We start from the raw sequence: 56332 nt of genomic DNA, 5'->3' as shown, positions 1-56332 counted from the left end.
TTGCAGCTCTCGCCGATCTCTTCGACCAGCTGGCGCAGCACCGTGTGGCGCGCGCCGTGCAGGCTGTCGTTGAGCAGCAGGTTCTCGGCCAGCCGCCGCAGCCGCGTGCCGATGCCGTAGTGGCGCCCGTCGCCTTCGCGCTGCAGCAGGCCCGCGCCTTCGAGCTGCTGGAGCATGCGGTGCAGCGTGGGCTTGGGCAGGCCCGTTTCTTCGACCAGGCCCTGCAGCGAGTAGCGCAGGTCTTTCGCGGCCATGACTTCGAGCAGCGCGAACAGCCGCATGGTGGGCGTGTCACCCGCGGGTTCGGTGGCCTCTGGCGTGAGCCCTTTGACGATCTTCATGGGGCCGGATCATAGTCTTTTTACAAAAAACAAGACAAGGCGTACCGTTTTTTGTAAATTGTTTGACGCCAGCGCGATGCCGTCCTATATTCCGCCGGAATGAAATTCGGAACAAGGGGTTCCGACTTTTCGAGTTGCCGAACAACCCACCATCCCTCCAGGAGACGCCTTCCATGAGCCAGAAGAAACCCGCCGCACCGAACCAGGCTTCACGCGAAGCCGTCACCGGCGTGCAGAAAATGACGCCCTCCGAGGCCTTCGTCGAGACCATGGTCGCCAACGGCGTGACCGACATCTTCGGCATCATGGGCTCGGCCTTCATGGACGCGATGGACATCTTCGCGCCCGCCGGCATCCGGCTGATTCCGGTGGTGCACGAGCAGGGCGGCGCCCACATGGCCGACGGCTATGCGCGCGTGTCGGGCCGCCACGGCCTGGTCATCGGCCAGAACGGCCCCGGCATCAGCAACTGCGTGACGGCCATCGCGGCGGCCTACTGGGCGCACAGCCCGGTGGTGATGATCACGCCCGAGACCGGCACCATGGGCATGGGCCTGGGTGGCTTCCAGGAAGCCAACCAGCTGCCGATGTTCCAGGAGTTCACCAAGTACCAGGGCCACGTGAACAACCCCAAGCGCATGGCCGAATACACGGCGCGCTGCTTCGACCGCGCCATCTCCGAGATGGGCCCGACGCAGCTGAACATTCCGCGCGACTACTTCTACGGCGAGATCACGGTCGAGATCCCGAAGCCCATGCGCGTGGAGCGCGGCGCGGGCGGCGAGAACAGCCTGGACGCCGCGGTCGAACTGCTGGCCTCGGCCAAGTTCCCGGTGATTCTTTCGGGCGGCGGCGTGGTCATGGGCGATGCCGTGGCCGAGTGCCAGGCGCTGGCCGAACGCCTGGGCGCACCGGTCGCCAACGGCTACCTGCGCAACGACTCTTTTCCCGCGAGCCATCCACTGTGGGCCGGCCCGCTGGGCTATCAGGGCTCCAAGGCCGCGATGAAGCTCATCGCGCAGGCCGACGTGGTGCTGGCGCTCGGCTCGCGCATGGGCCCGTTCGGCACGCTGCCGCAGCACGGCATGGACTACTGGCCGAAGGACGCGAAGATCATCCAGGTCGAAGCCGACCACACCAACCTCGGGCTGGTGAAGAAGATCACCGTGGGCATCCACGGCGACGCGAAGGCCACGGCCAAGGAACTGCTCAAGCGACTGCAAGGCAAGACGCTGGCCTGCGATGCCACCAAGGCCGAGCGCGCCGACAAGATCAAGGCCGAGAAGGCCGCCTGGGAAAAAGAACTCGATGAATGGACCCACGAGCGCGACCAGTACAGCCTGGACGCCATCGAGGAAGCCAAGGGCGAGAAAACGCCCACCGGCGGCAGCTACCTGCATCCGCGCCAGGTGCTGCGTGAGCTGGAAAAAGCCATGCCGCCGCGCGTGATGGTGTCCACCGACATCGGCAACATCAACGCCATTGCCAACAGCTACCTGCGCTTCGAGGAGCCGCGCAGCTTCTTCGCACCGATGAGCTTCGGCAACTGCGGCTACTCGCTGCCGACCATGATCGGCGCCAAGTGCGCGGCACCCGACCGCCCGGCCGTGGCCTATGCCGGTGACGGTGCGTGGGGCATGAGCATGGTGGAAATCATGACGGCCGTGCGCCACGACATTCCGGTGACGGCCGTGGTCTTTCACAACCGCCAGTGGGGCGCGGAGAAGAAGAACCAGGTCGACTTCTACAACCGCCGCTTCGTCGCGGGCGAACTCGAAAGCGAAAGCTTCGCGGGCATTGCCAAGGCCATGGGCGCCGAAGGCATCGTGGTCGACAAGCTCGAAGATGTGGGCCCCGCGCTCAAGAAGGCCATCGACATGCAGATGAACGAAGGCAAGACCTGCGTCATCGAGATCATGTGCACCCGCGAACTGGGCGACCCGTTCCGCCGCGACGCGCTGGCCAAGCCTGTACGATTCCTCGACAAGTACAAGGACTACGTCTGAACCACCCATGGCCGATGCGCTGCTGACTCTCAACGCCGGATCGTCGTCGATCAAGGTCGCGCTGTTCGATGCGGCCGATGAGGCACGCAGCGATGGCCGTGTGCTGCCAGCGGCGCTGTGGTCGGGCCAGGCCGATGGCCTGGGCGCGGGCCTGAAGGCGCGGCTGCGCGTGCGCGATGCCAAGGGCGAGACCCTGCACGACGCGCCGCTCGATGGCGCGCAGGCCTCGCACCAGGGCGCGCTCGCGGCGCTGCTCGACTGGCATGCCCAGCAGGGCGACGGCCGGCGCATTGCCGGTGTCGGGCACCGCATCGTGCATGGCGGCACCGACTTCGTGGCCCCGGTGCGCATCGATGCGCAGGTGCTCGAAGCACTGGCCAGGCTGGAGCCGCTGGCACCGCTGCACCAGCCGCACAACCTGGCCGGCGTGCGCGCGGCCATGGCCGCTTTCGAGGGCGTGCCGCAGGTGGCGTGCTTCGACACCGCCTTCCACGCGGTGCAGCCCGAGGTCAACCGCCGCTTCGCATTGCCGCGCGCGCTGCACGACGCGGGCGTGCGGCGCTATGGCTTCCATGGGCTGTCGTACGAATCCATCGTGGCGCAGCTGGCGCATGTGGCGCCCGAACTGGCGCAGCGGCGATTGATCGTCGCGCACCTGGGCAACGGCGCCTCGATGTGCGGCATTGCGCAAGGCCGCTCGGTGGCCACCACGATGACTTTTTCTCCGCTCGACGGCCTCACCATGGGCACGCGCTGCGGCCACATCGATGCGGCCGTGGTGCTGTACCTGATGCGCTCGCGCGGCATGTCGGCCGACCAGGTCGAGACGCTGCTGTTCCGCGAATCGGGCCTGCTCGGCATGTCGGGCGTGTCCAGCGACATGCGCGCGCTCGAAGCCTCCGCCGAGCCCGCCGCGGCCGAAGCCATCGGGCACTTCGTCGAGCAGGTGGTGCAGCACATGGGCAGCCTGGCGTCGGCGCTGCGCGGTGTCGATGCCATCGTGTTCACCGGCGGCATCGGCGAAAACGCCGCCGGGCTGCGCGAACGCATTCTGGAAGACTGCGAATGGCTGGGCGTGAACGTCGATGCCGCCGCCAACCGCGCCCCCCACGACGGCGCGCAGCGGCTCACCACGCCGGAGAGCCCGGTCAGCGCGTGGGTGCTGCGCACCGACGAAGAGGCGGTCATTGCGCACCACACCGCGCAGGTGCTGCGCGCCTAGCCTGGCCGGCTAGCTCGGCTGGATGTCCGCCGCCTTGATGACGTGCGCCCAGCGCGCAATCTCTTCGGCCAGGAACGGCGCAAAGCGGTCCGGCCCGCGCGCATCGATCACGAAACCCTGCTGCCGCATGCGCTCTTCCAGGCCCGGCTGCGACAGGATCTTCACCACCTCGGCACCCAGCTTCTGCACCGCGGCATCGGGCATGCCGGCCGGCGCCATCATGCCGGTCCAGTTCTCGACCTGCAGCGCCGGCATGCCGGCTTCGGCCGTCGTCGGCACGTCGGGCAGCGAGGGGTAGCGCGTCTTGCTGGCAATGGCCAGCGCGCGCAGCTTGCCGCCCTTCACGTGGGGAATCGATTCGGGAATGTTCGAGAACACCACGTCGAGCTGGCCGCCGATGAGGTCGGTCATGCAGGGTGCGCCGCCCTTGTAGGGCACGTGCTGCACGGTGGACTTGTTCAGGTCGTTGAAGAGCGCCAGCGTCAGGTGCGGCGGGGTGCCGCTGCCGCTGGAGCCGGCGTTGAGCTTGCGCTCCTTCGCTGCCGCGATCAGGCCCTTCAGGTCCTGGATGGGGCTGGCCACCGGCACCACGATCAGCATCGGGCTGCCGGCCAGCAGCGCCACCGGTCGCAGGTCTTTCTGGAAGTTGAACGGCGACTTGGGGAACAGCGTGACGTTGGCCGCATGCGTCAGCGTGATCGCCAGCAGCGTGTTGCCGTCGGGCGGCGCCTTGGCCACCACGTCGGCGCCGATCTGCCCGTTGCCGCCGGGCCGGTTGTCGACCAGCACGCTGACTTTCCAGCGCTCGCCGAGCTGCTGGCCGATCTGCCGCGCCATCACGTCCGTGAGGCCGCCCGCCGGAAAAGGCACCACGTAGCGCAACGTGGCGTCCGGCTTCGGGTAGTCGCCGCCTTGCGCCCTGGCAAGCCCCGGCACCAGGGTTGCCAGCGTTGCCAGTGAGCCCGTGGCCGCCAGTGCGGCGGTCCCTTGCATCCATTCGCGTCGTTTCATCGTGTTGTCTCCTGTTGTTGTGTTCGGGAAAAAAGCGTGCGGCGGCTACCGTCGCCACTGCGCGAGCAGCGCGTCGGGCACCTCGATGCCGTCTGCCTCCGCGCGCCTGCGCAGTGCTTCGCGCCGCGCGCCGGGCAGGCGCACGCCGTCGTCGCGCAGCATCTCGGCCACCAGCACCTCGACGCGGTCGAGGTAGCTGGCCGAGCCCGCCAGCGCACCGGGGTCGATGACGATGAAGGCCTGGCCGATGCGCGGCCGGTTGCCCGCGTCCTCGAAGAAGCTCGATGCCTCGAAGCCGAACTGCGCACCGATGAGCGCGGTGACCAGCAGCTCGACCACCAGCGCCAGCATCGCGCCCTTGGGGCTGCTGGCCGCGCCGATGGGCAGCATCGAGCCTTCGAGCGCGGCCTGCGCGTCGGTGGTCGGCTGTCCATCGCGGTCCACGGCCCAGCCGGGAGGGATCGGCTTGCCCTGCTTCGCCGCGACCATCACCTTGCCGCGCGCCACTTCGGAAAGGCTCAGGTCGATCATCAGCGGCAGCGCTCCGCGGCGCGGAAACACCGCGGCCACCGGGTTGGTTCCGAAGATGGGGTGGCGCCCGCCCGCCGCCGGCATGGCGGCCGGCGAGTTGGCGAAGCCCAGGCCGACCATGCCCGCTTCGGCCACCGCGCGCAGGTGGTCGACCACCACGCCGCAGTGGTGGCTGTCGGTCACGCCCGCAATGGCGATGCCGAAGTCGCGCGCGCGGGCCATGGCCTCGGCCACCGCCATCTCGCAGGCGGCGAAGGCCAGGCCCTCTTGCGCGTCGATCAGCGCGGCGGCGCCTTTCTCGCGGCGCAGCGTGGGCACTGCATGGCCGTTGACGCGGCCGTTGCGCAGGTGCGTCGCGTACTGGGTGACGCGACCAAGGCCGTGCGAACCCAGTCCTTGCGCCTCGGCCAGCACCAGTGCGCGTGCTGTTGCCGCGGCCATCGCGTCATTGGCGCCGGCCGCGCGCAGTGCCGCGCGTACCGCGTCGCGCGCGTCCTGAAGGCTCATCGTCGTCATGGTTCCAGCGCCTCCAGCACCTTGCGCGCGATCAGGCTGCTCACGCGCTCGTTCGACTCGGTCGTCACGCCCGCGATGTGCGGCGTCAGCAGCAGGTTGGGGCAGCCCTCGAAATGCGCGCTGGCCGCGAGCGGCTCGGCATCGAACACATCGAGCGCCGCACCGCCGAGCCGGCCTTCGCGCAGCGCGAGCGCCACGGCCGCTTCGTCGACGATGCCGCCGCGCGAGGTGTTGATCAGCACGGCACCGCCTTTCATCGCCGCGATGCGCGCGGCATCGAACAGGTGGCGCGTGCCGTCGACCAGCGGCACGTGCAGGCTCACCACATCGGCCTGTGCCACCAGTTCGTCGAGGCCGAGTGGCTGCGTGCCGTTCTCCGCAAAGGCCGGATGGTTCGCATCCATCATCGCGTCGAAGGCCACGGTGCGCATGCCCAGCGCTTTCGCAAGCCGCGCCGTCAGTTGCCCGATGGCGCCGAAGCCGACCAGGCCGAGCGTCTTGCCCGACAGCTCGCGCCCGTTCGACAGCGCATTGCGCGGCCAGCGGCCCGCCGCGACTTCGGCCGTGGAGCCATAGGCGCCGCGCAACAGCAGCATCGCGCTGGCAATGACGTATTCGGCCACGCTCAGCGCATTGGCCCCCGTGGCCGGAATCACGCGGATGCCGCGCGCCTCGCAGCCCGCCACGTCGATGTTGTCCAGCCCCACGCCCAGGCGGCCCACCACCGTGCACTGGGCCAGCGTGTCGAGCAGCTCGCCCCGCACCTGGGTGCGGTTGCGCACGATCAGCGCGTGGGCCCACTTCGCTTCGCGGTACAGGCGGGCGCCGTCGTCCACCAGGGCCACGTCGTAGAGAACGTCGTGCCGCTCGCGCAGTTGCGCAACCGCGGCGGCGTCCATGAACTCCGCAATGACGATGCGTTTCATGGCGCGGGTCAGGCCGACTCGTACAAGCGCGTCATCACGAACTCGCGGTGGCCCAGCGCCTCGGCCGCGGTGAGCCGGCCGTTGGCGGTGCGCAGCATGCATTCGAGCAGCTGGTCGCCGGCCTGGTCGAGCGTCATCTCGCGCTGCAGCAGGCCCGAGGTGTCGACGTCGACGTGCTCGCTCATGAGCCGCACGGTGCGCGGGTTGGCGCAGATCTTGATGACGGGCAGGATCGGGTTGCCGATCACGTTGCCCTGGCCCGTGGGGAAGAAGTGCACCGCGTAGCCCGAGGCGGCGCACAGCGTGACCATTTCGGCGGCGGCGCTGGATGAGTCCATGAACCACAGGCCGGGGCTGGTGGGAATCTCGGCCTTGTCGAGCACGCCGTCGACCAGGCACTTCTTGCCGATCTTCTGGATGTTGCCGAGCGCTTTTTCTTCGATGGTCGTCAGGCCGCCCGCGATGTTGCCCTTGGTGGGTTGCGAGTCCGACAGGTCGCTGGTCTTGTGGCGGTTGATCATGTCCTGGTAGCGGTTGAACATGAACATGAAGCGTTCCTTCACGTCGGGCGTGCGGCAGCGGTCGGCCACGATGCGTTCGCCGCCCGTGATCTCCGAGGTTTCGCCGAACACCAGCGTGTTGCCGGTTTCGTAGAGTTTGTCGAAGGCGTTGCCCACGGTGGGGTTGGAGCCGCAGCCGGAGGTGGTGTCGCTCTCGCCGCACTTGGTGGACACCCACAGCTCGTGAATGCCGCAGGGCTCGCGCCGCTTCTCGCTGGCGTTCTGCACGAACTCGCGCGCCACCTTGCTCGCGCGCAGGATGGTGTCGTGGTCGCCGTGGCCCTCGATGCCGAAGCCCGCCACCGGCTTGCCCGTGGTGGCAATGCCGTCGACCACCTTCTGCGTCCAGCTGTCCTCGATGCCGATGACGACCACGGCCGCCACGTTGGGGTTGCAGCCCGCGCCGATGAGCGTGCGGAAGTGCAGGTCGAGATCGGCGCCGAACTGCAGGCGGCCGTAGGGATGCGGAATGGCGAGCGCGCCCTTGATGTTGTGCGCCACGGCTTCCGCGGCGGCGTTGGAGAGGTCGTCCAGCGGCAGGATGATGACGTGGTTGCGCACGCCGACGCGGCCGTTTTCGCGGCGGTAGCCCAGGAAGGTGGTGTCTTTGGAAATGATGGACATGCTGTGCTTTCGGATTCGTGGGTGAGGGGAGTTGGCGAAGCGGGCGGGTTCTTACCAGCGCTTGGTCTTGATGTTCTGGACGTGCGCGTGTTCGCCGGCCTTGATCGGCGCGACCACCTTGCCCATGTCGATGCCGTACTTCCACACCGTGTCGCCGGTGGCCATGTCCTTGAGCGCGACCTTGTGGCCGATCGGGATGTCCTGGCGCGCATCGACGCTGGTCATCCGGTCCTCGTCCATGATCCAGCCGGTGAGCGACATGCCGGCCTTGACGCCTTCCACCACCACGACCGCGACCGTGTCCTTGGCGTCGTGCAGAACGAAATGAATCATCGTTGTCTCCTGTTGTGACTCGCTGAAAATTTGCAGCCGGGCCAGTGTCCGAGCGCGTGTCTCCGGGTGTCAAACAGGTCATATGAATGACTTGAATGAATTGCGATGCTGCCCAACAATCGCGCCATGCCCCGCCCGACCGACCCGTCCGTGTTCGAACCGATACCCGCCGACTCGGCGGGCGCGCCGCTCTACCGGCTGGTCAAGCGCTCGCTGCTGCGCGCCATCGAATCGGGGCGCTGCGCGGCCGGCAGCACGCTGCCGAGCGAGACCGAACTGGCCGCTGCGCTGGGCGTGTCGATCGGCACGCTGCGCCATGCGACGGACGACCTCGTGGCCGAGCACATCCTGGTGCGGCGGCAGGGGCGCGGCACTTTCGTTGCGGTGCACAACGCCGACCGCTTCATGTTCCAGTTCTTCCACGTCGAGCGCAGCGACGGGCTGCGGCAGGCGCCACAGGTGGAGTTCGTCGCCTTCGAGCGCGTGCGCATGGACGAGGAGCCCGCGCAGGCGCTGGGCCTGCGAACCGGCGAGCCGGCCATCCAGATCGACAACCGCTTGCTGCTGCAGGGCAGGGCGGTGATCCACGACCGGCTCACGCTGCCGGCGCTGCTGTTCAAGGGCCTGACCGAGAAGCGCTTTCGCGAGCGGCCGAGCACCATCTACCACCTCTACCAGACCGAGTTCGGCATCACCGTGACGCTGGCGCGCGAACGCGCACGCGCCATGGCGGCCGACCGAAGCGTGGTGCGCATCCTCGGCGTGGCGCAGGGCGCCCCGGTGATGGAGGTGAAGCGCACCGCGCTCACCTTCGGCGACAAGCCGGTGGAGTACCGCGTGTCGACCATCAACACGGCGCAGTACGAGTACGTGCACCTGCTGTCGCGGCCGGCCTGAACGGCCGCGCGGGTGTCGTCAGGCCTGGCGGCTGGCCTGCGTGCGCGGCACGGTCGCCCCGCAATGGCGAAGAAAGTCGGCGGTGGCGCGGCCCAGCAGCTTGTCGCGGTGCATCACCGTGGCCAGCCGGCGCATGCCCGCGGGCAAGCGCGTGCGCAGCTCGACCAGGTGGCCGTCTTCCAGCGCCTGCGCCACTGTGTAGCGCGACAGGCAGGCCAGGCCGGTGCCCGAGGCCACCACGCGCTTGATGGCCTCGGTGCTGCCCAGCTCGAAGCCCACGTGCACCTGGTCGAGGTTCTGGATCAGCCAGGCGTCGGTGACTTGCCGCGTGCCCGAGCCGTGTTCTCGCAGCACCCAGGTGGCTTGCGACAACTGCCGGTGGGTGGCGATGCGGTTCGCCAACGCATGGCCGGGCGCGGCCACGATCACCAGTTCGTCTTCGCGCCATGCGCGCACCACGAGGTCGGGGTGGGTCTGCGGCCCTTCGATGAAGCCGACATCGACGTCGAAGCCCGCCACCGCCTCGATCACATCGCGCGTGTTCGCGATGTGCAGCCGCACCTGGCTCTGCGGATGCAGGGCGGTCCATTGCGACACGCGTTCGGGCAGCAGGTACTCGCCGATGGTGAAGCTGGCCGCCACCCGCAGCGGTGCCGCGTGCTCGCCGCTGAACAGCGCCTGCACGTCGCTGGCCTGGTCGAGCAGCGCCTGCGCCTTGGGCAGCAGCGCGCGGCCGTTTTCATTGAGCACCAGCCGGCGGCCGATGCGGTCGAACAGCAGGGCGCCAACAGAGGTTTCGAGGTCGGCGAGCGCGCTGCTCGCGGCCGACTGCGAGCGCGCGATGCGGTCGGCCGCGGCGCGGGTGCTGCCGCCGCGCGCGGTGGCCACGAACACTTCGAGCTGGCGCAGGTTGAGGCGCAGCCGCTGGGCGGATTGCTGATCTGTTTTTCCGGTCATCGTGAGCAATATTCTGCGCTTTTTCGTTCGATGGAAGGCCTCTAGCATCGGCACAGCCCCCGCTTGAAAACAAAGGACCGCCAGTGTTCAGTTTCCTGTCCCGCGAGCCCGTGCACGATCCGCTGTCGGCCCCCACGCCCACGGCCGATACCGAGGTCAAGACCACCACCTGCTACATGTGCGCCTGCCGCTGCGGCATTCGCGTGCACCTGCGCGAGGGTGAGAAGGGGCCTGAGGTGCGCTACATCGACGGCAACCCGAACCACCCGCTGAACCAGGGCGTGATCTGCGCCAAGGGCTCGTCGGGCATCATGAAGCAGGTGTCGCCCGCGCGCATCACGCAGCCGCTGCTGCGCAAGGCCGGCAGCGAGCGCGGGGCCGGGGAGTTCGAGCCCATCAGCTGGGAGCGCGCCTACGGCATGCTGACCGAGCGCCTGGGCCACATCCGCGCCACCGACCCGAAGAAGTTCGCGCTGTTCACGGGGCGCGACCAGATGCAGGCGCTCACCGGCCTGTTCGCGCGGCAGTTCGGCACGCCCAACTACGCGGCGCACGGCGGCTTCTGCTCGGTCAACATGGCCGCGGGAATGATCTACACCATCGGCGGCAGCTTCTGGGAGTTCGGCGGGCCCGACCTGGAACGCGCCAAGCTGTTCGTGATGATCGGCACGGCCGAAGACCACCACAGCAACCCGATGAAGATTGCCATCAGCAAGTTCAAGCGGGCGGGCGGGCGCTTCATTTCCATCAACCCGGTGCGCACGGGCTACTCGGCCATTGCCGACGAATGGATTCCGATCAAGCCGGGCACCGACGGCGCGCTGTTCATGGCGCTGCTGCACGAGCTGATCGGCAACGAACTGGTGGACCATGCATTCCTCAAGCGCTTCACCAACGCCCCGCAGCTGGTGGTGCTGGACGATTGCGAGCGCGAAGGGCTGTTCGCCTTCGACCCCGAGCGCGGTCCGCCCGGCGATGGGCGCAACCCGCACAACAAGCTGGTGTGGGACAAGGCCAGCGGCAGCGTGAAGCCCGCCTACCCCGAAGGCATCGAAGACGGGTGCGACCCCGCGCTCGAAGGCCACTACACGCTGGCCGACGGCACGCGCGTGGCGCCGTCGTTCCAGTTGCTGCGCGAGCGCGTGGCGAGCTGCACGCCCGAATGGGCGCAGGCCATCACCGGCATCGATGCGGCGCGCATCCGCAAGCTGGCGCGCGAGATGGGCGACACGGCGCTGAAGCAGGCCTTCGAACTGCCCATTCCCTGGACCGATGCCTGGGGCAAGAAGCACCCGACCACGCAGGCGCGGCCGGTGGCCTTTCATGCGATGCGCGGGCTGGCGGCGCATTCGAACGGATTCCAGACCGTGCGTGCGCTGGCGGTGCTGATGAGCGTGCTCGGCACCATCGACGCGCCTGGCGGCTTTCGGCACAAGGCACCGTACCCGAGGCACATCGTGCCCAACTACCGGGCCTTCAACGACCCGGGAATGATCCAGCCGAACACGCCGCTCAACGCGGCGCCGCTGGGTTTTCCGGCCAGCCCGGACGAGCTGGCCATCAACCCCGACGGCTCGCCGATCCGCATCGACCATGCGTTTTCGTGGGAGCACCCGCTGTCGGCGCACGGGCTCATGCACAACGTGATCACCAACGCGGCGAAGGGCGACCCCTACCGCATCGACACGCTGATGATCTTCATGGCCAACATGGCGTGGAATTCGAGCATGAACACCATGGGCGTGCGCGAGATGCTCAACCGCAAGGACGAGAAGGGCGAGCACATGATTCCGTTCCTGGTGGTGTGCGACGCCTTCCAGAGCGAGACCGTGGCCTTTGCCGACCTGGTGCTGCCCGACACCACCTACCTGGAGCGCCACGACGTGATGGGAATGCTCGACCGGCCGATCTCGGAGTTCGACGGGCCGGTCGATTCGGTGCGCGTGCCGGTGGTGCCGCCGACCGGGGAGTGCAAGCCCTTCCAGGAGGTGCTGATCGAGCTGGCGTCGCGGCTGAAGTTTCCGGCCTTCACCACGCCCGAGGGCGGGCGCAAGTACACGGGCTACCCGGACTTCGTCGTCAACTTCGAGCCGCAGCCGGGCATCGGTTTCCTGATGGGCTGGCGCGGCAAGGACGGCACCGAGCACCTGCGCGGCGCGCCCAACCCGAAGCAGTGGGAGGCGTATGCGCAGAACAACTGCGTGTTCCAGTACCACATGCCCGAGACGATGCACTACATGCGCAACTGGAACCGGGAGTACCTGGACTTTGCGAAAGACAAGGGCTGGCGGCAACGCAACGACCCGGTGCAGCTGGCGCTGTATTCCGACACGCTGCAGAGCTTCCGCCTCGCGGCACAGGGCAAGAGCCCCGGGCGGCAACCGCCCGATGCCTTGCGCGAGCGCATCGACACGTATTTCGACCCGCTGCCTTTCTGGTATGCACCGCTCGAAGAAGCCGCGACCGACCTCGACGCCTATCCGCTCAATGCGCTGACGCAACGGCCGATGGCGATGTACCACTCGTGGGATTCGCAGAACGCGTGGCTGCGGCAGATCCACAGCCACAACTACCTGCACGTGAACCCGCTCACCGCCGAAGCGGCGGGCATTGCCGACGGCGGCTGGTGCTGGGTCGAGAGCCAGTGGGGCAAGGTGCGTTGCATGCTTCGCTACAGCGAGGCCGTGGAGCCGGGCACGGTGTGGACGTGGAATGCGATCGGCAAGGCCGATGGCGCTTGGCAACTGGCGCCGGGCTCGGACGAAGCGCGCAAGGGTTTCCTGCTGAACCACCTGATCAGCGAAGAGCTGCCGTTCGCGGGAACGGCGAGCGGACGCATCAGCAACTCGGACCCGATCACCGGGCAGGCGGGGTGGTACGACGTGCGGGTGCGCATAAGGCCGGCGGAACCTGGCGAGCCTGAAGAGACATTTCCGCAGATGGCGAGCATGCCGAGCGCGCCCGGGGTGCTGGGGAAGGCGGCGAGCGTGCTGACGTACTTTGCGGGGAGGGGGAAGAAATGATGCAGTGGTTGAAGGACCTGATGGCGGCCCCGTCTCCGGTTTCGCTCCCTCCCCTTCCGGGGGAGGGCTGGGGTGGGGGCACGACGGCCTTCATTGAAGCGCGGCCTGCAGTTGATGCGCCGCTGCCCCCACCCCAACCCTCCCCCGGGAGGGGAGGGAGTAAAACCACGCAACGCGCCGAGCAGGGCGAAACGCTCGCCAAGCAACTCGCCCTCGTCATCGACCTCAACGTCTGCGTCGGCTGCCATGCCTGCGTCACCTCCTGCAAGCAATGGAACACCTCCGGCAGCGCCGGCCCGCTGGCCGATGAGCGGCCCTACGCCGCCAACCCCACCGGCACCTTCTTCAACCGCGTGCAGACCTACGAGGCCGGCGCGTTCCCGGTCACCGAGACCATCCACTTTCCCAAGAGCTGCCTGCACTGCGAAGACCCACCGTGCGTGCCGGTGTGCCCCACGGGCGCCAGCTACAAGCGCAAGGAAGACGGCATCGTGCTGGTCGACTACGACAAGTGCATCGGCTGCAAGTACTGCGCGTGGGCCTGCCCTTATGGCGCACGCGAGCTCGATGAAGAACGCCAGGTCATGACCAAGTGCACGCTGTGCGTCGACCGCATCTACGACGAGCAGTTGCCCAAGGAAGACCGCAAGCCCGCCTGCGTGAAAGCCTGCCCCACGGGCGCGCGCATCTTCGGCGACGTGAAGGACCCGGACTCCGACGTGTCGAAGGCCATTCGCGAACGCGGCGGCTACCAGCTGATGCCCGAGTGGGAAACCAACCCCGCCAACCAGTACCTGCCGCGTCACATCACGCAGTCGACCGACGCGCCGAGGGAGTAGCCAGAAGATGCATCCCGCGTTCTCGATTCTTTTCTTCACCACGCTGTCGGGTGCCGCGCAGGGGCTGGTGTTCACGCTGGCGCTGGCGGTGTTGTTCGGCCTCGGGCTGTCGCCGGGTTTCCTGTTGATGGCGCTGGGCGTGGCCGAGGTGCTGCTCGTGGCCGGCCTGGCCGCGTCGTTCATGCACCTGGGCCGCAAGACGCGCGCCTGGCGTGCGGTGCTGATGTGGCGCACCTCGTGGATGTCGCGCGAAGTGATCGTGCTGCCGGGCTTCATCGCGCTGGTGGCGCTGTGGTGGCTGTCGTTGCAGTTCGGCGCCGGTGCACCGTTCACGTGGCTGCTGCCGGTGCTGGTGCTGTGCGGCGCCGTCGCGCTGTGGTACTGCACCGCGATGATCTACGCCTGCCTGCGCTTCATCGAGGAGTGGGCGCATCCGCTGACCATCGTCAACTTCACGCTGATCGGCCTGTCGTCGGGGCTGGTGCTGGCCTGTGCAATGGCGGCGCTGGCGGGCGAGGCGCGCTTCGTGCAGGTCTTCGGGCCGTGCGCGCTCGTTGCCACGCTGGCGGCATGGGCCGCGCGGGCAAAGGCGCTGCGGCGCAACGCGGGCATTCGCCACAAGTCGACCTTGCAATCGGCCACCGGCATCCGCACGCAGAAGCTGGTGCAGAAGTCGATGGGCATGTCGGCCGGGTCGTTCAACACGCGCGAGTTCTTTCACGGCGCTTCGCTCGCCGCGCTGAAGAACATGAAGCTCGGCTTCCTGTTGCTGGCCTTCGCGTTGCCGGCGCTGCTGCTGGTGTGCGGCTTGATGGGCGGTGGTCTCACGTGGCCGTGGCTGCTTGCGGTGCTGGTGCAGGCACCGGGCCTGCTGGCCGAGCGCTGGTTCTTCTTTGCGCAGGCCAAGCACCCGCAGAACCTGTACTACCAGGTGGTGTCGTGATGCGTAGCAGTCAGGCCTGGAAGTTCAGCGCCAGGCCGGGCGTGGGCCAGTCGTCGATGGCGATCAGCCGGCCGCTGCCCGACGGGGTGACGAAAGCCGTGCGCCGGTCGCGCCCGCCGAAGCAGATGTTGGTGGTGTAGCGGTCGGGCAGCGGCACGTGCTCGACGCTGCCGCCATCGGGCGCGACGATGCTGATGCCGCCATGCAGCAGCGTGGCCACGCACAGGTTGCCCAATGCATCGACCGCCATCGAATCGAAGCGCTGGTAGTGCCCGCCCGGCGAGGCGCACAGCATGCGGCCGCCATGCGGCGAGGGCCAACCGTCCTTGCGCACGCGCCCCGGTGCCGTGATGTCGAAGGCCCAGACGCGCGCGCCTTCGGTCTCGGCGTAGTAGAGGGTCTGGCCGTCGGGCGAAAGCGCGATGCCGTTGGGCGTCATCACGGGCCGTGCGATCGCATGGGCGGCACTGCCATCGGCATGGCCGTAGAACAGGCCGCCGCGGTCCATGTCGCGCTCGCGCACCTTGCCCAGGTCGGTGAAGTAGAAGCCGCCTTGCGCGTCGAACACGATGTCGTTGGGGCCGCAAAGCGCGCCGCCCTCGACCGTGTCGTACAGGCGTTCTGCGCGGCCCGTGGCCAGGTCGATGCGCTCGATGCGACCGCCTGAATAGTCGGCCGCCTGGCCCACCGGCCGCACGCAGCCGTCGGCTTCGGTGTGCCACCTGAACCCGCCGTTGTTGCACACGTACACCGCGCCGTCGGGCCCGATGGCCGCGCCGTTCGGTCCTCCACCCAGGTCGGCGACCACCTGCACCAGCCCATCGGCGCGCACCCGCGTGAGCGTGCCGCGTGCAATTTCGACCAGCAGCACGGAGCCGTCGTCCATGGCGATCGGCCCTTCGGGAAACTGCAGGCCGGTGGCGAGTTCGCGAATCTGCATCGGGAGTCCTCGGTGGTGCTTCGGGCCGCCAGTTTGCTACCACTCGCAGGGAAACGCTAAGCCGCGGCGTTTCGAATGGCGGGCTCGCGTATGGCCGCTCGCGCAAGCCGCCATGCAAGGAACAGGAAGCCCAGCGGCAGCACGATGGTCTGCAGCACGAACAGCGCAATGAGCTTGACGATGCGCTCGGCCCAGTCCGACGCCGACTTCAATATCTGCTCGTAGGTCGCCTTCAGGTTGGGCAGCTTCGGCAGCCAGCGCTCGATGCGGTCTTTCCAGCCTTCCTGCGCGGTGGGCGCTTCTTGCGTTGCATCGACCACCGCGGTCGGCGATTTCTCGATGCCCGACAGCGCGGTCTGGTACTCGCTGGCCATGAACACGCGGTAGATGCCTTCGTTGGCCACCGCGCTGAGCGGCACCGCGAAGCGCACCAGCAGCAGCCCGATCAGCGCCGACTGCAGCCAGCGCGGCGAGCGCCCGCGCCGCCAGCGCACCACCGTCCATGCGAGCGCGACCGCGCAGACCAGGTAAGACATGAGGTGGTGCGCACCGATGTTCAGCAGCACCAGCTGGATGCCGAACGACACGCTGGCCGCCAGCATGATGGCCGCGAACTGCTCGATCAGTTCGTTCAGCGGCTTCAGCGCCTGTCCGGGCGCGAAGCTGACGCCCACGCCGCCCGGCGTGGCATCGACCTGGGTGCCTTGCGCCACCGAGACCACGGCGCCCAGCGCGCGTGCCGCGGCGAAGGTGGTGAGCGCGCGCTTCAGGCCGTCGTTGACCTGCTCGCGCGCGGGCGCATCGATGGGAGCGATCCAGCAGCCGACCAGCACGAGGACGGCGACGAGCAGCAGGTAGGCGCGCTGCAGCGCCTGGTTGTTCTTCAGGGGCGTGGTGTTCTGCATGCGCGCCATTCTGTGGCCTCGGTGCGCCGGCACCGGTTTTGCCCGCACGGAGGCGGGGGAAACGTGGGACGCGTGGGAAACGCTCGAAACGCGCGAGCCGCTACTTCAGCAATGCGCGCAGCAGGCGCGATTGCTTCAGCCGAACGATCAGGCTGCAGCGGCTGAGCCGGCAGTGCAGCTGCATCAGGAACGGGGCCGCGCGCGGGTCTTTTTCAAGGCCGTGCTTGCCGGTGGCGTCCGGCTCTTTCTTCACGAGCACGGCGTGTACCGCCGCGTCGTCGGGGTGCATTTCTGCGGCGCTGGGAGGGGCTCTTCCGTCGCCGCAGGCCGAGAGTGCCATGGCGACCAGAACCGCTGCCACAAGCGACCGGCGCTTCGGGATTCTGAAGACGGGGACCACGCAAAACTCCAATGAATCCGGGCGGCCGACCGTTGCCCCCGTGGCTGCCCGGTAGATCGGGGGGAAGCGCATTGTTTGCCGCCGAACCTTTGGCAATGCTTAAGGTTGGTGCATGGACAATCCGGCCATGCACCTCCTGCTCATTGAAGACGACCTGGACCTGGGGCGGGCGCTCTCGCAAGCGCTCAAGGCCGAGGGTTTCAGCATCGAGTGGCTGCGCCGCATCGCCGACGCACCCCGGTCCTTCGAGGGCGACGCCTGCGGCTGCGTGCTGCTCGACGTGAGCCTGCCCGACGGCTCGGGCCTGCAACTGCTCTCGCGCTGGCGGCGTTCGGGCGTGACGGTGCCCATCGTCGTCATCACCGCGCGCTCGGCACTCGAAGACCGGCTGGCCGGGCTCGATGGCGGCGCCGACGACTACGTGGTCAAGCCCTTTGCCACGCCCGAGCTGGTGGCCCGCATTCATGCGGTGCGGCGGCGCTACGCGCACCAGGCCAGCGACGTGTGGACCTTCGGCGAACTGGAGATCGAACCGCGCAGCCACGTGGCGCGGCTGGCCGGCGCGGTGCTCGACCTGTCGCCGCGCGAATTCCAGCTGGTGCTGGAGCTGGCGCGCGAACCCGGCGCGGTGATTCCCAAGGGCACGCTGTCGCAGCGGCTCGACCCGCTGGGCGAGCCGGTCGACTTCGGCGCCATCGAAGTGCATGTGTCGAACCTGCGCCGCAAGATCGGCGCCGAGCGCATCAAGACCGTTCGCGGGGTCGGCTACATGCTCGCGTCATGAAGTGGCTGTTCAAGCGCAGCCTGGTGCGCCGCGTGGCGCTGTCGCTGCTGTTCGCCTTCACGCTGGCATGGGCCGCGCTCATCGCCTTCCTGTACATCGAGTTCAGCATGAACATGAGCACGGACTCGAGCGTGGTGCGCGCGGGGCGCCAGCTCAATGCCGTGCTGGCCGACATCGAGAAGGAAGACGTCGCCGTGGCCGTCACGGACTCGATGGCCAAGCTCATCAACGAGCTGCGCCGCGGCGAGGGCAACCTGCCCGGGGAGGTGGTCTTCATGCTGAAGGACCACGCCGGGCGGATGCTGTACGTGTCCCCGCAGATCGCCGGCCATGCACTGAAGGGCGAGCACGACCGCATGGTCGACATCAAGCTCGGCAGCCAGAGCTACTGGCTTTACGAGGGGAGCAACACGCACTGGAAGCTGTGGCTCGGCGAGCCGCATTCGGGCATTACCTGGCTGCTCGGGTTCATCGGCAGTTCGCTCTTCATGCCCTTCCTGGTGGCCTTTCCCTTTGTGCTGGCGCCCGTGTGGATTGCCGCCGCGCAGGGCATCAAGCCGCTGCGCATGTTGGGCGAGCGAATTCACCAGCGCAGCGCGGAAGACCTGTCGCCGCTGGGGTTCGATCCGAAGTACGCCGAGCTGGAGCCGCTCGTGAACGCACTCGAAGACCTGCTCTCTCAACTGCGGGGCAAGGTCGACCGGGAGCGGTCGTTCGTGAACGATGCGGCGCACGAGCTGCGGACTCCGCTGGCCGTGATCGGCGCGCAGGCGCACGTGCTGTCGCGCTCCACCGATCCGAAGGAGCGGGAAGAGGCCGCGCAGCACCTGACGCACGCGATTGCGCGCGGCTCGCACCTCATCCAGCAGTTGCTGGAGCTGGCAACGATGGACGGCTCCACGCACCCCGAGATGCAGCGCATCGACGTTGCCGAACTGACGCGGCGGCACCTGGCGCAGGCCTCGAAGGACGCGGCCAACCGGCAGCTGGAGCTGATGCTCGAATCACCCGACAGCGTGCGCTTCAGCCTGCCGGTGCCGTTGTACGAATCGGTGCTGCGCAACCTGCTCGACAACGCGGTGAAGTATGTCGACGTGGGCGGGCACGTGATCGTGACGCTGCGGCTCGAAGACGGCGTGCTGACGCTGTCCGTCGTCGACAGCGGCCCGGGCATTCCGCTGGAAGAGCATGCGCTGGTGTTCGACCGCTTTCACCGTGTGGCGGGCACTTCCGCACATGGCACTGGGCTGGGCCTGGCGATTGCGCGGCAAGCCTGCCAGCGCATGGGCGGAACCATCGAGCTGGCGCAGAACCCGGCGGGCCGCGGCTGTGCGTTCACGGTCAGCATACGAAGCCGGCTCACGCTCGATTCGTTGCGTTGAACGCAGTGCGGTGCGTTGCAGTGCATTGCGTAAATTATTTTTACGCAACGTGTTGACGGCGGCGTAAAGACTATTTACAGTTCAACTCATTCGCGGTCCAGGCCGCGGCAAATTCAACCCGACATCGCAACACAGACAGACACCAGGAACCATCGTGAACGCAGCCGTCATTCGCACCCACAGCATTCGACCCGTATCGGGCCGTGCGCTCGTGCGCGTTTCGCTGTGCAACGGACTGGGCGGCCTGGGCGTGCTGGCGTTGCAGCAGCTCGATCAGTGTCCGAATCCGATGCAGGCCCTGCAGGCACAGCCGTGGGATTGCGCCAGCGAGGATCAGGTGTCACCGGGTGGAGGAAGTGCATAAGCGCGTACCTTCCAAGCGCTCTCAAGCAGAGGCCCGGACACCGAAAGGTTCCGGGCCTTTTTGTTTTTTCATCCAGCGATCGTGCTGCATGGCACCGGGCTTCGGCCTTGTGGACGTTCATTAAAAACCTGCATCGACGAGGTACGGCGACCGGCCACTGGAAACGGATCGCGCGCCTCTTACTCATTCATTCAGCCCCGGTGACGGAACCGGCATACGTGTCCGCCTTAGAAGCGGAATTCTGGGAGTTCGAATCTCCCCTGGGGCACCAATCGATTTTTTCTCTGGGTGTAGTGTCAATCTGGTAGACGGCCTGCCTTGGAAGCAGGAGGCTGCAGGTTCAAATCCTGCCACTCAGACCATTCATTTCTTGTTCTTCTTTTTTCTCATGCCTCTCATGCGTATGTAGCTCAACTGGCAGAGCACTGGACTCCAAACCCAGCGGTTGAAGGTTCGACTCCTTCCGTGCGCGCCACCTTTTTCGATGGCCCTTCGCCTAGTGGTCCAAGGCACCGGGTTTTGATCCCGGTATCCAAGGTTCGAATCCTTGAGGGCCTGCCATCTTTTTCTTTTCGCTCCGCTAACTCAGTGGCCAGAGTGCCTCCCTGTCTAGGAGGAAGCCAGGGGTTCGACTCCCCTGCGGGGCGCCATCTTTTTCTTGTTCTTTCGGCGCGGTAGCAAAGTGGCCATGCAACGGATTGCAAATCCGTCTACACCGGTTCAACTCCGGTCCGCGCCTCCATTCTTTTCCCCGGTAGCTCAGTGGTAGATGCGGCGCACTGTTAATGCGCATGTCACACGTTCGATCCGTGTTCGGGGAGCCAGTTGGTTGTTCAGCGCGTGGAAGCGCGCGCCGAGCCGCGTTGCGCCTGCTCGGCCGGCTGCGGAAAATGCGCCCGCGCGATGTCCACCAGCGCCTCGACCAGCGGTGCCCGCACGGTCGAGCGTTGCCACAGAACGCCGACGGTCCGCGCGGGGCAGGGCGGTGGCAGCGGCCACTTCTTGAGCTCCCGGTTGGGCGCGCCGATGACGGCCCAGTCGGGCAGCACCGAAACCCCCAGCCCCTCGGCCACCAGTTTGGCGATGTACTCGATGCCATCGAGCTCGACGCGAACGTTGGGCCGTATGCCCAGCTGGCGCAGGTAGTCGTCGGCCATCTTGCCCCCCACGACCTGCCGGTCGTAGCGAATGAACGGTTCGCGCGCGATGGTGGCCAGCGCCGACGCGACCTTCATGCGCGCGGGCGTCAGCAAGACCAGCGGTTCGCGGCGCAGGCCGTGCCAGCTGCTGGTCTTTGGCAGTTCGAAGGTCGGGTGCACGAGGATCGCGGCGTCGAGTTCGCCCGCCATGACCCGGCCGTACAGCGCGGTGGTCGAGCCGGGCTCGATGTAGATGCCGATGTGCGGATGGCGCCGCACCCAGTCTTTCAGGATCAGCGGGATGATGCCCATGAGCCCCGTGGGTATGGCGCCGAGCCGCAGCGGCCCCGCGGGAAGCTCGGTGTCCGATGCCGCCGATTGCAGGTCTCGCAGTTCGCGCAGCACGCTGCGCGCACGCGCCAGGATGCGCGTGCCCGACACCGTGGGCCGCACGGTTCGCCCCGAGCGCACGATGAGCTGGCTGCCGATGTCCGCCTCCAGCGCCCGCACGCGCTGCGCGATGGTGGCGGGCGTCATGTCCAGATGCCGCGCCGCTTCGGCGATGGAGCCGAGCTCTACGACCGATACGAAGCTCTGCAGAAACCGTGAATCCATGGTGTGGGGTGCCGTCGTGTTTGCTGAAGCGTGCGGGCCGACTGTGCCCGCGCAAGAAGAAACAATTTACGTCTTCAGAAGATATGAAACAACCATTTTTCTTTGCTTTGAGGAATCCCAGAATCTCCTGCGACACAACCAGGAGACCTCTTTGCCGAAGATTCAATCCATTCATTTCTGCGCCGCCGCCATTCCGCTCGACCGCGTGACGTCGTTCTCGAACCGCACCGTCAGCGTGCGCCACTACGGGCTGGTCAAGGTCCGCTCCGACGATGGCGTGGAAGGCATCGGCTTCTGCTACGTGGGCAGCGCCGGTGGTGCGCTGTTCGAGGCCGCGGTCGAGCAGTTGCTGGCGCCGGTGCTGATCGGCAAGGACTCGTACGCGGTCGAAGGGCTGTGGGCGGCCATGTACCAGGAGTCGCTGTTGCAGGGGCGCTCGGGCACCGTCATGCGTGCCATCAGCGCGCTCGACACGGCGCTGTGGGACCTCAACGCCCGGACGCACCAGCTCCCGTTGCACAAGTACCTGGGCGCGGTCGAGCTCGAATCGGTGCCGGCCTATGCCAGCGGCGGCTACTACCTCGAAGGCAAGACGCCCGCGATGCTGGGGCATGAGATGGCCAGCTACGTCGACAAGGGCTTCAAGGCCGTGAAGATGAAGACCGGCCGCCTCTCGCCCAAGGAAGAAGAAGCACGGCTGAAGGCCGCGCGCGATGCCGTCGGGCCCGACGTCGAATTGATGATGGACTGCAACAACGGCTGGGTCGACACCACGCAGGCGATGCAGTACATCCGCCGCTTCGAAGCCTACGACCCGTATTTCATCGAAGAGCCTTTCGGCCCCGACGACATCGAGAGCCACGCGAAGCTGGCCAGGCTGACGCGCATTCCGGTGGCAACCGCGGAGATTGGCTACGGCCGCTGGTATCACAAGGAGCTGCTCGACAAGGGCGCGACGTCGATCCTGCAGACCGATGCATTGGTGTGCGGCGGCATCACGGAGTGGAAGCGCATTGCCGCGACCGCCGCGAGCTACGGCGTGGTGATGTGCCCGCACTGGTTCCACGACGTGCATGCGCCGCTGGTCGCGGCCACGCCCAATGCGCGCTACGTGGAATTTTTCTGGGACGACCAGGTGCTGAATTTCCGCCGCCTGATCGACCGCCAGCTCGACCACCAGAATGGCCGCGTCGTGCTGCACCAGACGCCGGGGCTGGGCTTCGGCTTCGAAGAGAAGGCGGTGCAGAAGTACGGCCGGTGGAGCGTGGCGAAGTGAGTGCGCCCAAGCTGCGCGGCGTGCTGTCGCCGGTGCTGACACCGTTCGATGCCGACCTTGCGCCGTCGGTGCCGCGCTTCGTGCGGCATTGCCGCTGGCTGCTCGGCCAGGGCGTGGGCCTGTCGGTGTTCGGCACCAACTCCGAGGCCAACTCGCTGACCGTGCAAGAGAAGCGGGGCTTGCTTGATGCCTTGCTGCAAGACGGCGTTTCGCCCGACCGGCTGATGCCGGGCACCGGCACCTGTGCGCTCGCCGACACCATCGAGCTGACGCGGCACGCCGTGGCAGCGGGCTGTGCCGGCGTACTGATGCTGCCGCCGTTTTTCTACAAGGGCGTTTCCGACGAAGGGCTCTTTCGCAGCTATGCGCGGGTGATCGATGCGGTCGCCGACGAGCGACTGCGCATCTACCTGTATCACATCCCTCCGGTTTCGCAGGTCGGCATCAGCCTGGCGCTGATCGAGCGTCTGCTGAAGGCCTACCCGCGCACGGTGGCCGGCATCAAGGACAGCTCGGGCGACTGGAACAACACGGCCGCGATGCTGCGCGAATTCCAGTCCGGCGGCTTCGATGTGTTCGCCGGCACGGAGACGGTGCTGCTGCCCACGCTGCGCGGCGGTGGCGCGGGCTGCATCACCGCGACCGGCAACGTGAACCCCGCGGCCATCGTCGACCTGTACGAGCACTGGACCGAAGCCGATGCGGAAGACAGGCAGAAGGCGCTGAACGAAACGCGTGCCGTGTTCCAGGCGCTGCCGATGATCGCGGCCATGAAGGCGACCATTGCGCGGCACACTGGCGACGCCGGCTGGGCGGCGGTGCGTCCGCCGCTCGTCGAGATCGAGCCCGCGCAGCGGACCACGCTGGCCGCCGGGCTCGATGCCCGCGGCTTCCGCATGCCTGATGCATCGGCACTGGCATCGGCCGCCTGACGACAGGCCGGCAGACACACACATCGAAGAACAAGCAGGAGACAAGAAAATGAAGCGCAGGCTATTTGCCAAGGGAGCCGTTGCGGCCACCCTGGCCGCAACGACGGGCGTGTTCGCCCAGACCACGTCCAGGGGCGTGACGAAGCTCGTCGTCGGGTTTCCGCCCGGCGGCGGCACCGACGTGCTGGCGCGGCTGTTGGCCCAGAAGCTGGGCGTGATGTGGGGCACGCCGGTCGTCGTCGAGAACAGGGCGGGCGCGGCCGGAATGATCGCGGCCGAGCAGGTGGCGCGGGCGGACCCCGATGGCAGCACCTTGCTGATGGCGCACATCAACAGCCACGGCATCGCACCCGGCCTGCAACCGGGCCTGGGTTATTCGGCGGAGCGCGATTTCGCGCCGATCGCGCTGGTCGGCGCCACGCCGCAGATGCTCATCTGCGAGAGCAACCAGCCGGTCAAGACACTCAAGGGGCTGGTCGCGCTGTGCCGCAGCCGGCCCGGTGAAATCGTCTTCGGCTCGGCCGGCAACGGATCGGCCCAGCACCTGGCGCTGGAGCTTTTCAAGGCGCGCGCCAACATCGACGTGCTGCATGTGCCGTACAAGGGCTCGGCGCCTTTGGTGAGCGACATGCTCGGCGGCCACGTGCAGTACAGCTTCGAGGGCATGACCACGGCCAGGCAGTACCTGGGCGGCGGAAAGATGACGGCCATTGCCCAGACGCGGCTGAAGCGGTCGAAGAGTTTCCCGGCCGTGCCCACGCTCGCGGAGTCGGGGTTCGAAGGCTACGAGGCCAGCATCTGGTTCGGGCTGGTCGGGCCGGCAAAGATGCCGCCGGCCACCATCGCCCGCATGAACAAGGACGTGAACACCGTGCTGGCAATGCCCGACGTGGTCGCGCGGCTCGACCAGTTCGGCGCCGAGGACGGCGGTGGCAGCGCACAGCGCTTCGGCGACTTCATGCATGCCGAGCGCGAGAAGTGGGCACGCATCATCAAGACCGCCAACATCTCGGTCGACAAGTAAGTTAACAGGGCGGCGCTTCGTCAGGTGCCGGGCGCGCGGGACGCGGCCGCCGTGCGGATCTTCGGCGCCGCCGGTGGTGCGGCATGCGGCAACGCGCCACGGCCCGCTGCCTCGGCCTCTTCGTCCTTCAGTGCAAGCGCACGGTAGGGCACCAGGTGCGGCTTCACCTGCATCTGGGCCGAGACGCTGGCGGTGTTGCCCGCCGCATCGATGGCCCGCGCCTCGATGCTCGCGTAGCCCGAAGCGGCGGGCGTCCAGTTGCAGGTGTAGGGCGCGGCCTTCACGGTGCACAGCGTCTTGCCATCGACGATGAACTGCATCTCTGCAATGCTCGTGTTGGCCTGCGCCGTGGCGGAAAGCGGCGTCGACGTGCTCACGCCCGTGAAGGTGGGCACGGCCACCGACACCGTGGGCGGCGTCGTGTCCACGGGCGGGTTGACCATCACGTTCGCCGTGGCCATGGCCGAGTTGCCCGCGGCGTCCACGCCGATCACGCGGATCGTCTGCATGCCGGGTGCCAGCGGCGTCCACGTGCAGGTGTAGGGCGGTGCTTCGAAGGTGCAGATCGGAATGCCGTCGATGCCCGCCACCTTCACGCCCCACACGCCCACGTTGTCGACCACCGCCGGCGCGATGGTGACGGGCTGGCCCACCGTGGCCATGGCCGGTGCCGACAGCGACACCGTGGGCGGCGTGGTGTCGACCACGCCCAGCGCCACGTCGATGGTGAAGGCGGCCTGGCCCTTCACGGCCTTCTGCTCGAAGGCATCGAAGATCGTGAACCAGCTTGCCATCGGTGCCCGGCCTGGCGCCGAGGCCTTGACCAGCAGCGTCGACTTGGCGCTGTTGAAGCAGGTAAAGCCGCACTCCCAGTCGAACGCGAAGCGGCCCGCCGCGTCGGCCGTGCCCTGCACCAGCAGCACCATCGGTTGTTGCGACGACGGGGCACCGGCATTGCGCCACACGGACACCTGCGCGCCGGGCAGCGCCGCGCCCGTTGCGCGGTCGGTGATGCGCACCTGCGTGGCGGTGGTGCCCGCCATGTACTTCGATGTGCCGAACTTCGGCCAGTCGCTCCAGTCGGTGTTGATGTTGGCCTTGGTGCCCGCCGTGAAGCGGATCATGTTCAGTGTGATGACGCGGTTGGTGGCCGGGTCGCGCCGCGGCTCGAACACCGTGCCCAGCAGCGGGTCGAGCCGCCAGTCCTGGCGCGTCCACCAGTAGCGGTCGGTGTCGTTCGCCAGCGCCAGGTCGGCTTGCGGCGCGGTGCCCGTCGTGTCCTTCACCATCGCGGCGTTGTAGTACTCGCCGGCACCGGCGCCGAACACGTGCTCCAACTCGTGCAGCAGCGTCTTCAGCTGCCGGCCCAGGTAATCTTTTTCGGTGGACTCGGGCGCGGCGGTGGTGATGGCGCGCGACAGGCGCAGCGGATCGTGAATGGCGATCCAGTTCAGGTTCCAGGCCACGCCCTTTTGCGGGAACGTCCAGCTCGCGGCAAGCCCGCCGTGGCTGTAGCCCTTGGTGGACTTGTTGATGCACACCGCGATCTCGCCGTCGACCAGCCCGCTGTGGCTGCACGCGGGGGCCGAGGCGGGCGCGATCAGTTGCAGGTCGCTCACGGGGTTGAACACGAAGCTGCGTACCGTCTCGCGCGTGAACACCGTGTTGACGTCGGCCACGTACTGCGCAAGGCGCCGGCCCGCTTCGGCCGGGCCCAGTTCGTCGGCCAGTGCCGGGTCGACGAAGAACTTCAGGCGGTGCACGCTGTGTGGTGCATTGCCAACGCTGTTCAACTCGGCCAGGGCTGTAGCCGGTGTGCCAGGAACACCGGCGAACAGGGCTGCGACAGAGAGAAGAACACGGGAAAGGAGCGAAGAAGGGGCGCCCATCTGTTCGCGCGTTTGTGTATCAAAAATGTAAGATTTACGTGATTTAAACACATAAACGCTTCATTTTTTACATAAATGAAACAACTGCAGAGGCGGCTGCAAAGGCGTGTCGGCACCGAAGGGCGCGCGATCAACGTCCCGGTTGTCGGAGCTCAAATGCGGCGGAAGACGCCGCGCGCCTCACGCGCTCAGGGCGCAGTCATTCCCTGGATACTGTTCGCGCCAAAGCGCTCGGCGTCTGCGGCGGGAAACACCGCGACCTTCTTTGAAATCTGGATTTCAAGTAATTAGTTTGGCCTCAGTTCGCAGCGCTGAAGTTCAAAGAACCTGCAGCTCTATTTCGCCTGTGTCTGGAAAGCCGGAAGCAAGGTGTCATGCGATTGCGGTTTCATCGGGTCGTTCGAAAACTCGGAAAAAGAAGAAGCCCCGACAGGGCATCGAGATTCACGCGCCGACCGAGTTGCCGCCCTGCGCGGGCTTCGTCGGCAAGGTGCCGCGCTTGCACTGCGATGGCAAAGCTGCGGCTCACCCAATTGCAATCCTGCAGCCCCGTCAGTCCGAATAATTACCTGCACTCGCGATTTAAAACTTATGGTTTGTTTGTCCGGCCAGAGAAATAACTGGCAACAAAATTACAGCCTGCACTGGCGGAACTCGGTAAAAAAGATTGTTCAAATGCAATCGGGTTGTCACGCTTGACCTTGAGGATGGGGCACGGGCGGGTTTGCAAATCCAGATAAAAAAGCGGCCCCGTTCGACTGGCGATTGAGGAGGCAGCCGGAGAGCCGCTCGTGGGTCGAGCCCTTTGTCGAGGGCTGAGGGCGGGAATCGAATCGAAAGTTAGGGAGAGAGTCATGCCAACAGGCGCAGAGCGGTCCGTCCGCGTGCTGAGCGTTTCTTCGGCGGCCATGCCCATGATGGGCGGGCAGCCGGCCCTGGAGCCCGTGGCGATCGAGGGCGATGAAAGCCTGAGCAGCCTGTTCCGCTACACCGTCACGCTCACCACGCCCGAGCAGGCGGGCTACAACGAACGGCAGGCCGCCAACGTCGCCATCAAGCAACTGGTCGGCGAGACGCTCACCGTTCATGTCCTGCTCGACGGGCGCCCCGGCGCGGGGCCGGAGCAGCGCCACATTTCAGGCCTTGTCACGCGCGTGCGCTTCCTGCGCCTGGAAAACCGCCGGGCGCTGTACGAGGCGGTCATCGAGCCCTGGCTCACGCTGGCCACGCGCACCAGCGACTACCGCATCTTCCAGCACAAGAGCGTGACCGACATCGTGAGCGAGGTGCTGGGCGAGTACGACTTCGTGCATGAGCTGAAAGTCGCGCGCAGCTACCCGGCGCGCGAGTTCCAGGTGCAGTACGGCGAAAGCGACTTCGACTTCGTTTCCCGCTTGCTGCACGAGTGGGGGCTCTACTACTACTTCGAGCACTCGCAAGCCAGCCACAAGCTGGTCGTGGTGGACGAGATGGTGGCGCACCAACCCTATGCCCACGCAGGCTACGAAAAAATTCCTTTTCACGGTGCCGACGACACGGTGCGCGAAGAGCATTGCGACCGCTTCAACGCCTGCGAAACGCTGCAGAGCGGCCGCTGGGTCACCGACGACTTCGACTTCACGCGGCCCAAGGCCCGCCTGCAACAGGTGAGCGCCATGCCGCGCAAGACCTCGCAAAGCGGCATGGAGCGCTATGGCTGGCCGGGCGACTACACCGTCGAGTCCGAAGGCGAACAACTCGTGCGCACGCGCATGGAAGAAGTCGGCAGCCAGGGCGAGCGCGCCAGCGGCTCCGGCAATTTGCGCGCCGTGGTGCCGGGCTGCCTGCTCACGCTGGAGCGGCATCCGCAGAACGAGTCGAACAGGCAGTACCTGGTGACCGGCGCGCATCTCTGGGTGCAGGACATCGGCGATGCGAGCGCCCAGCAGCCGTTCGAGTGCCGGGTCGATTTCGAGGTGATTCCGTCGAGCAAGGTCTTCCGCGCGCCGGCGCCCGCTGCGCAACGCCCGCGCACCACGGGGCCGCAGACCGCCATCGTCACCGGCCCGGCCGGACGCGAAATCTGGACCGACGCCTACGGCCGCGTGAAGCTCAGCTTTCACTGGAACCGCTACTGCACGAAGGACGAGAACAGCTCCTGCTGGGTGCGCGTGTCTTCGCCGTGGGCCGGCACCAATTTCGGCGGCATCCAGATTCCCCGCATCGGGCAGGAGGTGATCGTCGATTTCGAGAATGGCGACCCCGACCGGCCGATCGTCACGGGCCGCGTCTACAACGCCGACAACATGCCGCCCTGGGACCTGCCCGCCAATGCAACGCAGAGCGGCCTGCTTACCCGCAGCTCCGAGGGGGCGAGCGATGCCAATGCCAACGCGCTGCGCTTCGAGGACAAGAAGGGTGCCGAGCAGCTCTGGCTGCACGCCGAACGCAACCAGGACATCGAAGTCGAGAAGGACGAAACCCACTGGGTGGGCAATGACCGCACCAAGACCATCGACCACGACGAGACCGTGCACGTGAAGCACGACCGCACCGAGACGGTCGACCATGACGAAACCATCACCGTGCACAACAACCGCACCGAGACGGTCGATGGCAACGAGACCATCACGGTCCACAAGAACCGCACGGAAACGGTGGACCTGGACGAGCGCATCACGGTGCACAAGAACCGCACCGAGACCGTCGACCTGAACGAGACCATCGGCATCGGCATGAACCGCACCGAAACCGTGGGCATGAACGAAACCATCGACATCGGCGACAACCGCGTCGTGACCATCGGCGGCAACAAGGCCGAGACGGTGGCGCTGGCCAAGGCCGAGACCATCGGGCTGGCGAAGGCGTTGACGATCGGCCTGGGCTACCAGGTCTCGGTGGGCGCGGCCATGAACACCACCGTGGGGTTGATGCAGACGGAGCAGGTGGGGCGCTCCAAGCGCGTCGATGTGCGCAACTCCTTCGACATCACCGCGGGCGACGAATTCAGCATCACCGTCGGCAAGTCCACGCTGGTGATGAAGTCCGACGGCACCATCACCTTCAACGGCCACACCTTCAATGTCGGCACGAGCGGCGAGCAGTACTTCAACGCCGATGGACACATCACGTCGAAGGCGAACAAGATCCAGGAGAACTGAACGTGCACGCCAATGACCGCAGCGCCAATCCGCCCGTGTCGCCGTCGCTCGAGGGCGACGCGCTGCTCGAAGCGCTGATTGCAAGACCCGCGGACAACCCCGGGCGCCGTGGCGCGCAGGGCATCGTGCTCGGCACGCTGGTCGACCTGGGCGCCGACCGAGCGGATGGGGCGGACGGGGCGGCAGGGGGCGTGCCCCGCGTGCGCCTGGCCGGCATGGGCACGATGGACGTGCTGTGCTCGCTGGTGCCGCTGGCCCCGACCGACGTCGGAAGCACGGTGGCACTGGGCTTCAGCGGCAGCGACATGCGCCAGGCCATCATCCTGGGCCTTGTGTGGGAGCCGCGGGAACAAAGGCCGGCGGCCGCAGCCGTGCCGCATGACGACACGCGCGTCGTCATCGAAGCAAAGAACGAGATCGAGCTGCGCTGCGGAGAGTCGGCGCTCATTCTCTCGGCCGATGGGCGCATCCAGTTGCGGGGCCACTACATCACAAGCCATGCCAGCGCGACCCAGCGCATCCTGGGCGGCTCGGTCAACGTCAACTGAGCAGCGAGGGAAAAGTACTGCGATGGAAGTGGCCGTTGGCAACAAGAACCTCGTCGCGGGTGCCGTGGTGGCGCTGGACGCCGCCAGCCGCGAGCACCTCGTGGTGGTGGCCAAGGCCACCTGGCGCATTCCGCTGCCGGGGCAACGGCCGGCACCGTTGCCGCCCGAGGCGCTGCAACAGACCGACGTGTACGTTGCGGAACCGGGAATGAGCGCCATGCTCTACGGCAGCGACTTTGCGCGCTTCAAGCCGCGTTGCGACGTGTTGTTCAATGCGAGCGCGCACAGCCCGGACGGCGAGCCGGTCACCCAGTTGGCGGTGGGCTGGCGAGTCGGGCCGCTGAGCAAGCGGCTCAACGTGGTGGGGCCGCGCACATGGTCCAGGGCATTCGGCAGCACGGCCATGGGCGCGCCCGCGACTTTTACGCGGCTGCCGTTGCACTACGGGCTGGCGTTCGGCGGCAAGCGCATCCGCATCGAAGGCAAGGGTGACGCAAGGCAGTTCGTGGAAGAGGCATTGCCTTCCAATCCGTCGGGTGTCGGCTACGCGGCCACGGTGGCGTCCGACATCATCGACGGCGTGCCGGCGCCGAGCCTGGAGGCAATGAACGAGCCCTTCGCCAAGCCCGCCGACATGCATGCGCCCGTGGCCTTCTCCGCCATCGGCAGGCACTGGCTGCCGCGCAAGAACCATTCGGGCACCTGCGACGACGCATGGCGCAGGGACGTGTTCCCGCTGCTGCCCGAAGACTTCGACGAGCAGTTTCATCAGTGCGCGCCGCAAGACCAGCAGATGGACTACCCGCGAGGCGGTGAAGAAGTCATCCTGCTGAACATGATGGCCGGCCGGCCCGACGTGCGCTTTCGCCTGCCCCTGCTCGACAGCGTTCCGGTGCGCGTCTTGCGCAAGGACTACAGCGTGCAGGCATGCGAAGCGGTTGTGGACACCCTCTACTTCGAGCCCGACCAGGAGCGCTTTTCGGTCGTCTGGCGCACCAGCCTGCCCATCCGGCGCAGGGCGCAGGAGTTCGAGGCCATTGCGGTCGGCCCCGTGGACCCCGCCTGGTGGGCCGCAAGGTCCATGGGCCTGGATGGCAGCGACTGCGCCGGGTGCGGCCCGGAAGAGAGCGATGCCGTGATGCTGGGGGGCCGGCATGGCGCCTGGGAACGATAGGGCCGGGGCCGTGGCCCGCGCGATGCCGTCGCAGCCCTTCCAGCCTTTCCAGCCCTTGCGGGTGGTGGGCCGGGGTATCTGCTGCGCCGTTGGCCACCGGGCGCAAGCCGCCGTCGCGGCCATCAACGCCAGGGTGAATCATTTCAGGGAAACCGACTTCATCGACCTGGAAGGCGGCCCGGTCGTCGGCGGGGCGCTTCATGATGTGCCGGTCTGGGGCGAGGAGCGATGGCACGCGATGTTGCACAGCGTGGTCACCGAGAGCCTGGCGCTGCTGCCGCAGGTGCCCTTCGAGCGCGTTGCCGTCGTGGTGCTCTCGGCCGAGCCGGAGCGCATCGGCATCACGCACGAAGGGTTCGGGCGCGTGCTCGATGGGCTGATGAAGGCAGGGTGCCTGTCTGGCACAAGCAGGTTCCATGCGGCGTCGTGCCGGCTGCCCTATGGCAAGGGTGGCATCGCGCAAGCGCTGCAAGAAATTTCGGGCTTCCTGGGCCAGCGCGGAGGCCCGGACTACGTGGTGCTGGCAGCCGTGGATTCCTTTCTGCATGCGGGCGCCATCGAGCACTACCTCGAGGCGGAACGCATCGCCACGCCATCGAACCCGGACGGCTTCATTCCTGCCGAAGGCGCGTCCGCCGTGCTGCTCAGCCACCGGCCCGAGGGGCGCGCCGAGTCGCTCTGGGTCGACGGCTGTGCCACGCACGACGATCCGTGGCGCGTTGGCTGTGAAGCGCCGCAGCGCGCGCAGGCACTCACCCGGGCCATCCGCGATGCCGCGCAAGAGGCCGGCGTTGAAGTGAGCGCACTGGCCTTTCATGCCAGCGGAATGACGGGGGAGAGTTGGTCGGCGAAAGAAATCAACCTGGCGCTTTCTCGATCGCTCGAACGGCGCGTGGCCGAATTTCCGCACAGCATCATTGCCGGCCATGTGGGAGAGACGGGCGCTGCGGCCCCCGTGCTCGCGCTGGCATGGCTGGCCGACGCGATGGGCCGCGATGACGGCCCGGGGCGCAGCGCTTTGCTGCACTTCGCGGGAGACGACGGCCGGCGTGCCGCGCTCGTCGTCCGGTTCCGCTCGCCCGTGATTGGCGCGCCGCTCACCAGGACCCATCGATCATGAAGACCCATGTCTACGCCAACGGACTGGAAATCGCCGGCAAGGCCGTGGGCGGCGACGGTGTTTCGCCCCAGGCTTTTCCCGACCCGTGCTGGAGTCCCCCAGGGCCGCCCGCCGGGCCCGTCGTCATTCCGTACCCCAACACCTGCTACGCGAGCAGCATCAAGAACGGAACCTCCACGGTCTTCATCGTGGGCAAGGAAGTGGCGATCGAAGACCACTCCTACTTTGCGACAAGTACCGGCAACGAGCCGGCGACGCAGGCTTTTCCGAAGGGCGTGGCGACGCACGTCATTACCGGCAAGGCCTACTTCACGCAGTGGTCCTTCGACGTGATCTTCGAAGGCTACGGTGTTCCGCGCCACACCGATCTGGTGAGCCACAACCACGGCTCGATGCCGAGCAACACGCCGGTGTTTCCCTACATTTCGCGCGGCTGGGGCAGCCACGATTGCGCGAAGGAAGAAAAGAAGATCGAACGCGCCTGCGCGCCCGAGAAAGATCATTCCGAGACGCGCAAGGAGCTCAAGAAGAAGAGCAGGTTTTCCGCGCTGCTGAAGGCGGGAAGAAAGAATTCGGGTGACAAGAAAAACCCGCACTGGACCGACGACCACTGCGACGGGCTGGAGATCAACCTGGGCGGCCCGAAAGGCGTCCAGAACGCCATGGACTACGCCAAGCAGATGCAGGAGGCCTACAAGAACCTGCCGGGGGAGCTGGACCTGCTCAAGAACCTCAGGGGCGAGCTGCAGGACATGGCAACCCGTGCAGGCGCAAAGGCCGCCGGGAAATGGGTCGCCAAGGCCGGCGGCAAGCAACTGCTCGGCTCCTCGGTGCCGGCGTGGGGCAATGCGGTCATGGGTGTCTGGTCGGTGGTGGACGGCGTCATGGCCATCGGCGACGTCAATGAGATCCGCCGCGTTGCGATCGAATCGATCGAAAAACTCAACGTGCTGGAGAAAGAGGCCGGCCGCCTCCAGTCGCTGGCTGCCGAGTTCAACGGCTTCGACAAGCTCAGCCCGCAAGAGCAGCTTGCCAAGGCGCAGAAGATCGGCTCCGAAGGCCAGGACCTGCTGGCCACGCTGAACGACTGCACCCGTGCGCGCAAATGCAACCTGGTGCCCAAGAGCAAGAAGGACGGCGACAGGAAAGTGGAGACGGCCGACGGCAAGGGCTGCTGTCCCGGGCAGACGGGCCACCACCTGATCAATGACGCGATGGTGAAGGAGGCCAACTGCCCGGGCTATGAATACAGCACGGCACCCACGGTCTGCGTGGAAGGCTTCAGCCAGAACCATGGCAGCCACAAACGCGTGCACGACAAGATGGACGAGCAGGTTCAGGGTCTGGTCGATGCGGGCAAGACCCAGGGCGGCACGATGAGCATGAAGCAAGCCATCGACGCCGCGGTGAAGTCGCACCAGGAAGCCTTTCCCATGTCGCGCTGCTCAGCAAAATGCATTCGTGCACAGCTGGAAAACTACTACAAGTGCCCCACGGCGAGGTTGAAGACCGTGAACAAGGGCGGCGCACAGCAAACGCCGAATACCGGTAACGATACGAACGACTGATGGAGATTGCATTGGACTCATCGATTCACACGAGCAGAGAAGTTTGGCGCGCAGAAATCAAAGGCTGGTCCATCACGGATTGCGCGGTGCGCAGCCGCACGCTTCTGTATTTTTGTCTTCGCAAGGAACTGCCTGAAGAGCAGGCATCGCGAATGTTCGACCACGACATTCCCACCAAGATGCTTGTGATCAATCTGGAGAAACCCGGCACCTCGTTCGGTGCACGGCATCTCATCGGATACAACAAACCACGCATCGGCGTTGCCTTGAATCCGTTGCCTCAAGGCCTGGTTGTCGCTCGCAACGACGATGGACAGGTCAGCGTCGTCGGAGGAGGCAAGGATTTTCCCGATGAGTTCATCGATCCAGGCCATGTCCCGATGACCTGGAAGATCAAGACGATTGATGGCTACGCTTATTCCGTGGGCGGGCAGCGAAAGATCTACAAGCGGACCGATACGGGCAAATGGAAAAAGGTTGCCGACCTTCCGCGTGTCGAACACATCGAGCGCGCAGGTTTCAGAGACCTCGACGCTTTTTCGGCGTCCGACATGTACGCCGTGGGAGGCCACGGCGATGTATGGCACTTCGACGGCAAGGACTGGACGCAGATGGGCTTCCCCAGCAACGTTCAACTGGCGACCGTGACCTGTGCCGGAGACGGCAATGTCTACATCTCCGGCGAAGGCGGCAGCTTGTGGGTTGGCCAGAAATCGACCTGGAAGAACATCTACAAGGGCAGCTCGAGCATTCCGTGGAACGACGTTGCGTGGTTCGACGAAAGGCTCTGGCTCGCCTCCGACTATCAGTTCCAGATCTGGAACGGCAGCGAGCTCACGCCGGTGACACACGAGGGTGAGCAGATGGGCGCCGGCGGACACATGGATGTCCGCGATGGATTGCTGGCCATCGCGAGCCCGACGCAAGCCTGGACCTTCGATGGCCGGCGCTGGCGCACGATCATTGGCCCTTACTTCGACTGATCCGAGTCGAATGGGGCCTGCCGCAATCACCATTCCCGCCAGCATCGAGCCGCTGGTTCGCCGTCACGCGGAAGATGCCGCGTTCTACTGGCAGTACATCGACACATCGCGCTCGTCGGTGCATTTGAGCTGGCAAAAATTCGAGCATTTCGATCGCATGCTCGGCGCGCATCTCGAGGGGTTGCAAGTAGCCGGCGCAGCCGGGCTTTCGACGACCCTGGCCGCGCTCGACCGATGGAAGAAGGCGGGAGAGGCCTTCGCAGGCAGTTGGGTCGCCATGCAGTCCGGCGATGCGGCGGGCCTGGCACGGGTGATGACCATCGTGCGAGCACAGCCCGACACCTTGCTGCGCGGTGTCGTCTCCGCCCTGGCGCGCCTGCCGCTGCCCAGGGCCCACAACATCCTGCGCCAATGGAGCAGTGAGCCTTCCGACCCCGTGACCGCGGTCGCGGCGTTGCGAGCGGTCGCGCTCATCGGAGCGCCAGCCCTGCCGGCCCTTTCGCTCCCGCCGGCGCATTGGCTGGCTCACCCCGTGCCGTTCGTGCGCGCGGCTGCGTGCCGTGCGGCCGCGGCGACCCGCAGCGCCACGCCCTGGCAGCACGAGCCCATGGCATCGCAGGCGCACGACACCGCCGCCGCCCTGGTGCAGGCGCTTGGCGACAGCGACCATGCCGTGCGTGCGGAAGCCGCTATTGCATCGGGCGGCTCGGCGGCGCATCGCGCGCAGGCGTTGGCCGTGCTCTGGCGCTGCGTGGTGGCGCAGGCGGCACATGCGCAGCAGGCCACCGGCTGGTTTCGCCAGCAGGCCGACAGGCGCCTGAGCCGCTGGCTGCGGCATCTGGCCTGCCTGGTGCCGATGCGGCACCCCGACGTGCAGGGCCTCTACGCGTTCCTGCCGCCGAGGGCCGGCCTTTGTTTCGCGCTGCATCATGGCGATCCGGCCCACCTGCACTACGTGACCAGCCGCATCGCCCACCCGGAAGATGCGCGCTACGCGGGGTGGGTGTGGCAGACCCTGACCGGCATCGATCTGGAGGCGCCTGGCCTGGTGGCGCAAGAGCCGGAGCTTCTGCAGACCGACTTGCGCGGGCCGGTCACCGCAGCCCGGCTGGACGCCGACAGCGGGCTGCCGCTGCCGGACCTGCTGGCGGTGCAGAACGCCCAGCGCGCGGTGCGCTTCGATGCCGGCGCCAACCAGCGGCTGCTCTGCGGACGCCTGGTCACCGACGCGTGGCTCGTGGAGCTGCTTCAGCATGCGACACAACCGGTGCGCGCCGTTGCTGCCCATGCCCTGCGGTATCGCGTGCCGGGTACGGGCCTGAGTGTGCGTGGCTCCGCCGAGTCGCAGCGCAGGCAGATCGACAGGCTGCTGCGTTCATGACCTTCCCCGACCCGTGGCTCGACGCGGCCGACATTGCCGGGCGACTGCAGCAGCCCGAGGGCACGCTCGTCGCCGTGGTCGGTGCAAGGGCATGGTGCGCAAAGTGCCGGCAACTGCATCCCGCGTTCGCGCGCCTTGCGGGCCTGAGCAAGGCATCGAGCACCGTGTGGCTCTGGCTCGACCTGGAAGATCACGCCGAGTTTCTGGGCCGGTTCGTTCCGGAGGACCTGCCTCTGCTGCTGCATTTGCGCGAAGGGCAATTGGTCGAGTCGGGCACGGTCGAAGCTTTCGACCACACCGGCTGGCGCTTGCGGCCAAGCGGCCGGGAAGAAGACCTGCCGCCACTCTGGAAGATTTTCTCTTCGGCGAACTGGGCGGAATGATGTGACCCGGAGTCACAGTTGCCAGACCGGCTCCACAACAGGTTCAGGTTCACCGGATCGTTCGGGCACTTGAGAAAAGCCGCGATAGCTCGTCGAGGTACACCCGTACTACCAGCACTCCAACGGGCAGCAGCTCGGACGACTAATGGAAAGCGAATTGAATCAGTCAATCTATCTGAGCAAAGAGGTCTGGGCAGCGGAAATCAAGGGCTGGTCCATTACCGACTGCGCCGTGCGAAGCCACTCCTTCCTCTACATCTGCCTTCGCCGGGATGTGTCCGACGAACAGGCGTCGAAGATGTGGGACCACGACATCCCCACGAAGTTGTTCGTTCTCAACCTCGAAAAACCGGGAACCACCTTCGGCTCGCGCACGCTGGAGGGCTACAACAAACCGCGAATCGGCGTGGCCCTGAAGCCATTGGCCCAGGGCCTGCTCGTCGCCAGGAACAACGACGGGCAAGTCAGCGTGCTCGGCGGCGGCGGAAAATTTCCCGACGAGTTCATCGACCCCGGCAAGGTGCCCGTGACCTACCGGATCAAGACGATCGATGGCTTCGCCTATTCGGTCGGTGGCGGGCGGGCCATCTACAAACGCACCGACATCGGCAAGTGGACGAAGGTCGGCGAAGGGTTTCCACAGAAGGATGCGTCTTCCTCGCAGGGCTTCAACGACATGGATGCCTTCTCGGCGAACGACATGTATGCCGTCGGTGGCCACGGCGACGTGTGGCACTTCGATGGCAAAGCCTGGAAGCAGATGGGATTTCCCAGCAACGTGCAACTCGGCACCGTGACGTGTGCGGGCGATGGCAAGGTCTATATCTCGGGCGAGGGCGGAAGCCTCTGGGTGGGGCGCGAGTCCACCTGGAAGAGCATCTACAAAGGCAATGCCAGCATTCTGTGGAACGATGCCGCCTGGTTCGGTGGCCAGCTCTGGCTGTCCTCCGACTATCAGTTCCGCGTCTGGAACGGCAGCGAGTTGCTGCCGGTGACTCACAACGGAGAACCGGTGTCCGCCAGTGGCCACATGGATGTGCGCGACGGACTCCTGGGCATTGCCAGCCCCACGCATGTCTGGACCTTTGACGGCCAGCAGTGGCGCACGATCGTCGCGCCGTATCTCGATTGATACGGATCGCATGGGGCCTGCCGGCTACCGCGTCGCGTCGAACGCCTCGTGATAGCGCACATCCCCCGTCGGCCATGCACCGTCGAAACGAATCGCCTGGAAGTACTCCGCAGGCACCCCCGGCAGCACCAGCCCCGGTTGCGCGACAAACCCGAAGCGCCCGTAGTAGGCGGGGTCTCCCAGCACCACGCAGCCCGCAGCGCCTGCTTGCCGCAAGCGCTCCAGCGCAGACGCCATCAGCGCGGCCCCGATGCCTTGCCCCTGCCGCCCAGGCACCACCGAGATTGGCCCCAGCCCATACCAGTCGGTTGCACCTGAAGAAGAAATAGACACCGGCGACACCGCCACGTGACCCACGATTTCCTGTTCGTCTTCACCGGTCTGCGCCGCTTGCGCCACCAGCGACACCGTGAGCTGCCCCGCCCGCCGCAGCGCATTCACGATGAACTGCTCGGTATGGCTCGCATGCGCCGCATTCGCGAACGCCGCCGTGGTGACGCGCTCGATGGCCGCCGCATCGCCCGGCCGCTCGTCGCGGATCAGCAGCGGCACGATGCGGCGCCGCGTGTCGTCATCGACCAGTTCGCGCAACGCACTGAACAACGGCGTGGTGCCCGTGTGCTTGCGGCCGTAGCCGAGGTTGAAGGCGTAGTCGAAATCCTCCGGGTTCGCCCCCTGGTTGTGCTGCAGGATGGTCTCCAGCTTGTCGAGCGCCTTCACCGCCTTGGCCTCCGGTGAGGCGGCGGCTTCGTACTCTTCCCAGAGCGACAGCAGATCGCCGCGTAGCTTGCTGCCGTCGTTGCCCAGCGGCGCCATCAGCGTGAGCAGGTCGTTGCGTTCGCGCTCGCTCTTGTCGGGGTGCGCGCCCTGGCTCACTGCCGGAATGTCGCCATGGATGGCCTCGCCCAGGTCGTGCACCACGCACAGCTTGAGCACCTTCAGCAGGTCGAGCCCGGCCAGCTCTTCTTCAAACGCCATCGCCATCAGGCACAGCCGCCAGCTGTGCTCGGCCGTGCTCTCGGCGCGGCCGGAGGATGTGTGCCCGCTGCGCAGCACGTCTTTCAGTTTTTCCGCCTCGCGCAGGAAGGCGAGCTTGCCCTTGAGTTTCTCGATGTTCATCGAGAGCAATCGTAGGGAGGCGGGGCGGCGGTGTCCACGCATGAGATATGCGCGCCGAATCAATCTCCCCCGCATCCGCTGCGTCGGAGCACTGGCAGCAACTGCGGCCCCAGCGACTTCAGCAACTGCGTCGGCAGCGCGCTCGTGAAGCGGTAGCGGGCGGCATAGGGTTCGCGCACGTAGGCCAGGATGGTGCCGAAGTAACGGTCGCCGATGGTGAACACGAAGGTGGCCGAGCGGCTGATCTTGCGTTCCGACAGCATGCGTCCGCCGCGGCCGGTGTGCCCGTAGCGATGGTCGCCGGTGCCGGTCTTGCCGCCGATCTCTATCGCGCGGCCATTCTCGTCCACCAGCGCGTCTTTCAGGCGCCGCGCCGTGCCGTCGTTCACCACCTCGACCAGCGCGCGCCGCACCGTTGCGGCCACTTCGGTGGGCAGCACCCGTTCGGCGTTCGCGTTGCGTGGTTCCAGCCGTGTTTCGTAAGGTGTGTCGCGTGCAAAGTGCAATGCGTCGATCCGCTGCGTGGGCAGCCGCACGCCATCGTTCGCGATGATGCCCATCAGCTCCGCCAGCGCAGCCGGCCGGTCGCCCGACGCGCCGATCGCGCTCGCGTAAGAAGGCGTGAGCGATGCGAACGGGTAACCCACGCGTTGCCACGAGCGGTGAATCTGCGCGAAGGCGTCGAGCTCGATCAGCTCGCGCACGCGCCTGTCTTGCGCGCTCTTGTGGCGCGTCTTGAAGAGCCAGGCATAGACCTCCTGGCGTTCGCGCGCGCTCGCGTCCAGCACCTCGGTCAGCGAGGCGCCCGGGTGACGCCGCAGGTAGCCCACCAGCCAGAGCTCCAGCGGATGCACCCGCGCGACATAGCCGCGGTCGGCCAGCGACAAGCCGGCGTAGGTGCCGCGCAGTGCCTGCAACGCGCGCGGCGAGCCGGCGCCGCGGCCCAGCCTCCGCAGCAGAAGCGCGTCGAGCCGAGCTTCGTCGGCTTCGGGCTCGATGGTGAACAGCACGCTCGCCAGGCGCGGTGCCGACGGCCTTACGCCGCGCAGCAGCAGCGCTTCGGCGCCGGCGGCCGACTGGCCCTGGTACTTGCGATGAAAGCGCATCAGGTAGGCCGAGCCTTCGCGGTCCGCAAAGCGCGCGAGCAGCTCGCGCCGGCCTGGGGCGGCGGGGTCTTTCAGCAGCTGCTCCGCGTTCGACGCGCCGCCGAACATGCGGTGGCGCACCAGGTCGCGCATCAGGCGGATGAACACCAGGTTGACCGAATGCTTGAAGCCCTCCCGCACCGTCATCGAACTGGCGTTGCGCGAGCGCTCGAAATTCTCGAACTGGTGCATGCCGCCGCCGGTAAAAAAAGCCTCGCCCGTGCCCGCCGAATACTTGCGCTCCATCGCCGCCTCGAGCATCGGGCCAAGGCGGCGGTCTTTGGCGCGCGACAGGTACTGCCGCGCCCACAGGCCCAGCGGGTCGCGCGGGCTCGGCGGCGGCAGCGCCGACAGCTGGGCCGGGCTCAGGTCGGCCCAGCCCGCGTGCAGCTCGGCCACCAGCTCCAGGTAGCTCACCAGCGTGCGCAGCTTGGCCGTCGAGCCCAGGTCCAGCCGCGCGCCCTGGTTCACGTCGAACGGCTGGTCGATGTTGTCGGCCTGAACGCGCAGCAGGTTCGCCCCGGCGCTGCGCTCGAACAGCGTGAAGCTGTAGATCAGCGGGCCCGGGTCAGCACCCGGGTCGAGCATGTGGGAGCCCACCAGCCCCGCCGCCTTCGCCGCGGCGGGCGTTCGCAGGCCGGCCAGCACCCGCGCCACCAGCGCCTGCGCCTCGCCGTCCAGGCTGGTTTCGGCGTCGAGGTCGAGCCGCTCCAGGTCGTAGGCACGCGGCACGTCGAGCAGCGTGGAAATGTGGGTGCGCAGCGCGGTGGCGGCCTTGCGCTGCACGAAGTCCGGCCGGGGTGTCGGCGGCAGCGGGGGCTGCAGGTGCAAGGGCAGCGGCAGCGCCGCATCGCGCAGCGCCGGCGTGATCAGCCCCGCCTCGGCCATCAGCCGCAGGTAGCTGTCGGTCAGCCGCGCCAGGCTCGCGCCGTCGCCCAGCAGGTGCTGCGACGGGCGGCGCTGCGCGATCATCAGCGACAGCGCCTGCTTGAAGGCCTCCGCCTGCCGCCCGAGCGCTTCGTCCGTCGGCGCCGCAGCCTCTTCCCCGCTGTCGGCCAGCAGGCGGTTCACCTCGCCGAAGTCGCGCCCGTACCAGGCCCACAGGCCGTCGCCCAGGCCATGCACCTCGCCCATGCCCGGGCGGGCCGCCAGCGGCACCGTGTCCAGGTAGTCGACGACGATCTGGCGGCGGCGTGCCTGCGTGTCTTCGCCATCCTGATAGGCCCGCAGCGAGGCCGACGCCATCTGCCGCAGCTTGTCTTTGACCGACCCCGTGCGGCCTTGCGGCGAATGGCGGTACTTTTCGATCTGCGTGGCCAGCGTGCTGCCGCCCGTTGCCGACTGGCCCAGGCCCACCGCCCGCAGCGCCTGCTCCAGCGCCGCCTTGGCGAAGCGTTCCGGATCGATCGCGGGGTTGCGCTGCAGCGGCTCCGCGTCCAGCAGGTGGCGGTCTTCGACGAACAGCAGGGCGCTTGCCAGCAGCGGCGGCACGTCTTCGAAGCGCTCGTACGCCCGGTTGGGCACGCGCGTGTGCAGCAGCGCCGCGTTGCGGCAGTCGCGCACCGTCAGGCCGGCCTGGTTTTTCTCGCGGTAGGGTGCGTAGAGCCCGTGCGCCTGCAGCTCGATCAGCCGCGGCGACATGCGGGCCTGGCGGGTCACCACATAGCCCTGGGGCTCCAGGCGTTCGATGAAGTGGGGAAGGTCGTGATAGCCCATCCGCTCGTCGTAGGGCCCGGTGTGGGGGAAGCGGATGGCGTCGCTGGCACCGGCATCGACGCTGAAGCTCGCGCCGCTGGCCAGGTCGCGCCACAGGGCCGATTGCAGCCGGGAGGTTTTCAGCTCGTCCACCACGAAGACGGCAAATGCGCCCCCTGCGGCTAGCCCCGCGCCGACCCAGAAAAGCTTCTTGAACCAAGTCATGCCCTGTCTGCCTCGCGAACAGCCTGCACTGTGGTTTTGTCAGTGAGGATGATGCGCTTTTTGCGGCGATTTGGCTTGGGTGGGAGCGGGCTGGGCTGGCGGCTCAGGGCGGGGTCGCCGGGTGGGTCTGCGGACGGAGGCGTGACCGCATCGAACCCCCGCGATTCGGTGCGCTGTGTTTTGCTTTGCCTGGCCGCTGCCGGTGGCTACTGCAGCGTTTCGACCAGCCGCGCCGACGTGCCATCGGACAGCGTGAGCCGCGTCCACCGGCACAGGCTCTGCGCGATGGGCACCAGCTCCGAATCGTTGGTGCCCGTGACGAACTCCAGCGAGGGCGGCGCGAGCGCATCGCGCCAGCCGATGTTGTCGAGCAGGGCTTCCTTGCCCGCGATCTCCGGCGTGGCGTACCGCCAGAGCGAGCGGCCCAGCAACGTGGAGAGCGGCACGCCGAACTCGGCGGCCCTGCGCGCGGAGCAGGCCAGCAGGCGATGCGTGATGTCGCACACCAGATGCACCGGCCGCGGGCTCTCGTCGACGAGCCTGGCGAGTGCGTGGTCGGCGGCTGCATCGAGCCGGGTCGACAGCAGCTTTTCAGCGCGGGCGCGCTCGGCGGGCTCCATCGCCTGGGTGCCGGATTCCCAGCGGGAGATGGTCGATTGGTTGACGTTGAAGAGTTCGGCCGCGTGCGATTGCTTCACGCGGTGGAGCAGGCGCCAGCGCTTGAGGGCTGGGCCCAGGGCGGGGGGGATGAAGGGGGCTTGCATGTCGGTTTATTGACGTGACAGGTGGGCATCTTGTTTTGGATTGCCGATGTGCGCAAAGTTGGGCCGATGCGCGATTTGTTCGCTGCGCGGAGGCTCCGTTGAAGCGCTTCTGTTCTTACATTTGAACGACCGCCGCGCCTCACGGCGGGACATCGAAATGCACACCGCAGCGATGTCGATGTGAGGCAGAAAAGGCGACGGCCAAGGTGCGCTAACACCATGACCGTCTGACCAACCAACGTGCATTACCTTGCAGGAGAGCACACCAGATGGCTGATCGAATTATCGCCGGGCAACATACGCCCGCTTCCGACGACGTAACCCACCAGCAGGACGCGTCAGACATTCTTGAGAACAAGTTGTCCCAACTGCAATCTCTGCTGAGTTGCTGCTATGGGGACTGCAGCGAATGGTTCGACTCTATTGGGGGCAGGCATCGCGACAACATCATGTGGATTGCTGCAGACCTAGCGGCCGACGCAGCTCTGCTTTCGCAGGTACTGCTGAAGCGAGTCGAAGCGGAGAGTCGACCGAAAGCTTGAAGGCATCGGTCGGTGGATGTTCTTGCCGACCGGCAGTTCTCAGGGGTGGAGCGCAGTGAGCGCATCGGGCGACAGCCGCACGCGGAAGTAATGTGTGGTTTCTTCGTCGCTGCAGTAGACGTAGCACCCCTTCATACCGCGCGTCATCAACGTGCGGTAGGTGTTCTTGATGCTCAGGTCTGCCTCCGCAGCGGCCTTTGGGAGATGCCGCGACTCCGATCACGAAACAAGTGTATCTAGCGGGGCCTTCGCCATTTCACAATTGCGAAGCGAATTTGCTGTCGAGCGGCGGGCTCTCCTCATCGACAGGGCCGGTGTCTCGGTGGGACGAAGTGGCGCTAAGGCCGTTCGTACGAGAAACGATGGTTAGCTGGGCGTGAGCCGTTGAAGTTAAAGTGTGTCACCAATCGTTAACTGGAACGGGTGATGTACGGCAATTTCGGTGCAAGTCGTGGGGCGCGGCCTTGGTGTGATCTCTTCGAAATCACAAGCCTGATGCTCAACAGAGAGCCGCCAATCGATTTCTCGGCGGATTGAAATGGCGAGCAAACGAACTTCTCCCTCGTTCTCGCTCGCTGCGGGGCTTCCGTCTTTCGCCGTAGGGCGTATCTATCGTCGGTGGCCGGATCTCAATATTCCGTTTGGTGGCGGGCGACAAGGCGGCATTTCAGACTCTGCGAAGGCGCCAGTGACGTTCTTGTTCACAGGCGAAAGTGGCGAGCGCTATGGCTACGCAGATCGATTCGATGATGAAGGCACCTTCTTTTTTTCTGGCGAAGGCCAGAAGGGCGACATGACGTTTGTTCGCGGCAACCTAGCCGTTCGAGACCACTCGCGCAGGGGGAAGGCGCTGCATTTGTTCCGCACTGTCGGCAAAGGCAAGGGCCAAAAGTATTTGGGTGAGTTCGTCTATCAAGAGCACGACTGGGTCCGTGCACCTGATATTGATGGGTCGCTGCGGGACGCAATCATTTTTCGACTTGTGCCGGTCGCCCGTTTGGAGCAGGTGGAGCTTGCTGCTGCGGAAGGTCTCGCTGAAGGGATGACGTTGCAGGAGTCAAGGACTCGGGCGATCGCCGCCTCCAAAGTTGATGGCTCAGAGGGCAGCAAGAGAGAAAACCGCACGGTCTATGAGCGCAGCGGCGCTGTGCGCGACTATGTGCTTCAGCGTGCTGCGGGGAAATGCGAGCTATGCGAGCAGCCGGCACCGTTTCGCCGTAATGGCGGCGTGCCTTACCTAGAGCCGCATCACACCACACGCGTGTCTGACGGGGGCCCGGATCATCCGCAGTTTGTGGCTGCACTTTGTCCTGCTTGCCATCGGGAGGTCCACTATGGCGAGCACGCTCAGACAAAGAATTTGACGCTGGTAGAAAGGCTGCGCGCCATCGAGACCGCGGCTTAGCGTCTAAGGCAGAAAGCAAAAAGCCCCGCTATCGAAAAAATAGCGGGGCTTTTGATTTGGTGCCGGAGAGATGAATCGAACACCCGACCTTCTCATTACGAATGAGCTGCTCTACCGACTGAGCTACACCGGCGAAGCCTCAGATTATAGCCAAGAAATCAAGGCTTCCCGGCGTGGTACTGGGTCAAACGCTCAACTTCGTTACGTGAACCCAACATCACGCTCACGCGCTCGTGCAGCTTGGTGGGCTTCAGGTCCAGGATGCGCTGCTTGCCGTTCGTAGCCGCGCCGCCGGCCTGCTCGACGAGCCAGCTCATCGGGTTGGCCTCGTACATCAGGCGCAGCTTGCCGGCCTTTTCGGGCTCGCGCTTGTCCCACGGGTACATGAACACGCCGCCGCGCATCAAGATGCGGTGCACGTCCGCCACCATGCTGGCAATCCAGCGCATGTTGAAGTCCTTGCCGCGCGGGCCTTCCTTGCCGGCCAGGCACTCGTCGATGTAGCGCTTCACGGGCTCGTCCCAGTGGCGCATGTTGCTCATGTTGATGGCAAATTCCTTGGTGTCGGCCGGAATCTGGATGTCTTCCTGCGTCAGCACAAAGCTGCCTTGCTCGCGGTCGAGCGTGAACATGGCCACGCCATTGCCCACGGTCAGCACCAGGGTGGTCTGCGGGCCGTAGATGCAGTAGCCGGCTGCCACCTGCTGGGTGCCGGGTTGCAGAAAGTCGCCTTCCTGCACGCCGGGGTGGTCGTCGGGCTTCTTCAGCACGCTGAAGATGGTGCCGATGCTGACGTTCACGTCGATGTTGCTGCTGCCGTCGAGCGGGTCGAACATCAAGAGGTATTCGCCCTGGGGGTAGCGGTTGGGCACCACGTGGATGGTTTCCATTTCCTCGCTGGCCATGGCCGCGAGGTGGCCGCCCCATTCGTTGGCCTCAATCAGCACTTCGTTGGCGATGATGTCCAGCTTCTTCTGGATCTCGCCCTGCACGTTCTCGCTCTCGGCGGTGCCGAGCACGCCGCCCAGCGCGCCCTTGTTGACGGCCTGGCTGATGCTCTTGCAGGCACGGGCGACCACTTCGAGCAGCAGGCGCAGCTGGCCGGGAATAAGGCCGTCGGCGCGCTGTTGTTCGACGAGGTAGCGGGTGAGGGAAATCTTTTGCTGTGCCATAGGTTTCTGCTTCCTGTATGGGGTTCGGTTCGTTTCGTTTGATTCTTGATGAGGTGTCGCGGGCGGTCGGGGCTGGCTTGCTGCCAAGCGTCAGTCGGCGTTGTTCTCGTCTTCAGGCCAGGGTGCGCCGAGGTCGTAGGCAATGCGCATCGCGATGTCTGCTGTCGCCCTGGTCAGCCCGGCCTGCAGCAGCTTGCCCTGGTCTGCCAGCCAGAGCGCGCGGCGGGTGCTGCGCTGGGTATTGGCGTCCTTGCCGCGCAGCTCCTGCTTGAGCGAAGGGCCGACAAGGTCCGACAGGCTGACGGTGGAGCGGTACGCATACTCGTGCCACAGGGTGCGCTTGTCGGGGGAGCCGATGCGCACGTTGGCGCGCACGACGGCTTCGTCTTCGTCGTCGGAAACGTTGGCCCAGCCTTCGACGACGGTCTGCGCGCTGTCGGGGTTGAGCGGGCTGCCCCTGAACATGCTGGTGGCGGGTTCACGGTAGGTGGCGGCCTTGTAGTTGGGGCTGGTGCTCAATGCCTTTTCGAGGCGCGGGCTGAGCTGGGGTGCCAGTTCGTAGTTGCCCATCACCGCGAGGTAAAGGGCCGAGCGCGACTGGATTTCCTGTTGCAGCGAGGCCTGGTAGCTCTGGTTGGCCGCACCGGTGGCGCCGCCGAGGGCGATGGCGCCGACGATGCCCACGCCGGGAATCGCCGAGAGGCCCGCACCGATGATGCGCGAGCGTTTGAAGCTGGCGTCGGGGTCGCTTTCTACCTCGATGCCGATGCTGGGCACGACCACCTGCACGGTCGAGCCGGGCAGGGTGGCCAGTTGCGATTTCTTGATCCACGGCTGGCGCGAGCTGCTGCCGCCGGGGCCACCCGCGCAGCCGGCGAGCGCCACGCAGAGCAGCAACGCGGCCGCCGCCAGCGCCGGCCGGAAGGGCAGGCGCGGCAGCAGCAGTGGCTGCTGCCGCTGCATCAGCGCGGGCCGCTCCAGATGCCCTCGCTCAGTTGCCAGCGAGTGCACGCGTGACCACCTCATGCGTGTCCTTGCTCAGGTCGGGCTTGGCGGCCACGCGGGCAATGGCTTCGCGCGCGGCGCTGCGGTACGGCTCGGCCAGCTTGCTCCAGCGGTCGAGCGCGCGCGCAAGGCGTGCGGCCACTTGCGGGTTGATGGCGTCGAGCTCGATCACGCGGTCGCTCCAGAACACATAGCCAGCCGCGTCGGGGCGGTGGAAGGCGCCGGGGTTGGCGCTGCAGTAGCTGAAGATCACGCTGCGCGCGCGGTTCGGGTTCTTGAGCGAGAAGTCCGGGTGCTTCATCAGCTGCTTGACCAGCGGCAGGATGTCGCCGCCGCGGTCGCTGGCGCCGGCCTGCAGCGAGAACCACTTGTCGATGACCAGTGCTTCGTCCTTGAAGATGGCGTGGAAGCGCGCCAGGGCCTGAGCCGCGAGGGTGTGGCCCGACGACACCAGCGCGTTGAGCGCGTTGAAGCGGTCGGTCATGTTGCCCGCGTCTTTGAAACGCTGCAGCGTCTTGCCGGGCCACACGGTGTCGCCCGAAGCGCGCGCCGCCAGGCACAGAAAGTTGAGCGCCATGCCGGCCAGCGCGCGGCGGCCCGACGAGGTCGGGTCGGGGCTGTAGGCACCGGTGTCGTGGTTCTCTTCGTAGGCCTGTTGCCAGTCGGCAAAGAGGGCGGTGGCAAGCTGGGCGCGCATGGTCTCGCGCACCAGGTGCACGCGCTGCGGGTCGACGACGTCGAGCTGTTCGGCAATGTAGGTTTCCGACGGCAGCGTGAGCACCAGTTCCTTGAAGGCGGCGTCGAGCTGCGGGTTGCGCAGCACGCTGCGCATGGCGTCGATGTAGGCGTCGTTCAGCACCGGGGTGGTGTCGGTGGCCAGGGCGGCAATGGCTTGCAGCGCGGCGCGCAGGCCCAGGCGCTGGCCGGCTTCCCAGCGGTTGAACGGGTCGGGGTCGTTGGCCAGCAGCGTGAGCAAATGGGCGTCGGTGTACTCGAAGTCCAGGATCACCGGCGCGCTGAAGCCACGCAGGATGGAAGGCACGGGCTCGGCGTCGAGGCCCACAAAGGTGAGCTGCTCGCCGGCGCGCGAGAGCACCACGGTGCGCGTGCCGCGCGTGACTTCGTTTTCGCCTTCGAGCTGGATCGGCAGTTCGCGCCCATTGGCATCGAGCAGGCCGATGTTCAGCGGAATGACGAAGGGCTCCTTGCCCGGCTGGCCCGGCGTGGGCGGGCAGCTTTGCACCACGCTCAGGGTGTAGCTGCGGTTCTGCGCGTCGTACACGCCGTGGGCCGCAAGGCGGGGCGTGCCGGCCTGGCTGTACCAGCGCTTGAACTGGGGCAGCAGGCGGGCCAGTTCCGAATCGGGGTTGGCGTCGGCAATGGCCTGTGCAAAGTCGTCGCAGGTCACGGCCTGGCCGTCGTGGCGTTCGAAGTAAAGGGTCATGCCCTTCTCGAAGCCCTTGCGGCCGACCAGCGTCTGCATCATGCGCACGACCTCGGCACCCTTTTCATAAATGGTGACGGTGTAGAAGTTGCTGATCTCGATGTAGCTGTCGGGCCGCACGGGGTGGGCCATGGGGCCGGCGTCTTCGGGGAACTGTGCGGTGCGCAGCACGCGCACGTCTTCGATCCGCTTCACGGCGCGGGCCGAAGCATCGGCGCACAGGTCCTGGCTGAATTCCTGGTCGCGGAAGACGGTGAGGCCTTCTTTCAGCGACAGCTGGAACCAGTCGCGGCAGGTCACGCGGTCGCCGCTCCAGTTGTGAAAGTACTCGTGGCCGACCACGCTTTCGATGTTGCTGTAGTCGGCGTCGGTGGCGGTGGCCTGGTTGGCCAGAACGTACTTCGTGTTGAAGATGTTCAGGCCCTTGTTTTCCATGGCGCCCATGTTGAAGTCGCTGGTGGCGACGATCATGAAGCGGTCCAGGTCGAGCGGCAGGCCGAAGCGGGCCTCGTCCCACAGCACCGAGTTGATGAGCGAGTTCATCGCGTGCTCGGTCTTGTCGAGGTCGCCGGCGCGCACGTACACCTGCAGCAGATGCTCCTTGCCGTTGCGCGCGGTAATGCGCTGCTCGCGTGCCACCAGCTTGCCGGCCACCAGGGCGAACAGGTAGCTGGGTTTCTTGAAGGGGTCGACCCACTTGGCGAAGTGGCGGCCCTCGGGCAGGTCGCCCTGCTCGACGAGGTTGCCGTTCGACAGCAGCACCGGGTAGGCGGCCTTGGCGGCGCGCAGCGTGACGGTGTACATCGCCATCACGTCGGGGCGGTCCAGGAAGTAGGTGATGCGGCGAAAGCCCTCGGCCTCGCACTGCGTGAAGAAGGTGTCTTCGCTCACGAACAGGCCCATCAGCTTGGTGTTCTTGATGGGGCAGCAGGTGGTGAAGAGCTCCAGCTCGAAGGCGTCGGGCAGGCCGTCGATGACGAGCTGGTCGCCTTCCATGCGGAACGACGCGCCCTGGCCGTTGACGAGCACGCGCGCCAGGTTCAGTTCGTCGCCGTGCAGGCGCAGCGGCTCCGCCGGCACCTCGGGGTTGCGGCGCATCTGCATGCGGTTGAGCACGCGGGTCTTGGCGGGGTCCAGGTCGAAGGTGAGGTCGACGGTGTCGATCCAGTAGGCCGGAGCGGCATAGTCTTCGCGGCGAATGGCAATTGGTTGCCCTTGAGCGTCACGCATCAGCATCGAGTGTCTCCAGAAAATTCGAATGGGCGAGTTCGTTGTAGTCGCGAACCGCGGCAATCACGTGGGGGCCGGCAAGCTCGGCGGCGGTATGGGTGCTGCACACGGCCACGGCGCGCATGCCGCCACGGCGGGCGGCTTCGATGCCGAAGGGCGCGTCTTCGAACACGATGCAGCGTTCGGGCGCAATGCCGATGCGGCGCGCGGCTTCCAGAAAAATGGCGGGCGTGGGCTTGCCCGTGAAGCCTTCGTCGCCGCCGACGATGGCCAGCGGCAGCGGGTCCATCTTCAGGCGCGACATCGCGAATTCGATGTTGTGCTTGTCGCCCGCCGTGCCCACCGCCACCTTCAGGCCGCGTGCGACGGCGGCCTTGGCGAAGGCGGTGAAGCCCGCCACCTCGGTGAAGTTGTCATGAAAGAGCTCGCGGTAGATCTCTTCCTTCTCGTGAACCATGGCCTGGCATTCGGCATCGGAGAGCTCGCGCTCGAACAGCTCGCGCATGCTCTCGGTGCCGGTGCGGCCCGTGGTGCGCGCAAGGATCTCGCTCACGTCGAGCTTCACGCCGTGGCGCTCCGCGAACGTCACCCACGAGCGCGCATGCCAGGGCATGGAGTCGATCATGGTGCCGTCCATGTCGAAGATCAGGGCTTCGACCTTGCCGTTCTGCAGGCTTTTCAGGCTCATTGGGTTTACACGCCTTGCTTCAGGGAAGCTTCGATGAACACGTCGAGGTCGCCGTCCAGCACCTTCTGGGTGGCCGAGACTTCGACGTTGGTGCGCAGGTCCTTGATGCGGCTGTTGTCCAGCACGTAGCTGCGGATCTGGTGGCCCCAGCCCACGTCGGTCTTGCTGTCTTCCAGCTTCTGCTGCTCTTCCTGGCGCTTGCGCATTTCGAAGTCGTACAGGCGCGAACGCAGGCGCTTCCACGCCACGTCGCGGTTGCTGTGCTGGCTCCGGCCGTCCTGGCACTGCACCACGATGCCGGTCGGAATGTGCGTCAGGCGCACGGCCGAGTCGGTCTTGTTGATGTGCTGGCCGCCCGCGCCGCTGGCACGGAAGGTGTCGGTGCGCACGTCGGAAGGGTTGATGTCGATCTCGATCGAATCGTCGATTTCCGGGTACACGAAGATGCTGGCAAAGCTGGTGTGGCGCCCGCCCGACGAGTCGAACGGCGACTTGCGCACCAGGCGGTGCACGCCGGTCTCGGTGCGCAGCAGGCCGAAGGCGTAGTCGCCCTCGACCTTGATGGTCGCGCCCTTGATGCCGGCGGTGTCGCCGGGCGTTTCGTCTTCGATCTGCGTCTTGAAGCCCTTGCGCTCGGCGTACTTCAGGTACTGGCGCAGCAGCATGCTGGCCCAGTCGCAGGCCTCGGTGCCGCCGGCGCCGGCCTGGATGTCGACGAAGGCGTTCAGCGGATCGGCCGGGTTGTTGAACATCCGGCGGAATTCGAGCTGCTTGATGTCGGCTTCGAGCAGGGCGGCGTCATCGGCAATGGCCTGCAGGCCGTCCATGTCGCCGTCGGCCTTCGACATTTCGAAGAGCTCGGTGTTGTCCGACAGCCCGTTGGTGAGCTTGTCGAGCGTGACGACCACGTCGTCGAGCGACTTTTTCTCTTTGCCGAGTTCCTGGGCCTTCTTGGGGTCGTTCCAGACGGTCGGGTCTTCGAGCGATGCGTTGACTGTCCTCAGTCGTTCAGCTTTGGCATCGTAGTCAAAGATACCTCCGTAAATCGACCGTACGGACGCTCAGGTCCGCGAGCATTGCGCCGATTTGGTTGATTTGTTCTGCGTCCATGGGGTGTCCTGACTGTGTAGGGTTGGTGTTCGGGGTAACCGGGCATTTTCTCACGGGCCGGCAAGGCTCCCCGAAGCGGTGTCATTCGATCAGAAAGTCGACGCTGATCGTGGCCGTGACGCTGATCTGGCCGACCGACAGGTCGCCGTCCGCGCCCTCGGCCTGGCCCCCGCCGGAAGGGGGCGACTGCACCACGTTCTGCTGCATCAGGTTCTGCCCGCCGTCCCGGTAGCGGCCGCTCCAGCCGCCCCAGTTCCAGCCGGTGTTTTCGCTGATGCGCAGGGCCTTGCCGCGCTTCACGCCCAGTTGCGAGGTCAGCGCGTCGGCCTTTTCGCGCGCGGCCACCACGGCCAGCTCGCGGGCCTTGTCGCGGTGCCTGCGCATGTCGGAGTTGCGGAATTCGATGTTCTCGACCTGGTTGACGCCCACGGCGAACAGGTCGGTCAGCAGGGGCTCGAAGCTGTCGAGCCGGGTGATCTTGATGCCGATGCTCTTGTGGGCACGATAGGCCACGGGGGTGATGCGGCTGACGTTGGTGTCGAAGTCGGGCTCGACCTGGATGTAGTTCAGCTGCACGCTTTTGTCGGGCACGCCGTGGCGCTTGATGACGGCCAGCGCCTTGGCAATGCGCTCGCTGTTGTCGCGCGTGGTGGCCTGCAGGTTCTTGTCGCGGCTCTCGACGCCGACCGTCAGGAACACCTCGTCGGGTGCCACGCGAACGGCGGCCGAGCCGGTCACGCTGATCTGGCCCTGGGCCGGGCCGGCTTCCACGAATCGCTGGGCCGAGGCTGTCGTGACGGCGCCAAGCAGCGCCAGCGCGCCCAGGCCGGCAACGAGGCCGTGTCGTCGGAAGAACATGGTGCGCACCCTCCAGGATTTGATGAAGCCCGGAAGATACCTTCAGACACACGCCGGCAGTAAAAAACCCTCTGTGCGCGGCGTGGGCGCACAGAGGGCAAGGGGGACAAACCTCGGTCTTCGACCCGGATCAGAACGCCGGAACCAGCGAGCCCTTGAACTGCGTCTCGATGAAGCTCTTCACCTCGGGCGACTGGTAGGCGGCCACGAGGCGCTTGGCCCAGGGCTTGTCCTTGTCGGCGCGGCGCACGGCGATCAGGTTGGCGTAGGGGCTCTTCGCGGACTCCTTGATCACCGCGTCCTTGTTGAGCGACAGGCCGGCTTTTTCGGCGTAGTCGTTGTTGATGGCGGCAATGGTCAGGTCGTCGAGCGAGCGTGGCAGCTGGGCGGCGTCGAGCGCCACCAGCTTCAGCTTCTTCGGGTTGCTCACCACGTCGAGCGGCGTGGCGGTGTTGTTCTTCACGGCCTCGGGCTTCAGCGTGATGAGGCCGGCGGTCTGCAGCAGCAGCAGGGCGCGGTTGCCGTTCGACGGGTCGTTCTGGATGCCCACCGATGCGCCGTCGGGCAGTTGGTCGATCGACTTGAGCTTGCGCGAGTAGAAGCCCAGCGGCGCGGTAATGGTCAGGCCCACGGGCACGAGGTCGAAGCCGCGCGCCTTGACCTGGTTGTCCAGGAAGGGCTGGTGCTGGAAGGCATTGGCGTCGAGGTCGCCCGAGGCCAGCGCCGCGTTGGGCAGCTGGTAGTCGTTGAACACCACGACCTGGATGGTCAGGCCGTCCTTGGCGGCGACCTTCTTGACCACTTCGAATACCTGCTCGGCGCTGCCGACGGAAACGCCGACCTTCAGGGTGTTCTTGTTGTCTTGCGCGAAGGCGCCGCTGCCGGCGAAGAGGGCGGCGGCCAGCGTTGCAAGGGCGAGGGTGCGGCGGCGGAAAGTGGTGTGCATGGTGGCGCGAAATCAAAAAAATGAAGGCGCGAATGTGGCATTGCCGCCGGCCTTTGGGAACGAACCAATCCTCATATCGATATGGCGCACGCGGCGAGCGTCTGGGTCGTCTTATGCGTTTTCATATATATGCAAGAGCCGATTTGTTCGTTCCCTTTCGGCTCTTTTCTTTTCATACTCGGCACCTTTTTCCGAACCTTCGCGATCCGCCTTCATGCGGGCCGCGCTTCTTTTTCATGACCCACCCTACGCCTGACACGGGCCGCGGCAACAACAGCGCGGCGCCAGTCATCCGTCTTCAATCGGTACAGAAGTCCTTTGCCTTGCCCAACGGCGAGGTGTTCGACGCCGTGCAGTCGCTGTCGCTCGACATTCACCAGGGCGACGTGTTCGGCCTGATCGGCAAGAGCGGTGCCGGCAAGTCGACGCTGTTGCGCCTCATCAACCTGCTGGAGCGGCCCGATGCGGGCAAGGTCTTCGTCGGCGGGCGCGACCTCACCACGCTCTCGCGCAGCGAGCTGCGCGACACGCGCCAGAACATCGGCATGATCTTCCAGCAGTTCAACCTGCTGCAGAACGCCACGGTGTTCGACAACGTGGCGTTCCCGCTGAAGATTCACGGCCGCCACTCCAAGGCCGAGATCAATGCGCGGGTGCGCGAATGCCTCGACCTGGTCGGCCTGGCCGAGAAGATCGACACCTACCCGGCCCAGCTGTCGGGCGGCCAGAAGCAGCGCGTGGCCATTGCGCGCGCGCTGGCGCCGCGCCCGCAGGTGCTGCTGTGCGACGAGCCCACCTCGGCGCTCGACTCCGAAACCACGCGCTCGCTGCTCGAGACGCTGCGCGATATCAACCAGAAGATCGGCGTGACCATCGTGATCGTCACGCACGAGCTGTCGGTGGTCGAGGTGCTGTGCCGCAACGTGGCCATTCTTGAAAAGGGCCGGCTGGTCGAGCAGTTCGCGGTCGATGCGCCAAGCGAAGAGCGCCAGACGGCACTGGGCCGCGAGATCGACGAACTGGTGCGCCGCCGCGAGCGCGAGGCGCGCGAACCGGTGGCGCCGCGCCAGGCTTCCGCACAGCGCAACGCGCAGGAGGTGGCCTATGTTTGAGAACATCGCGCCCATCCTTCCCGAGCTGTGGATTGCCACGGGCCAGACCTTCATGATGCTGGCTATCGGCCTGTCGGCCGCGGTGCTGATCGGCGGGCCGCTGGGCATCTTGCTGTTCCTGCTCGGCCCCGGCCAGTCGCTTGAAAACAAGCCGGCGTTCCTGGTGCTGAACTGGATCGTGAACACCGTGCGCTCGTTCCCTTTCATCATCCTGCTGGTGGCGCTGGTGCCGTTCACGCGGGTGATCGCAGGCACCTCCATCGGTCCGCTGGCGGCCGCGGTGCCGCTGTCGTTCGCGGCCATTCCCTACCTGGCGCGGTTGGTCGACCAGTGCCTGCGCGAAGTGCCGCGCGGCGTGATCGAGGCGGCGCATGCCATGGGCGCCTCGGAGCTGCAGATCGTCTGGCGCGTGCTGCTGGTCGAGGCCCGTTCGGGCCTGGTGCTGGCGCTGACGGTGCTGGCCGTGAGCTTTCTCTCGTACTCGGCCGTGGCCGGCGTGGTGGGCGGCGGCGGCATCGGCGACCTGGCCATCCGCTACGGCTACTACCGCTTCCAGACCGACGTGATGGTGCTCACCGTGGCGCTGCTCGTGGTGCTGGTGCAGATCCTGCAGTTCGTGGGCAACACCACGGCCCGCCGGCTCGACAAGCGTTGATTTTTCGTCTCTTTCTTTTTCGTTTCCCTCTCTTCATTTCTCTCTCCGCACATCCCATGAAAACCGCACTGCTGCGCCGTTCCGTTCTCGCCCTGTCCCTCGTCGCGCTGTCGTTCGGCGGCCTCTCGCTGGCACAGGCCCAGGAAGCCAAGAAGAATCTGGTGATCGGTGGCACCGCCGGCTCCAACTACGACCAGCTGAAGGTCGGCATCGTCCCCATCCTTGAAAAGAAGGGCTACAAGGTCAAGCTGGTCGAGTTCAACGACTACGTGCAGCCCAACCTGGCGCTGGCCCAGGGTTCGCTCGACGCCAATTTCTTCCAGCACCAGGTCTACCTGAAGAAGTTCTCGGCCGACCAGAAGCTCGACCTGGCTGAGCTGGTGCAGGGCCCGATCGCGCCGCTGGGCGTGTACTCGACCAAGCGCAAGACGCTGGCCGAAGTGAAAGAGGGCGACCGCGTGACGCTGCCGAACGACCCGAGCAACCTGGCCCGCGCGCTGGTGCTGCTGGAGCAGAACAAGCTGATCACCATCAAGGCCGGCATCGACCCGCTGCGCGCGTCTGAAAAAGACGTGGCCGAGAACCCGAAGAAGCTGAAGTTCATTCCGCTCGAAGCGGCGCAACTGCCGCGCTCGCTGGGCGATACCGAGTACGCCATCATCAACGGCAACTTCGCGATTTCGTCGGGCCTGAAGCTGACCGAAGCGGTGGTGCTGGAGAAGACGCCCGACTACTATCTGAATGTGGTGGCAGTGAAGACGGCCGACAAGAACACGCCGTGGGCCAAGGACATTGCCGACGCGTACCGTTCGAAGGAATTCAAGGCAGTGGTCGACGCCAAGTTCCAGGGCTACGCCAAGCCGAGCTTCCTGCAGTAAGCACAACACCACGCCAACGCACACCCCACCACACCACACCTTCAAGCCAAGGACGCACCCATGCCCGTGCTCGCCGTATTCGATGCCGAAGGAAGCTGGCGCGACACGCATGTGTGCGACGGCTGGATTACCGAGCACCTGGCGCGGCAGGGGGTGAGCTGGGGGCGTGGCAAGGCGACGAAGAAGGGGCAACGCGCGCTGGGCGGCGCGGGGTTGTTCTACTTGCCGACGGCGGAGGGCTATCTTGGCCTGCTGTTCGAAGGGGGTGAGTGGGTGGGTATTCCGGCGGACAAGCCGCACTTCTTCGATGCGGGGGAGGCGGAGTCTCTTGCGGGGCTGCCTGCTGCGTTGCCGCTGTTCGAGGCCTTTGTTGAAGAGGTACTGTCGCTGACTGGTAACGACGCTGACGACGAGTGATTCTTGCGTTGTTCATGGGCCCTCTTCGGAGGGCTTTTTTGTTTCTTCTGCGCTCGGCGTTCAGGGCGTGAACGTTCGGGGCGCTGTTGTTTTGGAGCGGGGTCATTCGTGGCG

At 66.3% G+C, this 56332-nt stretch carries 48 protein-coding genes, 7 tRNA genes and 2 pseudogenes (1 of these 57 cut by a window edge); 32 read left to right on the top strand and 25 right to left on the bottom strand.

Translation table 11 applies throughout. The features are described 5' to 3' along the window. On the bottom strand, positions 1-341 hold the 5' portion of the coding sequence (locus tag DBV14_RS14580; protein ID WP_124459875.1) for an IclR family transcriptional regulator. It extends 478 nt beyond the left edge of the window; 341 of the gene's 819 nt are visible here — the first part of the coding sequence; its start codon is at positions 339-341; its stop codon lies off the left edge, out of view. Positions 342-514: 173 nt separating this feature from the next. Here DBV14_RS14580 and xsc point away from each other — a divergent pair, with 173 nt between their 5' ends. Both xsc and DBV14_RS14570 read left to right on the top strand, forming a co-directional pair. After that, on the top strand, positions 515-2347 hold the full coding sequence (xsc, locus tag DBV14_RS14575) for a sulfoacetaldehyde acetyltransferase (protein WP_124459874.1): 1833 nt from the start codon (positions 515-517) through the stop codon (positions 2345-2347). Between the two features lie 7 nt (positions 2348-2354). Next, on the top strand, positions 2355-3569 hold the full coding sequence (locus DBV14_RS14570) for an acetate/propionate family kinase (protein WP_124459873.1): 1215 nt from the start codon (positions 2355-2357) through the stop codon (positions 3567-3569). Between the two features lie 9 nt (positions 3570-3578). Here DBV14_RS14570 and DBV14_RS14565 read toward each other — a convergent pair whose 3' ends face one another. From DBV14_RS14565 to DBV14_RS14545, 5 genes are read right to left on the bottom strand one after another with little or no spacing between them, the layout of a single operon-like run. Then, positions 3579-4580, bottom strand: coding sequence for a tripartite tricarboxylate transporter substrate binding protein (locus tag DBV14_RS14565; RefSeq protein WP_124459872.1), 1002 nt, complete (start codon positions 4578-4580; stop codon positions 3579-3581). Between the two features lie 45 nt (positions 4581-4625). After that, on the bottom strand, positions 4626-5627 hold the full coding sequence (locus DBV14_RS14560) for an Ldh family oxidoreductase (protein WP_124459871.1): 1002 nt from the start codon (positions 5625-5627) through the stop codon (positions 4626-4628). Further along, complete coding sequence (locus DBV14_RS14555) at positions 5624-6553, bottom strand: hydroxyacid dehydrogenase (protein ID WP_185546018.1); 930 nt, start codon at positions 6551-6553, stop codon at positions 5624-5626. Before DBV14_RS14555 ends, DBV14_RS14560 begins: the two co-directional genes overlap by 4 nt. An 8-nt stretch (positions 6554-6561) precedes the next feature. Next, positions 6562-7737 carry a UxaA family hydrolase gene (locus tag DBV14_RS14550; RefSeq protein WP_124459870.1) on the bottom strand — a complete coding sequence of 392 codons (1176 nt, stop codon included), beginning with the start codon at positions 7735-7737 and terminating at the stop codon, positions 6562-6564. A 51-nt stretch (positions 7738-7788) separates the two neighbouring features. After that, entirely contained in the window at positions 7789-8070 is a 282-nt protein-coding gene (locus tag DBV14_RS14545) for a UxaA family hydrolase (protein ID WP_093238744.1), read from the bottom strand. A gap of 126 nt (positions 8071-8196) precedes the next feature. Here DBV14_RS14545 and DBV14_RS14540 point away from each other — a divergent pair, with 126 nt between their 5' ends. Then, on the top strand, positions 8197-8967 hold the full coding sequence (locus tag DBV14_RS14540; RefSeq protein ID WP_124459869.1) for a GntR family transcriptional regulator: 771 nt from the start codon (positions 8197-8199) through the stop codon (positions 8965-8967). An 18-nt stretch (positions 8968-8985) separates the two neighbouring features. Here DBV14_RS14540 and DBV14_RS14535 read toward each other — a convergent pair whose 3' ends face one another. Continuing rightward, a complete protein-coding gene (locus DBV14_RS14535) occupies positions 8986-9924 on the bottom strand; it encodes a LysR family transcriptional regulator (RefSeq protein WP_124459868.1) in 939 nt (312 codons plus the stop codon). A gap of 83 nt (positions 9925-10007) precedes the next feature. Between DBV14_RS14535 and DBV14_RS14530 the strand changes: the two genes are divergently transcribed. Genes DBV14_RS14530 through DBV14_RS14520 form a run of 3 tightly spaced genes read left to right on the top strand, consistent with a single transcriptional unit; the run spans position 10008 to position 14729 of the window. Then, positions 10008-12947 carry a molybdopterin oxidoreductase family protein gene (locus DBV14_RS14530; protein ID WP_124459867.1) on the top strand — a complete coding sequence of 980 codons (2940 nt, stop codon included), beginning with the start codon at positions 10008-10010 and terminating at the stop codon, positions 12945-12947. After that, entirely contained in the window at positions 12944-13786 is an 843-nt protein-coding gene (locus DBV14_RS14525) for a 4Fe-4S dicluster domain-containing protein (protein WP_221621890.1), read from the top strand. Before DBV14_RS14530 ends, DBV14_RS14525 begins: the two co-directional genes overlap by 4 nt. 7 nt (positions 13787-13793) lie before the next feature. Next, entirely contained in the window at positions 13794-14729 is a 936-nt protein-coding gene (locus DBV14_RS14520) for a DmsC/YnfH family molybdoenzyme membrane anchor subunit (protein WP_124459866.1), read from the top strand. A gap of 10 nt (positions 14730-14739) precedes the next feature. On the opposite strand, the gene DBV14_RS14515 is transcribed toward DBV14_RS14520, so the two are convergent. The 3 genes from DBV14_RS14515 to DBV14_RS14505 form a co-directional block, all read right to left on the bottom strand. Then, on the bottom strand, positions 14740-15669 hold the full coding sequence (locus tag DBV14_RS14515; RefSeq protein WP_124459865.1) for an SMP-30/gluconolactonase/LRE family protein: 930 nt from the start codon (positions 15667-15669) through the stop codon (positions 14740-14742). Positions 15670-15725: 56 nt separating this feature from the next. Continuing rightward, entirely contained in the window at positions 15726-16574 is an 849-nt protein-coding gene (locus tag DBV14_RS14510) for a hypothetical protein (RefSeq protein ID WP_124459864.1), read from the bottom strand. Between the two features lie 100 nt (positions 16575-16674). Further along, positions 16675-16863, bottom strand: coding sequence for a hypothetical protein (locus tag DBV14_RS14505; RefSeq protein ID WP_124459863.1), 189 nt, complete (start codon positions 16861-16863; stop codon positions 16675-16677). A 238-nt stretch (positions 16864-17101) separates the two neighbouring features. On the opposite strand from DBV14_RS14505, the gene DBV14_RS14500 reads away from it, so the two are divergent. The 9 genes from DBV14_RS14500 to DBV14_RS14455 all read left to right on the top strand — a co-directional run bounded on the left by DBV14_RS14500 (position 17102) and on the right by DBV14_RS14455 (position 20328). Then, a complete protein-coding gene (locus DBV14_RS14500) occupies positions 17102-17758 on the top strand; it encodes a response regulator transcription factor (protein WP_124459862.1) in 657 nt (218 codons plus the stop codon). Then, positions 17755-19140 (top strand): sensor histidine kinase KdpD, encoded by a 1386-nt coding sequence (locus DBV14_RS14495; protein ID WP_124459861.1) that lies wholly within the window; start codon positions 17755-17757, stop codon positions 19138-19140. Before DBV14_RS14500 ends, DBV14_RS14495 begins: the two co-directional genes overlap by 4 nt. A gap of 154 nt (positions 19141-19294) precedes the next feature. Beyond that, positions 19295-19504, top strand: a complete 210-nt coding sequence (locus DBV14_RS14490) for a hypothetical protein (RefSeq protein ID WP_124459860.1) — start codon at positions 19295-19297, stop codon at positions 19502-19504. Positions 19505-19698: 194 nt separating this feature from the next. Further along, a tRNA-Leu gene (locus DBV14_RS14485) sits at positions 19699-19775 on the top strand. Between the two features lie 13 nt (positions 19776-19788). Next, positions 19789-19866: transfer RNA gene (locus DBV14_RS14480), tRNA-Pro, on the top strand. A gap of 37 nt (positions 19867-19903) precedes the next feature. Then, a tRNA-Trp gene (locus DBV14_RS14475) sits at positions 19904-19979 on the top strand. Positions 19980-20078: 99 nt separating this feature from the next. Next, positions 20079-20154, top strand: a tRNA-Asp gene (locus DBV14_RS14465). Between the two features lie 18 nt (positions 20155-20172). Then, positions 20173-20246, top strand: a tRNA-Cys gene (locus DBV14_RS14460). 6 nt (positions 20247-20252) lie between these two features. Further along, positions 20253-20328 (top strand) — tRNA-Asn (locus DBV14_RS14455). Between the two features lie 9 nt (positions 20329-20337). Here the strand turns inward: DBV14_RS14455 and DBV14_RS14450 are convergent. Continuing rightward, complete coding sequence (locus DBV14_RS14450; RefSeq protein ID WP_124459859.1) at positions 20338-21258, bottom strand: LysR family transcriptional regulator; 921 nt, start codon at positions 21256-21258, stop codon at positions 20338-20340. A 151-nt stretch (positions 21259-21409) separates the two neighbouring features. On the opposite strand from DBV14_RS14450, the gene DBV14_RS14445 reads away from it, so the two are divergent. From DBV14_RS14445 to DBV14_RS14435, 3 genes are read left to right on the top strand one after another with little or no spacing between them, the layout of a single operon-like run. After that, positions 21410-22534, top strand: a complete 1125-nt coding sequence (locus DBV14_RS14445; protein ID WP_124459858.1) for a mandelate racemase/muconate lactonizing enzyme family protein — start codon at positions 21410-21412, stop codon at positions 22532-22534. Then, positions 22531-23466, top strand: a complete 936-nt coding sequence (locus DBV14_RS14440) for a dihydrodipicolinate synthase family protein (protein WP_260397031.1) — start codon at positions 22531-22533, stop codon at positions 23464-23466. The genes DBV14_RS14445 and DBV14_RS14440 overlap by 4 nt, the downstream gene beginning before the upstream one ends. Before the next feature lie 49 nt (positions 23467-23515). Beyond that, positions 23516-24490: a tripartite tricarboxylate transporter substrate binding protein gene (locus DBV14_RS14435; protein WP_124459857.1), complete on the top strand. Its 975-nt coding sequence runs from the start codon at positions 23516-23518 to the stop codon at positions 24488-24490. A 20-nt stretch (positions 24491-24510) separates the two neighbouring features. On the opposite strand, the gene DBV14_RS14430 is transcribed toward DBV14_RS14435, so the two are convergent. Continuing rightward, positions 24511-26283: an Ig-like domain-containing protein gene (locus DBV14_RS14430; protein ID WP_260397030.1), complete on the bottom strand. Its 1773-nt coding sequence runs from the start codon at positions 26281-26283 to the stop codon at positions 24511-24513. Between the two features lie 950 nt (positions 26284-27233). On the opposite strand from DBV14_RS14430, the gene DBV14_RS14425 reads away from it, so the two are divergent. The 9 genes from DBV14_RS14425 to DBV14_RS33430 all read left to right on the top strand — a co-directional run bounded on the left by DBV14_RS14425 (position 27234) and on the right by DBV14_RS33430 (position 37808). Continuing rightward, a complete protein-coding gene (locus DBV14_RS14425) occupies positions 27234-29519 on the top strand; it encodes a type VI secretion system Vgr family protein (RefSeq protein WP_124459856.1) in 2286 nt (761 codons plus the stop codon). Between the two features lie 2 nt (positions 29520-29521). Further along, positions 29522-30067, top strand: coding sequence for a hypothetical protein (locus DBV14_RS14420; RefSeq protein ID WP_260397029.1), 546 nt, complete (start codon positions 29522-29524; stop codon positions 30065-30067). Between the two features lie 22 nt (positions 30068-30089). Beyond that, positions 30090-31241 carry a DUF2169 domain-containing protein gene (locus DBV14_RS14415; RefSeq protein ID WP_124459854.1) on the top strand — a complete coding sequence of 384 codons (1152 nt, stop codon included), beginning with the start codon at positions 30090-30092 and terminating at the stop codon, positions 31239-31241. A 10-nt stretch (positions 31242-31251) separates the two neighbouring features. Next, positions 31252-32361 carry a hypothetical protein gene (locus tag DBV14_RS14410; RefSeq protein WP_124459853.1) on the top strand — a complete coding sequence of 370 codons (1110 nt, stop codon included), beginning with the start codon at positions 31252-31254 and terminating at the stop codon, positions 32359-32361. Continuing rightward, positions 32358-33929, top strand: a complete 1572-nt coding sequence (locus DBV14_RS14405) for a PAAR-like domain-containing protein (RefSeq protein ID WP_124459852.1) — start codon at positions 32358-32360, stop codon at positions 33927-33929. Before DBV14_RS14410 ends, DBV14_RS14405 begins: the two co-directional genes overlap by 4 nt. Then, positions 33929-34912, top strand: a complete 984-nt coding sequence (locus DBV14_RS14400; RefSeq protein ID WP_124459851.1) for a hypothetical protein — start codon at positions 33929-33931, stop codon at positions 34910-34912. The genes DBV14_RS14405 and DBV14_RS14400 overlap by 1 nt, the downstream gene beginning before the upstream one ends. Before the next feature lie 10 nt (positions 34913-34922). Beyond that, a complete protein-coding gene (locus DBV14_RS14395) occupies positions 34923-36293 on the top strand; it encodes a hypothetical protein (protein WP_260397028.1) in 1371 nt (456 codons plus the stop codon). Then, positions 36290-36676, top strand: coding sequence for a thioredoxin family protein (locus DBV14_RS14390; protein ID WP_124459850.1), 387 nt, complete (start codon positions 36290-36292; stop codon positions 36674-36676). The genes DBV14_RS14395 and DBV14_RS14390 overlap by 4 nt, the downstream gene beginning before the upstream one ends. Positions 36677-36821: 145 nt before the next feature. Then, positions 36822-37808, top strand: coding sequence for a hypothetical protein (locus DBV14_RS33430; protein WP_185546016.1), 987 nt, complete (start codon positions 36822-36824; stop codon positions 37806-37808). A gap of 24 nt (positions 37809-37832) precedes the next feature. Here the strand turns inward: DBV14_RS33430 and DBV14_RS33615 are convergent, their stop codons facing one another. From DBV14_RS33615 to DBV14_RS14360, 5 genes and pseudogenes are all read right to left on the bottom strand, one after another. Continuing rightward, on the bottom strand, positions 37833-38360 hold the full coding sequence (locus tag DBV14_RS33615) for a GNAT family N-acetyltransferase (RefSeq protein ID WP_221621891.1): 528 nt from the start codon (positions 38358-38360) through the stop codon (positions 37833-37835). Further along, positions 38361-38927 (bottom strand): annotated as a pseudogene (locus tag DBV14_RS33610) (HD domain-containing protein); the annotation flags it as partial. It abuts the gene before it with no gap. 59 nt (positions 38928-38986) lie between these two features. Further along, the gene (locus DBV14_RS14375) at positions 38987-41992 is read right to left on the bottom strand and encodes a transglycosylase domain-containing protein (protein ID WP_124459848.1); all 3006 of its coding nucleotides are present in this window, start codon (positions 41990-41992) and stop codon (positions 38987-38989) included. Positions 41993-42198: 206 nt separating this feature from the next. After that, complete coding sequence (locus tag DBV14_RS14370; protein WP_124459847.1) at positions 42199-42756, bottom strand: helix-turn-helix transcriptional regulator; 558 nt, start codon at positions 42754-42756, stop codon at positions 42199-42201. A 581-nt stretch (positions 42757-43337) separates the two neighbouring features. After that, a pseudogene (locus tag DBV14_RS14360) lies at positions 43338-43496 on the bottom strand (DNA/RNA helicase domain-containing protein); the annotation flags it as partial. A gap of 340 nt (positions 43497-43836) precedes the next feature. Between DBV14_RS14360 and DBV14_RS14355 the strand changes: the two are divergent. Further along, positions 43837-44703, top strand: a complete 867-nt coding sequence (locus DBV14_RS14355) for an HNH endonuclease signature motif containing protein (RefSeq protein WP_124459846.1) — start codon at positions 43837-43839, stop codon at positions 44701-44703. A gap of 57 nt (positions 44704-44760) precedes the next feature. Here the strand turns inward: DBV14_RS14355 and DBV14_RS14350 are convergent. The 8 genes from DBV14_RS14350 to DBV14_RS14315 all read right to left on the bottom strand — a co-directional run bounded on the left by DBV14_RS14350 (position 44761) and on the right by DBV14_RS14315 (position 53156). Further along, positions 44761-44836, bottom strand: a tRNA-Thr gene (locus DBV14_RS14350). A gap of 25 nt (positions 44837-44861) precedes the next feature. Then, a complete protein-coding gene (locus DBV14_RS14345; protein WP_124459845.1) occupies positions 44862-45875 on the bottom strand; it encodes a class 1 fructose-bisphosphatase in 1014 nt (337 codons plus the stop codon). Positions 45876-45965: 90 nt separating this feature from the next. Then, complete coding sequence (locus DBV14_RS14340; RefSeq protein ID WP_124459844.1) at positions 45966-46901, bottom strand: hypothetical protein; 936 nt, start codon at positions 46899-46901, stop codon at positions 45966-45968. Further along, complete coding sequence (gene pepN, locus DBV14_RS14335) at positions 46867-49560, bottom strand: aminopeptidase N (RefSeq protein WP_124459843.1); 2694 nt, start codon at positions 49558-49560, stop codon at positions 46867-46869. The genes DBV14_RS14340 and pepN overlap by 35 nt, the downstream gene beginning before the upstream one ends. Further along, positions 49547-50242 carry an HAD family phosphatase gene (locus tag DBV14_RS14330; protein WP_124459842.1) on the bottom strand — a complete coding sequence of 232 codons (696 nt, stop codon included), beginning with the start codon at positions 50240-50242 and terminating at the stop codon, positions 49547-49549. Before DBV14_RS14330 ends, pepN begins: the two co-directional genes overlap by 14 nt. Positions 50243-50247: 5 nt before the next feature. Next, a protein-coding gene (gene prfB, locus DBV14_RS14325; protein ID WP_124459841.1) for a peptide chain release factor 2 occupies positions 50248-51352 on the bottom strand; the annotation gives its coding sequence in 2 pieces (ribosomal slippage) (positions 50248-51270 and positions 51272-51352; 1104 coding nt in all). Between the two features lie 81 nt (positions 51353-51433). Continuing rightward, positions 51434-52210: an SIMPL domain-containing protein gene (locus DBV14_RS14320; protein ID WP_124459840.1), complete on the bottom strand. Its 777-nt coding sequence runs from the start codon at positions 52208-52210 to the stop codon at positions 51434-51436. A gap of 130 nt (positions 52211-52340) precedes the next feature. After that, positions 52341-53156, bottom strand: coding sequence for a MetQ/NlpA family ABC transporter substrate-binding protein (locus DBV14_RS14315; protein WP_124459839.1), 816 nt, complete (start codon positions 53154-53156; stop codon positions 52341-52343). A 236-nt stretch (positions 53157-53392) separates the two neighbouring features. Between DBV14_RS14315 and DBV14_RS14310 the strand changes: the two genes are divergently transcribed. From DBV14_RS14310 to DBV14_RS14295, 4 genes are read left to right on the top strand one after another with little or no spacing between them, the layout of a single operon-like run. Continuing rightward, positions 53393-54268: a methionine ABC transporter ATP-binding protein gene (locus DBV14_RS14310; RefSeq protein WP_124459838.1), complete on the top strand. Its 876-nt coding sequence runs from the start codon at positions 53393-53395 to the stop codon at positions 54266-54268. Beyond that, entirely contained in the window at positions 54261-54923 is a 663-nt protein-coding gene (locus DBV14_RS14305) for a methionine ABC transporter permease (protein ID WP_124459837.1), read from the top strand. Before DBV14_RS14310 ends, DBV14_RS14305 begins: the two co-directional genes overlap by 8 nt. Positions 54924-54979: 56 nt before the next feature. Beyond that, the gene (locus DBV14_RS14300) at positions 54980-55801 is read left to right on the top strand and encodes a MetQ/NlpA family ABC transporter substrate-binding protein (protein WP_124459836.1); all 822 of its coding nucleotides are present in this window, start codon (positions 54980-54982) and stop codon (positions 55799-55801) included. 60 nt (positions 55802-55861) lie between these two features. Further along, positions 55862-56218: a hypothetical protein gene (locus DBV14_RS14295; protein ID WP_124459835.1), complete on the top strand. Its 357-nt coding sequence runs from the start codon at positions 55862-55864 to the stop codon at positions 56216-56218. The last annotated feature ends 114 nt before the right edge of the window (positions 56219-56332 follow it).

It is taken from the genome of Variovorax sp. KBW07, assembly GCF_003852515.1.
In the GTDB taxonomy this organism is placed as follows: domain Bacteria; phylum Pseudomonadota; class Gammaproteobacteria; order Burkholderiales; family Burkholderiaceae_C; genus Variovorax.
Note: the sequence above shows the minus strand (reverse complement) of the source record. Positions and strands in the feature narration are given on the sequence as shown.

Excerpts from the sequence above, each read along its gene's own strand:
- DBV14_RS14450 (WP_124459859.1), bottom strand. The coding sequence starts at position 21,258 with ATGGATTCACGGTTTCTGCAGAGCTTCGTATCGGTCGTAGAGCTCGGC.
- DBV14_RS14495 (WP_124459861.1), top strand. The coding sequence starts at position 17,755 with ATGAAGTGGCTGTTCAAGCGCAGCCTGGTGCGCCGCGTGGCGCTGTCG.
- DBV14_RS14310 (WP_124459838.1), top strand. The coding sequence starts at position 53,393 with ATGACCCACCCTACGCCTGACACGGGCCGCGGCAACAACAGCGCGGCG.
- DBV14_RS14525 (WP_221621890.1), top strand. The coding sequence starts at position 12,944 with ATGATGCAGTGGTTGAAGGACCTGATGGCGGCCCCGTCTCCGGTTTCG.
- DBV14_RS14390 (WP_124459850.1), top strand. The coding sequence starts at position 36,290 with ATGACCTTCCCCGACCCGTGGCTCGACGCGGCCGACATTGCCGGGCGA.
- DBV14_RS14375 (WP_124459848.1), bottom strand. The coding sequence starts at position 41,992 with ATGACTTGGTTCAAGAAGCTTTTCTGGGTCGGCGCGGGGCTAGCCGCA.
- DBV14_RS14355 (WP_124459846.1), top strand. The coding sequence starts at position 43,837 with ATGGCGAGCAAACGAACTTCTCCCTCGTTCTCGCTCGCTGCGGGGCTT.
- DBV14_RS14370 (WP_124459847.1), bottom strand. The coding sequence starts at position 42,756 with ATGCAAGCCCCCTTCATCCCCCCCGCCCTGGGCCCAGCCCTCAAGCGC.
- DBV14_RS14400 (WP_124459851.1), top strand. The coding sequence starts at position 33,929 with ATGGAGATTGCATTGGACTCATCGATTCACACGAGCAGAGAAGTTTGG.
- DBV14_RS14545 (WP_093238744.1), bottom strand. The coding sequence starts at position 8,070 with ATGATTCATTTCGTTCTGCACGACGCCAAGGACACGGTCGCGGTCGTG.
- DBV14_RS14515 (WP_124459865.1), bottom strand. The coding sequence starts at position 15,669 with ATGCAGATTCGCGAACTCGCCACCGGCCTGCAGTTTCCCGAAGGGCCG.
- DBV14_RS14565 (WP_124459872.1), bottom strand. The coding sequence starts at position 4,580 with ATGAAACGACGCGAATGGATGCAAGGGACCGCCGCACTGGCGGCCACG.
- DBV14_RS14500 (WP_124459862.1), top strand. The coding sequence starts at position 17,102 with ATGCACCTCCTGCTCATTGAAGACGACCTGGACCTGGGGCGGGCGCTC.
- DBV14_RS14300 (WP_124459836.1), top strand. The coding sequence starts at position 54,980 with ATGAAAACCGCACTGCTGCGCCGTTCCGTTCTCGCCCTGTCCCTCGTC.
- DBV14_RS14405 (WP_124459852.1), top strand. The coding sequence starts at position 32,358 with ATGAAGACCCATGTCTACGCCAACGGACTGGAAATCGCCGGCAAGGCC.
- DBV14_RS14435 (WP_124459857.1), top strand. The coding sequence starts at position 23,516 with ATGAAGCGCAGGCTATTTGCCAAGGGAGCCGTTGCGGCCACCCTGGCC.
- DBV14_RS33430 (WP_185546016.1), top strand. The coding sequence starts at position 36,822 with ATGGAAAGCGAATTGAATCAGTCAATCTATCTGAGCAAAGAGGTCTGG.
- DBV14_RS14550 (WP_124459870.1), bottom strand. The coding sequence starts at position 7,737 with ATGTCCATCATTTCCAAAGACACCACCTTCCTGGGCTACCGCCGCGAA.
- DBV14_RS14560 (WP_124459871.1), bottom strand. The coding sequence starts at position 5,627 with ATGACGACGATGAGCCTTCAGGACGCGCGCGACGCGGTACGCGCGGCA.
- DBV14_RS14295 (WP_124459835.1), top strand. The coding sequence starts at position 55,862 with ATGCCCGTGCTCGCCGTATTCGATGCCGAAGGAAGCTGGCGCGACACG.
- DBV14_RS14535 (WP_124459868.1), bottom strand. The coding sequence starts at position 9,924 with ATGACCGGAAAAACAGATCAGCAATCCGCCCAGCGGCTGCGCCTCAAC.
- DBV14_RS14415 (WP_124459854.1), top strand. The coding sequence starts at position 30,090 with ATGGAAGTGGCCGTTGGCAACAAGAACCTCGTCGCGGGTGCCGTGGTG.
- DBV14_RS14540 (WP_124459869.1), top strand. The coding sequence starts at position 8,197 with ATGCCCCGCCCGACCGACCCGTCCGTGTTCGAACCGATACCCGCCGAC.
- DBV14_RS14345 (WP_124459845.1), bottom strand. The coding sequence starts at position 45,875 with ATGGCACAGCAAAAGATTTCCCTCACCCGCTACCTCGTCGAACAACAG.
- DBV14_RS14520 (WP_124459866.1), top strand. The coding sequence starts at position 13,794 with ATGCATCCCGCGTTCTCGATTCTTTTCTTCACCACGCTGTCGGGTGCC.
- DBV14_RS14320 (WP_124459840.1), bottom strand. The coding sequence starts at position 52,210 with ATGTTCTTCCGACGACACGGCCTCGTTGCCGGCCTGGGCGCGCTGGCG.
- pepN (WP_124459843.1), bottom strand. The coding sequence starts at position 49,560 with ATGCTGATGCGTGACGCTCAAGGGCAACCAATTGCCATTCGCCGCGAA.
- DBV14_RS14510 (WP_124459864.1), bottom strand. The coding sequence starts at position 16,574 with ATGCAGAACACCACGCCCCTGAAGAACAACCAGGCGCTGCAGCGCGCC.
- DBV14_RS14330 (WP_124459842.1), bottom strand. The coding sequence starts at position 50,242 with ATGAGCCTGAAAAGCCTGCAGAACGGCAAGGTCGAAGCCCTGATCTTC.
- xsc (WP_124459874.1), top strand. The coding sequence starts at position 515 with ATGAGCCAGAAGAAACCCGCCGCACCGAACCAGGCTTCACGCGAAGCC.
- DBV14_RS14505 (WP_124459863.1), bottom strand. The coding sequence starts at position 16,863 with ATGCACCCCGACGACGCGGCGGTACACGCCGTGCTCGTGAAGAAAGAG.
- DBV14_RS14395 (WP_260397028.1), top strand. The coding sequence starts at position 34,923 with ATGGGGCCTGCCGCAATCACCATTCCCGCCAGCATCGAGCCGCTGGTT.
- DBV14_RS14305 (WP_124459837.1), top strand. The coding sequence starts at position 54,261 with ATGTTTGAGAACATCGCGCCCATCCTTCCCGAGCTGTGGATTGCCACG.
- DBV14_RS14315 (WP_124459839.1), bottom strand. The coding sequence starts at position 53,156 with ATGCACACCACTTTCCGCCGCCGCACCCTCGCCCTTGCAACGCTGGCC.
- DBV14_RS14340 (WP_124459844.1), bottom strand. The coding sequence starts at position 46,901 with ATGAGGTGGTCACGCGTGCACTCGCTGGCAACTGAGCGAGGGCATCTG.
- DBV14_RS14555 (WP_185546018.1), bottom strand. The coding sequence starts at position 6,553 with ATGAAACGCATCGTCATTGCGGAGTTCATGGACGCCGCCGCGGTTGCG.
- DBV14_RS14425 (WP_124459856.1), top strand. The coding sequence starts at position 27,234 with ATGCCAACAGGCGCAGAGCGGTCCGTCCGCGTGCTGAGCGTTTCTTCG.
- DBV14_RS14570 (WP_124459873.1), top strand. The coding sequence starts at position 2,355 with ATGGCCGATGCGCTGCTGACTCTCAACGCCGGATCGTCGTCGATCAAG.